Genomic DNA, 57671 nt, shown 5'->3' with positions numbered 1-57671 from the left:
GTTACTTTTAATACACCTGGAAAACATACATTCCATGTTGTAACACCAAGTGGTCAGACATCAAATATTTTTAAAGTAAAGGCTAAGTAAGATTACAAAGCTTAGAAACTACAATTAACATACAAAACTGATATTTTTTTTATTCAAAATCTAAAAAAATTATAAAATTTGTAGTTTTTAAGTATTGACTTTGAAAAATATATATAGTCTAATATTTAGTGTGCAGTCAAAGAGGAGAGCTTAATTTAACACTAGATATAGTAGGTAAAGGACAATAGATGGAACTTTCTCCTGTTGCCCGAAGTAAAGTTCAAGAACAAGCCGGTACTTATGTACCTGAAAAATCTTACGGTCCAAATCCACAAGAAGAATTTAAAACTCCAACTACATTAAGTCCAGAACAAGAAAATCTAACAAATAAATTTGTACCAGGAATAGCAACAATAAAAGACTACTATGAAGATCCTGAAAAGCTAAAGCTTTTAAGAATGGGAAGAATAGCAGCTACAAGTGGAGCTGTTGTTTTAAATTTCTGGGCTGTTTTAGGTTTGTTTTATGCTGCAGGGAAGCTCGCTCTTAGTGTGTTTGGAATGGCTGACAAAGATGAAGCATTTAATCTCTTAGGCAAAGGCTATACAAAATCTTCAATTGCTGGTGGCTTAACTGGACTTGCACATGAAAGTCCTTATTGGAGTATTGGTAATCTTGGAATGGGATTATTTAGTTATTTAGGTTTAGATAAAATACACTGGCTTGCTGGGTTTTCAATTGCTGATGGGATAGCTTCTATAGGAATGGGACAGGTTAGAGACCGTGATTCTCAAAATGCATTTGCAGTTCAACATTCAATATTTAATCATCCTAATTTTTCATCTTTAAAATTTTTAATGCCTGTTGAACAAGCAGTTATAAATTTTGCAAAAAATATTTCATCTCCCAAGTCATGGAAAAGATTGGTAGTTGATGAGCCATATGCTTTATTTCAAAAAGCTGGAGGTGGTTTAATCGCTGCTGGAGGTTTGTTAGGTGTTGGTTCTATGTTTGCAGAAAAGATGTCTGAGTCTGTGAGATCTTTAGCTTATATTCCTTATAGTGCATTTTCACTTTTAAATTTAATTGCACTTTTTAGAGATGGAAAGGTTGTTGCTGAAAGAGCAGATGATTTTGGTGGAAGAATAAAAGCTGAAGATTATTCAATGCGTTCTGAGGGATACTTTAAACAATTAGCATCACCAGTACTAGGTGTAAATAACTTTTTACTTGCCTTAAAAGGTTTAGGATTAGATTCTCAAAATGGGTTTTTATATCCACTTGCAATGGCAGTACGTGCTTGTGGTGCAGCATTTGCATTCTTAGGTTTTACTGCTCAATCAGGACTTAAGTTTTTTAAGCCTGATTCATTTGGTCCATTTAAAAAAAGAGTAATGGAAGTAATCTTAAATCCTAAGGAAGCATGGAAATCAATTTATGAGTTTTTACAAAGTACAAGTCCAAAACCTCACAAGAGCGATAAGTTTGATAAAATTATCGAAGAAGATCAAGATGGAAAATTATTCATGCAAATTACTGCTACTCCAACATTCCAAAAAATGAAAGAGAAATCTCAAGCAGGATTCCCAAGCCCTTTATTTCCAAACAGGGGAGATTTAGAAAGATTTACTCATAGTAAAAGAGTTTGCACACTTGCAATATTATTTGATCAAGTTATGAAAAAAAACATCATAAATAATCCATCCACTCCAGAAAGCATAAAAACTTTTTATTTAGAAAACAGACTTGCACTAAAAGTAGCTATGTTAGTTCACGATGCTGGTCACATAGCAAGATCACATCTTGGGGAAGAATCTATTAGAGGACTTAACAATGATGAAGAAACTATGAAGTTATTGAAAGATACGAATTCAGATATTTGCCAGGCTATAATTACTGATTTTGTTGAACGCTATGGAGAAGTTGATGGTAATAGAAAAGCTAAAGAGCTTTTAGAAAAAGTAAAAGATATTCTGGGTCATAAAACACCACTTAGATGGAAAATATTTGATTTCTTAGAGTATGCAAAATCTAATGGGGGAGATTTTAATAGTACAGATCCTAACGACTTTCCTGCCTGGAGCCTGGATGATTACAGTGAGTTCTTTGAGAGTATAACTTTTGTAGAAGATGAATATGGAAGACCTTTGCAGATATTTAAACCTGATGGAGCTGTTAAAGCTTTTTCAATGCTGTATGACAGATATAAGTTTAACTTAAGATATAATTACGACCCATTGCTCAAAGCTCAAAAAATAGTTTACTTGTTAGGTGCTGATGCTGCAAACATTTCTCTTGAAGAAGCAAGGAAATTAACTGAAAGAGAATTTGATGGTAGAGTAAAAATTGGTTTAGAAAGTATCAATGGTGATGAATATACCTTTGTAATAAGAATACTGTTTGGTGGTGAAAATGCATACTGTGGTTATTCAGCTAAAAATCCAAGAACAAGAATTATGGTTCTTTTAGAAGATGGAAGAAAAATGGAATTTCTAGAATACAGAGAAAGGGTTATGAAATATCAGGATCCAAAGCAATATGAAGAAACTCAAGAAGAGGTTAATAAACTTACAATACCTTTTGAAACTGAATTAAGAGTAAAAGTTAGAAACAGACGTTTTGAATCAGCAGAAGTAAAAGCAGCTGCATAATTGTTTTTAACTTGATACAATTATCTTAGGTTTAAAATGACAGGCCAAAATAAAGAAATTAAAATCTATACAGAAGGTACCCCAAATCCCAATGCATTAAAGTTTGTTTTAGACAGGATACTTATTGAAAATGGAACGTATGATTTTCCAAATAAAGAAAGTACTAAAAATTCTCCCTTAGCAGAAAAATTATTTAATATTGAATTTGTTAAAGAAGTTTTTATTGGGAAAAATTTTATTACTATTACAAAAAATCCTGATATGTCATGGGAAAATATTTACGATAAGCTATGTACAGCTATTGAGAGTCACCTTGTTTCAGGAAAGCCTGTTGTATTGAATGTTAATGTTAGTGAAGATAGGATAAGAAGTAATACTGAACAAAAGATTTTAGACATATTAGATAATCAAATTAGACCTGCAATAGCTAGTGATGGTGGTGATGTAATTTTTGATAGCTATGAGGACGGGATACTAAGATTACATTTACAAGGAGCTTGTAGTTCTTGTCCAAGCTCTATAATGACTTTAAAAGCAGGTATTGAAACAATGCTTAAAAGACAGATACCAGAATTAAAAGAAGTTATTTCGGTTTAAATAAGCTCCATAAATAGGTGCTAGTTCTTTTAATTTACTTGGCAGAATTTTTATATCATTCTTTATTTTTTCTTTTGCAATCCGGGCTGCTTTAGAAGCAAGTACATCCCAGTCATACGTTAGCCCGCCATTTAGTACAATTACATCTGGTGCAAATAAATAATATAAATTAATTAGCCAGCTAGCAAGTTGAAAAGGTGACTTAGAAATAATGTCTATTGCAGAATATAATTTTTCACCAGAAGAAAAAACCATTTTTTGTAGCCTTAGTGTAAGTTTTGGATCTTTAAATGGTTTTCCATTCTTGATTAATGCTGCACTAATTCCTGTGCCTAAATTTATGTACAACATTGAGCCATTCTGAAATTTCCCTGTGTGATATTCACCTAACGCTCCACAAATTACATCAGTCTCCCACACATAATTTTTAATTTTTAAATTATCAGATAATTTTTTTATAAAGGGATATTCTATCCAATTACTAAGAAAAAGGCTTTCTTTTAAAACCCCATCTTTATTCCATTTTCCTGGCAAGCTTAAAGATAAGTCATTAGCTTGCTTATTCATAGAAGTATAAATAGAATTTATTTCTTTTATTTCTAATTCAGGATTTTTATTTGTTGGAAAAACATCTGAATCTAAAATCTTTATTTTAGTATTTGTACCAGTGACAAGTGAAACATTTGTCTTTGTGCCACCAATATCAATTACTAGTACCTTCTTCATAAAAAGATTTTTTTCCATTACTGAATATTGTTATAGTACCAGTTTTACTTAAGTATAATATTTTAATTGGCAAGGATTTTAACCAATCAATATCTTTTTTTGATTTTTTAGAAAGTTTTTTATAATCATTAACTATTAAAACTTTAGGGTAAGACATAAGAACACTTTTTAATGGTGGAGCTTCTTTCATTAGTAATGGTAATTTTAAAAATTCTACATCTCCTTTAAATTCTTTATTTAAATTAGTAATTATCTTAAAGGAAAAATTTTTATATTGAATCAATATTTCATCTTTAAAGTTTTTTGTATTAAAAAATAAGCAATTTGATTGAATATTGTTTAATCTTAAGAAATCTTTTATTTGTTTTTTGTCTTTTTCATTAATGTAATTTGATAAATAAATTGGTTTTTCTTTTGGACGTGCTATTAAAATAGCTTCATTGTTGTATTTTGGAATGCAAAATATTTTTACATAGTTACTTTGATTATTTAATATATTAATGGTTAAAAATAAAACAATAAATAAAATTGCATATAAAACAAGATTCTTTCTTGCCTCTTTAATAAAGATGATTATTAAAACATAAAAAATTAACACGTAGATTAGGAGCAACAAATAAAAATTTATACTTGGCATAAATATTTCTTTAAAAGTAATTTTACTTAACAAATTTATCCAGTTTAAAAACAAGTCAGAAGATATATTTAATAAGGCACTTGTGATTATATTTAAAAAACCTAGAAGAGGAATAATGTTAATCAAAATATTAATTAACCCTAATATTAATATTATTGAAGCAAGTGGTACTGCAATTAAATTAGATATTAATGCCATTATTTGTAAATTATGAAAGTAAAAAATTATAAGTGGTACTGTCATAATTTGTGCAAATAAAGATTGCAAAGCTATTATTTTAAGCTGGCTGCTATCTTTCTTAATTAATGAAATTGCAAACAATGCTAATCCTAAAAATGCAAGTAATGAAAGTTGTAAACCAATATCAAGTAAATTTAATGGACTTGAAATAAAAAATAACATTATTATAAGAGAAATAGCAGGTAGTAGTTTTATTTTCTTATTAAAAAGATTTCCAATTAAAATTAAGATAATTAAAATACTTGCTCGAATAATTGATGCTGAAAAATCTGCAATTATTGAATAAAGAATAACTGCAAGAATTGAAAATAAAACCAGGTATATGCTCCTCATATGAAATAATTTTAAAAAATAAAAAATACCTCCAACAAGAACTGCTATGTTAAAACCAGATGCACTTGTTATATGACTTAAACCTAAACTTTGTATCTTTTCTTTTAAATTAAAATCAATCTTACTTGCTTTTGAACCTAATAAGATTGCATTTACAAGACTTTCATTTTCTTTTTTTAAATATTTCTTATTAGTAGAAATTAAATTACTCCTGATTTTATAAATACTTCTTGTAATAAATGTTGAAGGTGGTGTATCTAAATAGACAAGTGTTCCAGGTCTTGTTATTAATTTATAAAATATCCCTTTAGTGTATAAATAATTTCTTTCATCAAACAATCCTGGTAACAATGCATGGTTTGGCTTTACAAGCTTTCCAGTTATTTGAATTACATCACCTATGTTATATTCTTCATAATGTGAACCTATAACTTTTACTTTATTTTTTGATAAATTGAGAATTTTGTTTTTATCTAAAATACTATTTAATTTAATAATGTATGTTTTGTTATATAAGTTGTGTACTTCAGGGGTACTTAATATCTCTCCAATGTATATTTTTTGCTTATTTAGTAAGTAGTCTAAATTAGTAGTTGACAGTCTTATAAAAAACTTTGAATAAGTAAATCCAAAAACAATAAATGTTAGAAATATTAGTGTCTTCTTTTTATCAATAGTCCTAACTAAAAACAATAAACTAAAAATTACAAGTACTGCTAGTAAAAGATAAATAGTTATATTTTTAAAGTAAAAAGTAGAACCAGTTAATATTCCAAGTGTAATTAAACAAACAGGGTTCTTATATTCTTGAAGCTTGTCTATTAAAGCTTCTTTGTTCATAAGCAAGACCTTCTTTTTTCATTCTCAAAATAGCTTCTTCAATTCTTTTTTTATCAATGGTTAGTGCAATTCTAAAATAACCTTCCCCATACTCACCATACCCGCTTCCAGGTGGTACAACAATTCCACATTTATCAAGCATAGCTGTTGCAAAGTCGCTAGATGTTTTAAAGCTTGGTGGTATTGGCAACCATAGATAAAAAGTGGCTTTTAGAGGTTCTCTTATATTCCAGCCTAATTCTTTCAAATCTTTAATCGCAACATTACTTCTTTCTTTATACAAAGAATTATTTTTTTCAATAATTTCTTTAGGAGTATTAAATGCAGCAACTCCTGCTCTTTGAATTGCTTTAAAAATACCACTATCAATATTTGTTTTTACTGTACCTAATGCTTTTATAATTTTTTCATTTCCAACTGCAAATCCAATTCTCCAGCCAGTCATATTATATGTTTTGCTTAGACTGTGAAATTCTAAAGCTATATCTCTTGCTCCTTTTGCTTCAAAAACAGAAGGAGCTTTATATCCATTAAAAGTTAGTTCAGAATAAGCATTATCAGATAAAACAATAATGTCATATTTTTTTGCAAATGAAATTAGCTCATTATAAAACTCAAGTGGCGCAATTGCACTGGTAGGGTTATTTGGGTAATCTATCATTATAATGTTTGCTTTTTGAGCAATATCGTTTGGTATTTTAGTTAAATCTGGCAGCCAATTATTTTTTTCAAGAAGCGGAATAATATAAGGTTTGCCACCACATAAAACAGTTGAGCTTTTATACACAGGGTATGCAGGATCTGGCAATAAAGCGATATCTCCTTCATCAATTGTTGCAAAAATACAATTGTGAATTGCTTCTTTTGAACCAATCAATGAAACACATTCAGTGTCAGCATTAAACTTTTGACCAAATCTATTTTCAAACCATTTAACTGCTGCTTCTTTAAATTCTTTCATTCCTTGATAAGGAGGATAATTATGAGTACTTGGATCATCAATTGCAGAATGCATTGCATCTACTATATGTTTAAAAGTAGGCTGGTCTGGATCTCCAATACCCATATTTATAATGTCTACACCCCTAGCAATTGCTGCTTGTCTTTTTTTATCTATTTCAGCAAATAAATAAGGTGGCAATGATTTAATTCTTTTTGCAAATCTCATTTTAAAATCTCCGTTTCACCTCCGTTTTTACTGAACTTTTAAATTATAGCTTGTAGGAGATCTCTATTAGGTCTTTGCAGGTTTTACTTTAATCTTAAAAATATTCGAGACCTGTCCGATTGCACTTACGACCTGGATAGTATGTACTCCAGTTTCACTAAAACTAATAGTTAAATCAATTTCTTTTGAGCTAACAAATGTTGACTGGATATTTTCACTTATACCATCAACTTTTACAATACTGTCACTAGCAAAGTTTTTCCCTAAAATCATAAATTGAGCTTCTTGTCCTGCAAAAGCAATTTTAGGCTTAATTCGAGTAATCTTAGGTGCTAAAGATTTTAAAAGGTCAAATAATTCCGGGAATTGTTCTCTAATATTGCTTGTTATTTTTTTTCCATTTCCACTAAAAGCTTTTCCAAAATCGTTGAGAGGGCCACCACCACTTGGTGAAACATGACAAACACTACATTTACTCTTCTTTTCAGGTTTTGCAAAAGAATCCTTATTAAATATTTCCATATATTGCGGAGTAGAAAACGCAGTTAATGGAAAAAGAAAAAACAAAACAAAAAACAACATTAAAAATTTTATCTTCATAACATATCCATCCTTTACTTATCTTTTAAAGACCTGAGACATATTGTGTTAATGCTTTAATTTGTTCTGCTGTAACAGGTACTTTATATTTTTTACTCATTAAACCAATTATTTTTTCAAGCTGCTCAGGAGTTTTTCTTTTTCCTATTCCTTTTAATGATGGAATCATCCTGTCACCATCAGCAGATATTTCTTTTAATTCACTATCCCATCTGCCAGCACTAGCACCATTTGGGTGGCAAGTATTACATGCTCCATATGAACCTTTAACAGAAGAAAAGATTTCTTTGCCAGAAAGGGCACCTTTTGCAAAATTAGCTTGTACAAAAGCTAGAAACAATACTACAGACAATGTTGAAAAAATAACTTTTATCATTTTAGTTAGTCCTTTTTATTCAAACAAAACTAAAGAAACTTATAACGATGGTTAGTATACAACCCACAAAGGATTTTAATCCTTCATTGTGAACAATCAAAAGTATGATTTATTAGCTCTGCCATTGATTTAGGTATTTGGAGGGGTGGTTGGAGATGGTGTGGGAGTGGGTACAGAAGGACACCCACAACCTGCGTCACATTTCACTCCTGAGGCACATGTAAAACTTCCTGGTGGATCACAATCTTCAGGACCATCTTGTCTGATTATGGAGTCTCCACATACTGCATTTAGGCATTGATTTGTACAGGCATCCTCGTTATAATAGTTTCCATCATCACATTGTTCTGGATTAGCTATTATTGTGTCTACAATGCCATTTCCACAAGATTCATCAGATAAGCAGTCAGCAGAACAGCCATCATTATCAACTGTATTTCCATCATCACATACCTCACCAATTGAAGGTTCAATCACACCGTTTCCACACACAGGTATTAGCATACATCCGCATGCAGTTGGATTACCACTTGAAAATGCAGTAGCAGTACAATTGAATCCAGGAGAACACCAACCATCACAACCAGTTGAAACACTTTGCTCACAAGTTGTAACACAGCTACATCCAGTTGGAGGGCTAGCATCGGGCTTACATTGTTGTCCAGGAGGACACTCACCCATACATAAGAGGCCTCCTGGCGGAAGCCCACAAGGTGTATAACATTCGCATCCAGTATACGCTCCACCAGGTACTAGAACTACTCTACATTGTTCACTGGGATTTGGACAAACTCCACCACATATCTGTCCATCACCAGGGTATACACCATTAAGACTGTTCACACAATTGTTTGCTGCTATGCACATACAGTTAAAGGTACAAACACCAGACTGACCTGCAGGATCACATGCAGGTTCATCACCTGGTGGATCGCATTGTTCGCCAGGCTCTATGCGACTATTCCCACAGACTGCTTGTGCTCCACATGTGCAGCTAGAGGTACAAAAAACAGAATCTGGATCAAATTGTGGAAATTGTGAAAGACATGTATCATGCTCTCCATCACACTCTTCAGTACCCTCTTTTTCTCCATCACCACAGCAGGAACATGGGATACACTGTGGTGGTATTGGTGCCGCCGGAGCCATACCAATCAGCATCGTAATTAGATAGCACGTAGCAAATCCAAAAAGATTACAGCAACCACAAGGATAACACATATTACCTGTACATGCGCAAGATGGGGTAGCATGCTCAGCATCACCGACTGGAACCTGTATAGGACCACCTACCGATGAAGGACAGGAACCGCAACAAGCCTGTGCTACTGGAGAACACTCCCACTCAGCTGCCATACACTGGTTACTATCAATAAAAAAAATGAAACAAAATAAGAAAATAAATAAAGTTAAAAGATAATTCTTCATTAAGAATGATTATACCTCAAGACTTTATCATTCTAACAGCAAAGGGTGTGTAGTTTCTCAGAATGACATTGTCAGTCTCTTGTATAAATTCTTGGTAATCGCATTTTCAATCTACAAAGCAATTCATATGAAATTGTATTTAATCCTTTTGCCCATGAGCTAATTGATAGTTTGTTATCCAACAGTGTGACGACATCGTTAACTTGTGGATTTGTAATTTCTGTTATATCAAACATCATTTGATCCATTGTTATTAATCCAACTTGTTTTATTTCTTTGCCTTTGTAAATAGCTGAAATTTTATTTGATAAATTTCTGTCTACTCCATCAGCATAGCCAATTGGGACTGTTGCAATGATGCTATCTTTTTTAGCCCTCCAAGTACATTCGTAACTTACTGATTCGCCTGATTGTATTTTATGAATCTCAGTAATTCTTCCTTTAAGTGAAATTAAGGGCTCTAAAAAATTAAATTCTTGCCCATATAATGCAATTCCAAGCCTTACTAAGTCATATCTGAATTCGGGATAATTAATTGCAGCATAACTATTTGCAATATGCTTCTGTAGAGGCATGCCGTGGCATGCCTCTACAACAAAATCAAATCTTTCTTTTTGTGTTTTTGAAAAATTGTAATCAGTAGGTTTTGCTAAATGTGTAAATATTCCTTCAAGTTTTAAGTGTGATGATTTTAGGATTTTTTTAATTATTTTATTTGCTTCTTTATAATCTACCCCTAATCGATTCATTCCTGTATCAATTTTTAATTGAACATTACCGTAAAAATTTTCTAATTGTTGTAATTGTTCTTCTGAATATATTGTTATTGTTAATTTGTTTTGTAAGCAGCTTTCATAAGCCCAATATGGTGTTGCACCTAATATGACAATTGGAATCTTTATCCCGGAATTACGAAGTGCAATACCTTCATCTACTGTTGCAACACCAAAAGAATTTACTTTTAAGCTTTGTAATATTGGAGCAATTGTTGTTGCACCATGACTGTATCCATCAGCTTTAAGAACAGCCATTATATCTGTTTTAACAAGACTACTTAACTTCTTATAATTTCTTTCAAGTGCATTTAAATTAATCTCTAGCCATGCATCTCTTTGAGTTGAAGTTATAGATTGAGTTCGATGAGTAATAGTCATGTTGTATATCTTACGATATAATTAACTTATTGTGAAAAAGCTTGCATTAATAAGTGTATATAACAAAGATGGAATTGTAGATCTAGCTCAAGAGTTAGTTAAAAAATATAATTATGAAATCCTTTCAACAGGTGGCACATGTAAGCTTTTAAAAGAAAATAATATTTCTGTAACAGAAGTTAGCGAGTTAACGAAATTTCCTGAAATGCTTGAAGGTAGAGTTAAAACTTTACATCCTGCTATACATGGTGGACTCCTTGCAAGGAGAGATAAAGAAGAACACATGCAAACAATTTCAAGACACAATATAAGGCCAATTGATCTTGTAGTCATTAATTTGTACCCTTTTGATAAAGTTACTTCAGTACCAAATGTTTTGTTAGAAGATGCTATTGAAAATATTGATATTGGTGGACCTTCAATGATAAGAAGTGCTGCAAAAAATTATTCTAGTGTTACTGTTGTGTGTGATCCAAGTGATTATTTACTAGTTCTTAATGAACTAAGTTCTAACAATGGGACTACAACACTCTTGCTTAGGGAAAAACTTGCCTTAAAAGCATTTCAAAAAACAAGTTCTTATGACGCATTAATTACATCTTTTTTATCGAATTATTTTAAGGATAATAAAAATGGTGCAGAAAACAGTTTTCCTGAAAACTTAACATTAAGCTTAAAATTAAAAAAAATACTTCGTTATGGAGAAAATCCACATCAAAAAGCAGCATTATATCTTCCTTTAAATTCTAAATATGGTTTAGCAAATGCAGAAGTGTTTCAAGGGAAAGAACTTTCATTTAATAATTATTTAGATTTAGAGTCAGCTTGGAATATTGCTTCTGAGTTTGATACTAAAACACCTGTAGCAGTAATTGTTAAGCACAACAGTCCTTGTGGTGTAGCTATTGCACCAAATTTACATCATGCATATATTGAAGCCTTTAATACTGATTCTGTAAGTGCATTTGGTGGTATTGTTGCTTTTAATAATAAAGTTGAAAAAGAACTTGCAGTTGAACTTACAACAATATTTTTAGAAGCAATTGTTGCACCAGATTATTCACAGGAGGCATTACAAGTTTTAAAAACTAAATCTAACTTAAGAGTATTAAAGATTAACATGAATAAAAATGTTATTAATTGCTTTGACATAAAAACAATTAGTGAAGGTTTGTTAATTCAGGATTTAAACTCTCAAACTTTAGAGCTAGAAAACTTAAAAGTAGTAACAAAGAAAAAACCAACTGAAGAAGAGATGATTGATCTTATATTTGCTTGGAAAGTATGTAAACATGTTAAATCAAATGCAATTGTAGTTGCAAAGGGTGGGAAAACATTGGGAATTGGTGCTGGTCAGACAAGTCGGGTTGCTTCAGTAGAGATTGCTTTAAATAAAGCAAACTATGAATCAAGGGATGCTGTTATGGCATCTGATGCTTTCTTTCCATTTAAAGATAGTATTGAAGTTGCAGCATCTGCCAAGATCAGTACAATCATTCAACCAGGTGGAAGTATAAAAGATAAGGAAGTAATTGATGCTTGTGATAAGTATAATATTGCAATGGTGTTTACTGGGATGAGGCATTTTAGACACTAATTAAGAATTAAATCGAAAATCGAAACATGTCACTAACTTTTCAAGAATTATATCTAACGCTAAACCAGTTTTGGTCAGATCAAGGCTGTGTAATTATGCAGCCTTATGATATTGAAAAAGGGGCCAGTACAATGAATCCTGCTACATTTTTATATGTGCTTGGAGAAAAGCCTTGGAATATGGCTTGTATTGAACCTTGTAGAAGACCAACTGATGGTAGATATGGAGAAAATCCAAACAGATTACAACATTATTTCCAGTATCAGGTTATTATGAAACCTTCTCCAGATGATATTCAGCAAATATACTTAAATAGTCTTGAAAAAATTGGCATAAAAATAACAGAACATGATATTAGATTTGTTGAAGATGATTGGGAATCACCTACCTTAGGTGCTTGGGGGGTTGGTTGGGAAGTGTGGCTTGATGGCATGGAGATTACTCAGTTTACCTACTTTCAGCAAGCAGGTGGATTTGATTTAAAACCAATTTCAGTAGAAATTACTTATGGCTTGGAAAGAATTGCAGTGTATCTTCAGGATGTGGATAATGTCTTTGATTTACTCTGGACAAAAGATATTAAATATTCTGAAATATATAAGAGGAATGAATATGAGCAAAGCAAATATAACTTTGAAATTGCAAATATTGATTCTTTGTTAAAAAGATTTGATATTTATTATGATGAAGCAAGTAATTGTCTTAAAAATAAACTTCTAATGCCAGCTTATGATTATATTTTAAAGTGTTCACATTGTTTTAATCTGCTTGATTCACGAGGTGCAGTAAGTCGTGATGAAAGAATGGCATTTATTTTAAAAATTAGAAAATTAGCAGAGCAAGCTGCAAGATTATATCTTAATATTGAAGAAAAAAAACTATGCAACTGCCAGTAATCTAAGCGTAAACAAAATTCCATCTACCATTACAGTTCTATATACTGCTTCTTCAAAAAGTTCATCATCATCAGAAACTAAGAATAAAGATGAATGTTTCTTTTTTGTTCTATCTACTCTTTTATTTCTTGTTAATCGTGTCCTTTCTGTAACTGCTTGTTCAAGGGCCCCCTTGTTATATCCTTCAGATTTGGTCATATTATTGAAGGCTTGTTCGCCATCTTGGTTTTGTGTACCTGAAACCTGAGATGGAGATCCTTTTGATGGTATTATTGGGTTAACAGTCATATTTTAATTTGCTCCTTTTAATTTGTTTTATATTAGATATAATATATTAATTGCATTCGGTAGTTTTTTTAAATCCTTTAAATAATCCTTGAAAAAGGTTAAAAAAAGGTAAAATAAAATATTAATAATTGTAAATTAGAGAATTATGTTAAAAAGGATTGAAGCTAGATTAACCAGATTTACCCAGGCAATTTTCTATTTTATAGTTTGGTCTTTGTTTTATTGTTTTTTTTCATTTTTTTGCAAAATTAAGATTGAAGGTAGGGAGAACATCCCTAGGAGGGGTAGATTTATACTGGCTGGAAATCACCAGAATTTTTTTGATGGTTTCTTCCTATCGTTTACTGTTAACCCTTTTAAGAAGGTAAGCTTTGTAATTGCTAAAAGAGCTTTAAAGTATAGATTCTATCGGTTAATAGCAAGGCTTATTGGTTCAGTATTGATTGGCAGAGAAGTTGAGGATTATCAAAAAGCTCTAAAAAAATTAAACAGGATTTTATCTCACGGTGAGCCAGTTGGAATATTTCCAGAAGGTGATGTATCTAGAAGTAATATACCTAGAAAATTTAAAGGTGGTGTAGCAAAACTTTCAATTGATTCTAAAACAAAAGTTATACCTGTATATTTAAAAGGCACATTTAATTTAAGATATTTTAAATATTTGTTAACCAGACCTGAAATTTTAATAACAGTTGGTAAGCCAGTTGAACTATATAATTATGCAACTTTAGTTGAAAATGATTTGGAAAAAATGTCAGCTATCTTAAAAGAAAAAATTATTGCTTTAAGTGGAATAAAAGAAAAATCTTTTGATGTAAGTCTAAAGGAAACAATTTATAGTATTCCAGTTGTTGAACCTATAGCAAACGTTTAGCCTTTATCCTTTTCTTAAACTTTGAGATTAAAAATAAATTTAATGGGAATAATTAAATTAGGGATTTAATTAATCAATTAAATTTATAAATGATTTTGCATTATTTTGACAATAAAAAAGCTGGACCTGTTGTAATTTTTGTACATGGTACAGCAAGTGCAAGTGAAATCTGGTATAAGCAAATTCATTTTTTAAGTAACTCTAGTTATAGAGTTATTGGTATAGATTTAAGAGGTCATGGAAGATCTAAAAATCCTGGTGGTACTTCAACTATTCAAAGCCATATTAATGATTTAAAAGAAACATTTGATCTATTAAAACTTAATGAACCAATTACAATTATTGGTCATTCATTTGGAGCAGTATTAGCAGTAAGATTGGCAGAGGAGTATCCTAAATTGGTTGCCAGGCTATTGCTTGTTAGTTTGCCACCACGAGTATCAAAAATATTACAGGGATATTATAAGTGGTTTGTAGGTAAGCCACTAGAATTTATAAAAAATAAATTAAATATTATTTTAAAATTACCACTTAAAAAAAGAATAAGACTTGCAATATCTACTGACATAAATGTAATTAGAGATATATGGAGAGAATCATTGAACTGGGATTTATTTAATCCTTTGCCAAGTTTAAGTTGTCCAGTGTATTTGTCAGTTGGAAGATTTGATTATGTTGCCCTAAAAAGTATGGTTGAGAAACTTCATAGAGAATTACCTAATTCAAACTATAAATTATTCAAGTGGGCAAGTCACAATTGTATGGAAGATGTACCAGAAGAGTTTAATCAGTGGGTCTTATCAATTTTAAATACACCAATCACACAAAGTGTTGGATAGAAGAATTATGCATTAAAAGTTTTTTTGTGGTATTATTTTAATACCTATGGCAAAATGTGAAATAGCAATATATGGCGATCCAGTTCTAAGAAAGGTCACAAGCAGGGTTATAAAATTTGACAAATCATTGAGGAAGCTTGTGGAGGATCTGTTTGAAACTATGTATGCTTCTGAAGGTATTGGTCTAGCAGCTCCTCAGATTAGTGTAAGTAAGCGGGTATTAGTTTTGGATGTAGATTATCCTTCTAAAAGATATATTGATGAACAAACAAAAAAAGAAGTGATTTCTTATAATCCACTTGTTTTAATAAATCCTGTAATTATACAAAAGGAAGGGGAAATCATTTCTAAGGAAGGTTGCCTTAGTTTTCCAAATATTTATATAGAAGTTATTCGCTATAAGAAGATACAAGTTAAATATCAAGATCTTTTAGGTAAAGAAAGAAGATTGCTGGCTGAAGAAGACTTATTATGTAGATGTGTTCAACATGAAATAGATCACTTGGATGGAAAGTTGTTTGTAGATAAGCCTGCAAATGAGAGTGAAGTAAAAAAGATTCTAAAAGAAAATGGTTTTGGTGGGATTAATTCACCACCTCCTCCTATATTAGTAGGATAATTTGTTCCAAGATTTAAATAGCTGTATATAATTTTATGCTTGGTTTAATGAATGTAAAGTTTTTCTAAGTCAATAATAAAAATAAAATTAAGGCTTTATAAATTTGAAAATTATTAATGTAGGATAGCTATAGTCTATATAACATAGAAATAAGTTATGGTTGTAGCATCTAAAATTAAAGATATAAAGCCTGTAGATGTGATTGAAATTACAACAGCTGTGCCACAAGAGCAGGTAAACACATTAAGGCAAATGATAATAAGATATATCCTTGATCATAACAGTGAAGAAGTTGCTTATAAACTCTTAGATCTTGCACATACAAGACTTAGAGATGATGTACGTTTCTATCAAAAGAATACAGAAAATTAATCTAAAAAATCTCTTAGATCGAGCCGCCAACGGCGATCTCGGGGACTTGCCTCCGAGGAGTTAAACCTGTAACCACTTACAAGCTAGAGTAAAACATTAGAGCTAACTATTTATTCTGTATATTTAGTAAGTTGTCTGTTTCTTCCCAATTTCTCCAAAGCCATATCCTGAAGTTGTCTTACTCTTTCTTTATTTATACCGAATTCCTGTCCTATTTCCTTAAGTGTTAATTTATCAACATAACGTTTTACTAATATCATATGACTTCTATCATCAAGCGCTCCTAAAGCTTGATGAACATCTTCCCTTAACTCATTTTGAAACACAGATGCTTCCGGTTCATCAGATTCTGGAGCAAGAACTAAAGTATCAAGAAAATTTTCATCATTATCATCAGGTTTTTCATTTCCAAAAGCCCTCTTAAGATCTTTTACTACTTTTGCATGCATTATACTTTCTAATCTCTTTAGTGAGACTCCAAGCTTTTTTGCAATTTCTACTAATGTTGATTTCTTAGATTCCCCAAATTGTTTTAATACCGTTTCTAAATTACTAATTAACTTATACATATAACGAGGAATGCTTATCATCTTTGCTTTATCTTGAAATAGTTTTTGTATTGATTGCTTTATCAAATAAGCTGCATAAGTTGAAAACTTAATATTTCTATCCCCATCAAATTTATCAACTGCACGTATTAAACCAACATTACCTTCTTGTATTAAGTCTTCTAGATCAATACCAAGCCCATTGTATTTTTTAGCAATGTATACTACAAGTCTTAAATTTGAGTTTATAAGTTTAGTCCTTGCTTCCTTATCACCAAGTGCTATTCTTGAAGATAACTTAGCTTCCTCTTCTCGAGTTAGATTACATCTTTTATCCTTATCTCTATTCTCTACTCTATTAATATCAGAAATATACATAGGCATTAGAGACATATTGTTTCGATGAACTTTCATAAAATATATTTTAATTAAAATCAATTATAACTTACAGGCAATTTCAAATTAAGGAAAAGTACTCTAAGCTGCATTTCTTTTAGCAAAAATGCAGCTCAAAATTTGTTATTGCCTAGGTTTTTAAGCAAAAAATGATGTTTTTAGGTTAAGGAGTAGAAAGCTTAAAAATTTATCTAAACATAAATCTTAAAAACCAAAATCTAAGAAAGGAGGAATTGCTTGTTACAATATAACTTGTAATAAATTCTATGAATAAAAAACGAAAAGTATCACACTATAGATTGGTTTAAATTTTCAGTACACCTCATAATTTGCATGAATGGGCTAAACCGACAGTCCCTTAAAATACCACTGGGCAGTAGCACATTCCTGTATCTTCATCATAGGCACAATTTCTCTGCGTACCACCTGACCCACATTGTGTAAATCCACAGGAGGCAGCACCAGAATGTTCTAAACAAGGATCAGATGGAATGCAGGATTTACAATCTGGACTGCAATTCCAATCTTCATAACAACCAGTTCCTACTCTGTCTGGAGGATCACATACTTCTCCTTGCTCTTTGTCAATTCGATCATCTCCACAAACTGCTTTTTCATTACACCTACATCTTAGAACCTCATTACTACTATCTATATCTATTTCAGTCCTAGTTACGCAAACACCTCGACTACCATTATTAGGATCACCAGGAGGACCTTGATAAGTACATTCTTGATTTGGTATAAAACATGCTCCTGTTGCAGCACCACCACCTATATAATAAGTACAACCGTCCGCAGTATTTTCTGTTATGTCACAAATACAAATCCCACTGTCTGTATTCTTGCACTTTCCATTAATCACTTGATCATTGGAATTATTCCTAAATGAACAAGCTGCATTAACTTCACTACATAAGCCAGCTGTTGTACGGCTACAAGATACGATGTCTTCAAATGGTGGTAACTGGCATGAGCAAGTTGATACAGGTAGGCCTTCAGCATTTACTTCATCTATATTAGTACAAATACCTTTTTTACCTCCATTGGGACCACTACCTTGAATAGTACATGTTTGATCTTTCTTAAGACACCTTCCTGCTAGAGGCTCACTAATCCATTGTGTACAACCTTCTGCAGTATCTTCTATTAAGCTACACCCACAAAATTTTAGGCCATCTGTGGTTGTTTCATTCTTGCACTTACCCTTGAATACATCACCGTTAGAAGTATTCTTATAGGAACAAGCTGCATTAACTTCACTACATAAACCAGCTGTTGTACTGCTACAAGATACTATGTCTTCGTATTTAGGAGTTGGAGAAGGGGTTGGAGAAGGAGAAGGAGAAGAAGTAGGAGTAGGAGTAGGGCATTGTGCAAGGCAGTTGTAATATAGACCTGATACTGCACAACAATTATCACAGCATGATCGGCATTGAGTTGGGTTAGTATTTGGTTCGGTTGGACATTGTGCGCAGTATGTAATTAAACAAGGAGTAGGAGTAGGAGAGTCGGTGTCAGCATCATCAACTGTAACTGGCTGTGATGCTGGCGTTGGTGATTGTTCTTCTGTTGGTGTTGTACTCGTGCTTTCATCGGTGTCAGCATCATCAACTGTAACTGGTGATACTATGGCACAAGGGGCCCACCAATCAAGTCCATGGTAAAATGTCCTTTCTGTAATTATGTTTGTATCTTGCCCAGTAGGAATAAGAAATTCGTCTTCTTTGTGGCTAGCAATTATGTCCACACCCGCATTGTCAGTACAGTGAAGGTCGGATGCAACCTTAAATGGACTACCTACAGGTATAATATCGTTAATGTATACCCCATGACTTGATTGAAAGCTGTCTATGACAGGATTGTTGGGGGTTAGTTTAGGAGGAGCTATTGGTTCAGCCCAACTAGAACCCTTTTCTGCCCAAGGTGACCACCCATTCCCTGTAATTAGATTCCAGATGTACACTGGTGTTCTATAGTAGTATACTCTATGGTGAACTGATATCTGGATTTTTTTTGGTGGTGTGTATACGTTAGAGGTTAGTGTTAGTCCATAATAGCTCTGGGTTGGTAGTAGTCCAGTGGGATCTGCATAAGCTGGGTTTAAGAAGTCTACAATTAATAAGGTACTAACTGTAATTAATATTTGTTTCATTGATTTCTATCTCCATAAGTACCTAGAAAATTTAAAAACCCTAATATAGGTTTTACCCTCTCTTATTTTTTTTTAACAGAGTATTGGGTAGAGATAGAATTTTAAGTTTTATCTAAGATTGGAAAGGGGTAGCCCTGAGATACTTATGGGGGCTGTTGGTTAATTGCTAAGAATAAATTCAATTTAAGGGAAAAAGTTTACTTTTTTAAAGATATTATTTTTGAAATATTAATTGCATGAATGGGCTAAACCGATGGTCTCCTTATCAACGCTCAGGTTTTTCGTTTTCAGAAAAACCTTTGCTGTTAACTTATGAATAGCTTGGATCTTTTGGATCCGGCAGGATTCGAACCTGCAACCAAAGGATTATGAGTCCTCTGCTCTACCATTGAGCTACGAATCCGGGAGTTTTTGCTTTTTAAAGTGCATTTCAACACTAGGTTATTTATTATACTGCATTAATTATTTATGCAGATTTGGCTAGGCTAGGTTTGTTTTCTAAGTTAGTTATTTCTGTACTACTCTCTTGAGTTGGTATTGGCAAAGCAAATTCAAATATGCTTCCTTCACCTAACTTGCTCCTTACTGATAACTTGCTACCATGTTGTTCAATGGATTTTTTAACGATAGTTAAACCAAGTCCTGTTCCTTTAATTGTGTGGACTTTGTTCTCAATTCTGTAAAATCTTTCAAAGATTAATGGAATATGTTCTTCTAAAATTCCTATACCATTATCAATTACTTGAAATAACACATTGTCTTTATCTTTTTGAACAACAAGTTTAACCATGCCGTTTCCTGGGGTGTACTTGATAGCATTTGATAAAAGATTAATTAATATTCTTTCAAGATTTTCTTGGTTTATATAAACAGATGGGAGATTGTCTTCAATGTCTTTTACTAACCAGATTGATTTTTTACTTGCAAGAACAGCAATTGATTTTAAAGAAAATTCGATAGATGGATAAATCTCTTGAAGTGTAAGTTGTAATTTAGCACTGGTAGATTCTAGTTTAGATAATTCAAGTACGTCATTGACAAGATTGCTTAATCTGTCTGCTTCTTCATTTATTATTTGAAGGAATTCATTTTTAGTCTTAATATCAATTTGATCATCATGCGAACAAAGTGTATCAATGTAACATTTTATGCTTGTTATAGGTGTTCTTAATTCGTGACTTACGTTACTTATAAATTCTTGTTTAATTAATTCTATTTCAGCTTCTTTTGTTCTGTCTTGAATTATCATTACTGTTCCTAGCTTTTCATTGTTTGAATCATATAAAGGACTAATGACTATTTTTAAGTTTTTATTTTCATTAACTAATTCAAAATTGGTATATTCTATGACTCCACCATCATTAGGATTTGTTAGATTACTTATGTGATCAAATAAGTCTTTATTTATTTCTTTACCCCAAATAGAAATAATATTTCTTCCTATAAGTTCATCACCTGATTTATTTAAAAGGCTCTTAGCTCTTGGATTAATAATTTGAATAATGTTTTCTTTATCTAAAACAATTACAGCATCTGCAATTGACATAATTACTGACTCAAACTTGTTTCTTTCAGAACCAAGTATTGCTAGATTTGACTCTTCATATTGTTTTAACCTTTTGGACATTCTGTTAAATGCTTTGACTAATTGGGATAATTCTTTCCCTAAAAATCCTTTTAGTGGCAGTTGAAATCCAAATCTTCCTTCTGAAATTGCTTTTGCACTTTTTTCTAGCTTTCTAAGAGGTTGAGTAATGATTAATGAGTTAATTATTGCACCAATTATTGAGAGAACCCAAACAAGTAAAAATATTTCCAGAAGAAATACCATTAATTCTTTTTTTGAGCCAACAATTGTAAATCCTGAATCAGGAATTCCTAACCAAGCCCATCCAAGAAAGTTAGATTGAAATTGAATTGGCTCTGCTATTGTAAGGGTCTTTCCACCTTTAGTGTAAGACATTTCAATAAAAGGCACATGACGTGGCGGAAGAATTTTTTGTAAATTGTTTGTTGGAGCCCAATAAAGGTGGGCAAGCTGGCTCTTAGCAAGTATATTACCTGCATTATCAGTAAAAATGATATAGCAAATTTCTGGATGTTCTTTTAAAAAGTTTTTAATCAGAGCATTTAATCTTTCTTTTCTATGCCAGGCAGTTTTGTAGTTCATTATTAATGCTTGTCCACTAATCTGTGATAAAACTTGTGCTGCTTTGAGATTGTAATTTAATTGTAATACTTGACGATCAATATTTGATTGTATGTTGCTTATAATTAAAAATGCAGATAGTGTAATAAAAACAGAGATTCCAAATACTAATGATGTTATTAATCTTGCTTGAGAGCTTAAACTACTAAAAAAAATCTGAATTAATACTAGTGCTTTTCTTATGGAGATATTGTGATTGTTTAATTTAGGTATGTTCATTTTAATCATTTGATTTAAATATTATTGTTTTAGGTCTCTTATTGGTTGTAGTATTGCTGCTTAGTTTTTTGCTCTTAAAGTTAAATACAACCTCTTCAGATGATAATTGTTTGTCTTTTTGGCTTACGCTGGCATCTCCTTTAAATATAATTTTTTCAGGCTTGTTATTTATTTTATCTCTTAGAAGAAAAGCTTCAGTACTTTCTCCGTTTGTATCTTCGTAAGTAATGCTTACTTTATTATTATAATTGCTTGCTGCTGTAATTGTACCGGAGCCTTGATCTATATATAAATAGTCAGTTTTAAGCAAAACAGGTTCTTGTTCCTTGATTGGTTTTTTTTTGTCTGGCCAAACTGTACTAAGTACATTACCTGTTGCTTCTACATTTTGTGAATTTATATCAAAAATAAATTTATTTGCTTTTGTCTTGCTTGTTGATTGTTCAAGAAATCCTTGTTTGCCCTTTCCCCAAAATAATGCTTGAATTGGTTTATTGTTTTTATAAATGACTTGAGCTTCATCACAAGTAACCTTAGTTTCTTTATAACTTGTTTGTAAATTTCCTTTTGCATTTGCGTTTTCTCCTGTCCATTTTATTTCTTGGTAGTCAGAAGTGATTGTTAAAATTTCATTTTTTTTGTCTTTTAACTGAGAAATGGTTTTACCTTCTGCAATTATTATTTGCTCTTTAATTAAAATAGTTATTTTATCTGCTTCAATTTTTCTATCTTTTAAATTAATTTTTGCTCTGCCAGTAAATATTGCCTTATCCACTTCTCCATTTGTGTTATTTTCAACCTTACCTTCAGGAGCTTCTAATGTTGCATCTTTATAATTAACTAAAATATTTCCTTTAATATAAATATTCTCTTTGTCAGCTTCAAGTGAATCTGCATGTTTTACTTGAAAGTCTTCAGCATATAAAACAGTGCAAAAAATCACCTGAATAATTATTGTTAGATTTATTGCTTTAAAAAAAACAGTTTTCATTTTATACCTTATTAATTATTGTAGTTTTTACATTTCCAAGAGCTTGGACTTTACCAGTGTTTATGTTATATACAATTTTATCTGCACTTATTTGTTTCTTTCCTTGAACTGCTTTTGATTTTCCACTAAGTACTATGTCAGAATTATTTTCAAAAGAGAGCAAGGTACCAAAACATTTAGTTTCTCCATGTATTATAGTTACGTTGTTGTCAGCATATATGTTTTTATTTGGTTTGATTATTAAGTGCTCTGCTTTAAATGTTTTATCACTTGAAGTGTAGCTTACATTATTAATTGCTTCGGTGTTGCCATTTAATTCCCACTTTAAAATTTCTGCTGATAACTTATTATTTTTCTCATTCTTTAAGATTATGTTTCCACCATTTGAAATAATTGCTTTTGTTATTTCACCGTCTTTATTTTTTTCTATATGGACATTGGTTCCACTAAGTAAAATGTCTTTAAATGATGCTTCTTTTAAGTTTGTAACAATAATTTTTGTTTGATCATCATTTATTAGTACATTCTCTCCAATTACACTGCCATTGTTTTTTAGTAATAAATTAAATCCTTTTCTAGCTTCAATTGAAGTTCCCATGCCAAGTGTAAGTTCATTACATTTTAATAAAAGATCTCCCTTAATATCACTAGCTGTCACATCTCCAAATAAATATATTTCCTTAGTACCAGCATTTGCTTTTGCGTATGGGGCATTGAGCTTGAATATAATTTGATTGTTTTTAAATACTTCTGCTTTAATATCCTTAATTATGGCTGCTTGTAAATTTTCTTCAGTTTTACCTTCTTTAGCAACTAATTGCCATCGTATAAGACCAGTTTTTGAATCTATCTCTTTTAAGTTGTAGGATTGTGCTAGTGCTTCGCTTGACTGGTTTTTAGGATTTAATTCTTTCTCTGATTTATTTACTAAAAAGGTCCCTTTAACAAATGAAATTATAAAAAACAATAATAATCCTAATACTACAATTAAGGGTATAAGTTTAAGATCCTTTGTCTTTTTTATTTTAGCCATTTGTATAGGGATATTATAGTGCTTCTTAAAGCTAATAACCAGCTGTTCTAAGTAAAAGTGCCTGAGAAATTTCTAAAACCCCTTCTTTTAAATTTCCTTCTTTAATGTGTAATTCACCTAAGAAAAAATGAGGAGCCGGATTATTAGGATCTTTGTTTACTACTTCTTTCCAGAGCTCTTTTGCTTTACTAGTGTCACCCGTTTGTTCAGCAATAATAAAAGCATAGTAAATTTTACTCCAGCTGTCATGTGGGTTTTCTTCAATTAGTTCTTTAAAGTAATTTAAACTTAAATTAACATTTTCTTTTATTTCAGGGAATTTTTTATATTTTTTATTTATTGATAAAAAGCTTTGTGATTCAAAAAAGTTTTTATTTTCTTTTTCTTTTTTTTCATATTCTTTAGCTATTAAATAAGCTTTTAAATAATGGCTAAAAGCTAATCTGTACTTTACATTGTTTGCTTCAGGGCTTTCTTTTAATATAGTTAGGTATTCGTTTATCTTTTTATCAATAATTCTTTTATTTTCATCCTTTCTAATTAGTTTTTTTGTCTTGTAAAGTTCTTTAATTGCCTCTTCAACAAGACTTGTTTTGCTAAGTGCAACTGCTAAATTAAAATGAGCTTCAGGATTGTCTGGGTATTTAACAACTTGTGCTCTAGCAATATTAATATCATCAGTTAGTGCAATATCTTCTGTTTTAGTACTTAGTTTAATTGGGTCTTGAGCTAAAGAATAATTATAAAAGCCAAGTAATGCAATTACTATAAGAAAAATTTTGCTAAGCTGAATTGATTTATTTCTTGCTGCTTTAATTGCTGAGGAAATAATGTTATATAAATTTCTTTTTTTAAATACGTTTAATGCTGCTTCTGTTGTGCCATGAGGGGAGGTAACACTTTCTCTTAATTTTTCTGGCGGGATGTTTCCTTCTGTTAATAGTTTTATTGTTCCAAGAGCTGTCTGTAAAACTAATTGATTAACTGTTTTTTTAGTAATTGCTTTACTGGTTCTTAGTTTCATTATGCTTTTAGTCATACATTCAATAAAATAACAGTAATATGCAGGTCCTGAACCACTAAGAGCAGTAATGAGGTCGAAATTTTCTTCTTTAAGTTCAACAACTCTTCCAATTGATTTAAAAATATTTTTAATTTTGTTTTTATCTTTCTTAAAAATGTGCTTGTTGAATGTTATAACACTCATGCCTTCTCCAATTTGACATGGAGTGTTAGGCATTACCCTTGCAATTGGTTGTTTTAAGCTTAGGTTAGAAGAAATTGTTTTAATTTTTATGCCAGCTGCAATTGAAATTATTGGAATACTTTTTTTTAATTTAACTCTTTTTAAAGAAGTTAGTACTTCCTTTATCTCGCGAGGTTTTACTGCTAATAAAATTGCACTAATATTTTTACTGTAAAAATCTTTATAAACAGTAAATCCTTTTTTTCTTAAAAAAGAAATTCTATCTTCTGAGTTTTCTACAAAGTTGATTTCATGCTTTTTATATAGCTTGTTTTGTGTAATTCCACATGCAATGGCATAACCCATTCTTCCACCGCCGATTATTATGAGTTTTTTCATAGTTAATGATATTTAGCTATACGTAGTGAAACATTTTTGTTAAAATAAAAGCTCATGTTAATTATAGTTTAAACTTTCAAATTCTACTTGATGTTAAAATGTCAAATTTAAATCAAAATTTAAAAACTAGTAAGGAAACCATTCGGTTTGCAGACAGACTAAGTTATGTCCCTTCTTATGTCTTTGCAAAGCTAGATGTAGAAAAAAAAGGACTTGAGAAACTTGGCAAGGATATTATTGATTTAAGCCTTGGAAGCCCGGATTTACCATCTCCCAGTGTAGTGGTTGAAGAATGTATAAAAGCTGCACAAGATCCATCAAATTATAGATATCCACCATTTTGGGGGCAAACAAAATTTAAAGAAGCTGCTGGTGCTTGGTTATTTAAAAGGTTTTCATTAGAACTTGATCCAAAAACTGAAATACTTCCATTATCAGGTTCTAAAGAAGGAATTACTCATCTTGCTTTTGCAATTATTAATCCTGGGGATCTATCTATAGTTCCTAGTCCCTATTATCCTGTTCATGCCAGAGGTACATTGCTTGCTGGAGGAAGTATTTATGAAGTTCCCTTATTAAGCAAAAATAAGTTTTTACCGGATTTAGGTACTATACCAAAAAATATTTTAGATAAAGCAAAATTGTTTTTTATTAATTTTCCAAATAATCCAACAGGTGCTATTTGTGATTTTGAATTTTTAGAAAAAGTTGTTTCAATTTGTAAGAAGCATGAAATACTCTTAGTAAGTGATTTAGCATATTCTGAATTAACTTTTGATGGCTTTGTAGCTTCAAGCATATTACAAGTAAATGGAGCAAAAGATATTGCAGTAGAATTTCATAGCTTGTCAAAAACTTATAGTATGGCTGGCTGGAGGATTGCTTTTGCTATTGGAAATAGTCGTGTAATTAATGCTTTATATGAAATTAAAACTAATACAGATTATGGGGTTTGTAATATAATGCAAGCTTCAGGAGCTAAAGCTTTTTCTATTCCACTTTCTGAGCATAAAAAAACTTCAATGATTTATCAAGAACGAAGAGATGTTATGCTTGCAAAGCTTGTAGAGTTAGGTTGGGATATTCCTAAACCTGGTGGAGCAATGTATATTTGGCTGCCAGTACCTGAAAGATTTAAGACAAGTTTTGAATATTGTTCTTGTCTTTTACATAAGGCAAATGTTGCTACCATCCCTGGAGATTCTTTTGGTACTTATGGAGAAGGTTATGTAAGAATAGCACTAATTGATAAAAAAGAAAGGTTGTTAGAAGCACTCCAAAGAATTGAAAAAGCTGGATTGGCTTTCAGGTGAAAACTTACATGTGCTTTTTAAATATTTTTTTTAAATGTTTTATTGTAATTTTATGTTTAAGCTTTATTTCTCTTCCTGCTTATTCTGAAAAACAAGATATTGTTTATTCCTCAATTTATTATAATCAAGGTCTTAAGTATTATAAAAATAATCAACTTAAAGAAGCAGTAGTAAGTTTTAATAATGTGTTAGCTATTAATCCAAATGATGTTTCTTCATTAGTTGAGCTAGGTCAAATTTTACTTAAACTATCAAAGTCAGATCTTGCAATAAATGCCCTGCAAAAAGCTGTAAATATTGAACCTTCAGACCCATTTATTCACATTTTATTAGGGCTTGCATATCTGGAAAATAAACAATTAAAAGAAGCAACATCACAGATCAATTTAGCTTTCAAGCTCGAACCAGAAAATACATTGTTAAAATCAAATGTTGGATTATTTTGTTATATAAATAAAGATTATGAATGTACTGTTGAAAATCTCTTAAAAGTTATAGATAGCTATCCGTCTTTTGTTAAGGCAAGAGCTACTTTAGCAAGTGCGAATCATTATTTAAAAAAATATGATTTAGCTAAAGAACATTATAATTATGTGCTTGAATATCTTCCAAGTGATTATAATTTGTTGTATAACTTAGCAAAAACCCAATTTTCTTTAGGAGAATATGAGCATTCAGTAGAGAGTTTAAGTAAAGCAATTTCATTAAATAATAATTTTGTTGATTTATATTTAGACAGAGCGGTTATTAATTTTAAATTAAACAAACTTCAAGATATAGAAACAGATTACCTAACCGCACTAAAAGTAGAACCAAGTAATCCTGAAGTTGTAATTGAATATGCTTCTTTTTTAGAAAAAACAGGTGCTTACTTAAAAGCTGCAGATATGTACAAGTTAGCATTAGAACTAGAGCCTGGTAACCTGAATCTACTAACACACAGAGCATATTTATTACAAGAGGCTGGACATGAAGATGAAGCTATTCCTCTTTGGGAAGAAGTTCTTAAAAATGATGAAAAGAATCAAATTTTACCTCTTGCTTTATTTGATTTAGCAAAAATTTATCAAGAAAAAGGAAATTATGATTCTGCAATTGATAACTATACCAAGTTGCTTGTTGTAGTAAATGACAAAGATCTTGAGTCAAAATCTTTGCTTGCTTACTGTTTTTATAAAACTAAAGATTATTCTAAATCAAAAGATTTTTATGAAGCAGTTATTAAAGAAAATCCAGATGAGCCAATATCTTGGTATAACGTTGGTGTTCTGTTGTCACAAGAAGGGAAATATTCTGAAGCTATAAGTTATTATGAAAAATCAATAAACTTAGGGTTTAAACCTTCTAGCAGGGCTTATAAAGCTTTATTAGAAGCATATACTAAGATTAATGATACAAATAACATAAAACTAACTTATAAAAAATGGCTTCAGCTAGAAAAAGATAATGTAGAAGCAAAAATTTCTTATGCAAAGTTTTTATTAGAAGAAAAAGATCTTTATGGTGCAGTTGATCAATTACAGGAATATTTAAAACATGAACTTGAAGATATAAATGCACTAATTCTCTTAGCGAATGCATATAAAGATTTAGGAATAATAGAACAAGCTTCTAGTATTTATAAAAAGATTATAAATATTCAACCTGACAATCATGTGGCTTATTACAATTTAGGATTAATTTACGAGCAAAATAAAAAATTTGAAGAAGCTAAAAATTCTTTTTTAAAAACAATTGAGTTAAATGAGAAATTTGCACCAGCATACTATGCTCTAGGATTAACATATTTGTCAGGTAATAATGGTAATGAGGCAAAAGGGTTATTTGAAAAATATCTTTTGTTAGATCCAAATGGTGAATTTAAAGAAACTGTACAAGCAAAACTTAAAGAATTACTTTCAAAGCCAATAACTAATCAACCGCCCGCATAAATTTATGAATGACATCTCTGATAAATATTTAAAACAAGCAAAAGAAATAACTGAGTCTAGAGGTGCAGTAGTGTTACCTAATGGAGTTAATGAGTTAGCAGCTCTTTTATATAAAGCAGAAAAACAAAATAAACAATTACGAGTTAAGTTAGGAATTGATCCAACTAGCACAGAATTACATTTAGGTCATACAGTGTGTCTACATTTACTTAAATGCTTTCAAGAACTTGGACATAAACCAATTTTAGTAATTGGAGGTTTTACAGCAACAGTTGGGGATCCTAGTGGGAGAAATGAAGCAAGACCTTCTTTATCATATGAAGATGTAAAACAAAATTCTAAAACCTATTTAGAGCAAGTAAGAAAAATACTTGACTTAAACAACATAGAAGTTGTAAATAATCATGACTGGCTAAATAAACTTACAGCAGTTGATCTTGTAAAACTTGCACACTTAGTTACTATTAATCAATTAATTGGTAAGGAAGCTTTTGGAAATAGAGTACAAGAAGGGCAACCATTATATTTGCATGAAGTTTTATATCCAATCTTACAAGGCTATGACTCTGTAATGATTAAAGCAGATATTGAAATTGGTGGTATTGATCAGACATTTAATGTTTTATTTGGCAGACACATACAAAAACATTTTATGCAAGATGAACAAGTTGTAATACTTCTGCCTCTACTAATTGGTTTAGATGGTTTAAAAAAAATGTCTAAAACATTTAATAACTTTATTTCTTTAAATGATGCTCCTAATGATATTTTTGGAAAAACAATGAGTATTCCAGATGAACTAATAATTCATTACTTTAGCTTAGTGACTAATTTATCTTTTAATGAAATAAAAAAATTAGAAGCTTCTTTAAAAAGCAATGTAAATCCTAGGGATATTAAAATGTTATTGGCTGATAAGCTGGTTTCAGAGCTCTATGACAAGCAAGTAGCATCTAAAGCTCAGGAAGCCTTTGTTAAGCAGTTTAGATTAAATAAAATTCCTGAAGATGTAAACGAATACCAATTAAATGAATCATTAAAAATTGTTGATCTTATGTACGTGACAAAAATGGTCTTGTCTAAAACTGAAGCAAAAAGATTAATAGAAGGTGGTGGGGTTAAGTTGCAGTCAAATAAAATTAAAGATCCAAATTTTATGATAACAAAGGATTATAGAAATTCTGTTTTACAAATTGGTAAGAGAAAATTTTTAAGGTTAGTATAAATGGTTTTAGAAGCTTCCAAAGTAAAAGAGATATGTTTATCAAGTTCTTCACTTAATAATGAAGAAATTGGAAGACTTGAAAGTATAATGGATAATTTTCAGTTTATAAGTGATCTTTTAGCAACTGACTTAATGGTATACACTGAAGCTAAAAAAGAAGAGCATTATGTTTTAATTGATATTAAAAGACCACATGGTCATCCAACATTATTTTTAGACAGTTCTGTAGGTAAAATTGTAAGTGCACAGTCAGAGCCTTTTGTAAAAAAAGCATTTGATACTGGCAAGAAAGCTGTTGGGGTTTATGGTGTAATGCTTGCTGGCAGGCCAACTCAGCAGGTTATTTATCCTATTTATCACTATGAAAAAATTATTGCAGCTATTTGCTTTGAAAAAGATCTTTATCTTACAGAAAGTTTACTTGGGGAAAACTGGAATCAAGTTGCTGAAGATTTAGTTGGAGCACTAAACCAAAAAAGACACAGGCTTAAGCATTGGCCTAAATTAGTAGGACAAGAAGGTTTTATTTTAACTGATAATGCAGATGAGCTTTTATATGTAAGTTATATGGCTCAAAATCTTTTAGTGTCTGTGTTAGGAATACATGGAAAATCAAAAGGGGTAAAATTTTCTCTACTTTTAAAAGATTTTCATCCAGATATTTTACATACAGAACCTGTCATTAATTTAGTGCAGAAAAGATATTCTGGAATTGGTGGTACTTTACAAATTACAAGTTTTGATTTGTCTGAAAATAATAAAATTCATGTGTTAAGAGACATATCAGAATTATCACTTAAAGAAAAAGAAATTAAAGTAAAAGGTGCATTACTTAAAGAAATTCATCATCGTGTTAAAAATAACTTAAATGCTGTTGCTGCTCTTTTACGAATGCAGCTTAGAAGATCAAATGATCAAGCTGTTAAAGAAGCATTTAGACAGGCAATTTTAAGATTAGATAGTATTACTGTAGTTCATGAATCTCTTGCTCAATCTGATAATGTCCAAATCGTAGCAGTAGATCGATTGATTAGAGACATAGCTAGAAACTTACAGCATGCAATGGGTCTTGAAGACAAGGTTGTTAATGTAGACATAAATTGCCCTCTTAACTTTTTTTTAGATAGTGAGCAAGCAATTACAGTTGCATTAATTGTTAATGAATTAATTTCAAACTGTTATGAGCATGCTTTTACAAATTTAAATATAGGCAAAATAACAATTGATATTAGTTATAATGAAAATAATGAGAATAATTTTTTACTAGTTATAAAAGATAATGGTGTTGGTTTACCTCCTGACTTTAATAAAGAAAATCCAAAAGGGTTAGGCTGGCATATAATTAATACTTTAGTAACTGAAGACTTAAATGGTAAGATTTATTTAAATGCAAATGGTAATAGTGGTACAGAAATAAAGATAGAAGCACAAGTTAATGCAAAAAAATAATAATCCTACAAACTCTAAGACAAGAATATTAATTGCAGATGATGAAGCGTTGATTCGTCAAGATTTAAAAGAAATATTAACTGAAGCTGGATATGATATTGTAGCTGAAGCTAAAGATGGTTATCATGCTCTTGAATTAGCAAAGATGACTCTTCCAGATCTTATGGTATTAGATATTAAGATGCCTAATATTAATGGGTTAGATGCAGCAGAAGAAATTCAAGTTGCCTTAAATAAACGAATCCCTACAGTTATTCTTACTGCATTTAATCAAACTGAATTAATTCAAAAAGCAGGTGAAGTTGGAGCTTTTGCTTTTTTAACAAAACCTGTGAAGCCACAAGATTTAATTGCTTCAATAGAAACAGCTAAATATAGAGCTAAGGAATTTGAGGCTTTACATCAGGATATCTCTGACTTAAAAGAAAAATTAGAAATCAGGAAGCTTGTTGAAAAAGCAAAAGGAATAATTATGAAAACAATGTCACTTGATGAATCAAAAGCAATGCATTATTTACAAAAAAAATCCATGGATGACAGAATCCCTATTAAACAAGTTGCAGAAAATATCCTTGAACAGTGTAAATAAAAAAGTCGCTTTATTTTTTTGCTTTTGGCTTTTTAATATTTTTCCATTTTTTTGTCTTAGGTTTAGAATTTCTTAAACTTTTTGATGCATTTTTTGCAAATACAAATGGAGTTAATATTGTATCTGCAATAGAACTTATTAATTTCTTACAGTCATGTTGAAGTTTTATATATATTTTTTTCTTTTCACTTTCTGATTGCTTTTGTAAATGTTTGATTAGTCTTTTTGTTTCTTGTGTTTTTAGTTCACCTTGTTCTTCAAGTCTTTCAAATAAATTGTGTGCAATTTTTTGAGCATCAGAATAAATATTTTTAGCTGCTTTTTGTATTAATTCTCTTGATGAAGCTGCACCAATACCAGCCATTATTGCCTTTTGAATTGTTTTTACTCTGTCTTTTGTTATTAAAAGTCCATTTGTTTGCATTTTTTTATACTCCTTGTGTTTAAGTATACCCGAAGTGGTTTGTATATATTATTTTATCTGCTATTATTTTTAGCTTTTCTCCATAATGTGTCTAATTCCTTTGAGCTTAGGTCTTTAATTCTTTTTTTAGATCGAGGTAGTTTTTTTACTTTGTTATATCTAGCAATAAATTTTTTTATCCCCTTATTTAATGTATCTTCTGGATCAATTTTGTACCATCTGGCAATATTAGTAATCATAAACAATAAATCTCCAAATTCTTCAATTTGCTTATTTTTGTTTTTACTTTTAAGTGCTTCTTCAAATTCTTTTAGCTCAGCTTCAAATGTGTTCCATAGATTATTACTATTTTTCCAATCAAAACCTTCCTTTGCTACTTTTTTAGAAACCTTTAATGCTTTAAGTAATGCAGGTAGTGAAAGAGGAATACCATCTAAAATTTCTTTTCTGTAAGGCTTTTCTTTCTTTTTATAGCTCTCCCAGTTTGCTAAAACTTCCTGAGTGTTTTTAACAACAGTCTTCCCAAACACGTGTGGATGCCTCGAAATCATTTTTTTGTTTATATAGGCTGCAACATCATCAAATGAAAATTTCTTATTTTCTTTTGCAATTTGTGAGTGTAAAACTACTTGAAGCAAAATATCACCAAGCTCTTCTTTAAGTGCTTGTAAATTGTTTTTATCTATTGCATCAATTGCTTCGTATGCTTCTTCAATAAGATATCTTTTAAGTGTTTTATGAGTTTGTTCTTTATCCCAGGGACAACCCTTAGGGCTTCTTAATTTTTCTACAGTTTTTACTAGATTTTTAATTGATTTCATGTTTCTTAATTTTACATTTTCATAACCTTTTAGGTTTATTCTTTTCTCTAGACTTAGCAGGTCAATAATACTACTTTGTATTATTAAATTGAATGTCCAATGAAAATTAATTACTTACAATTTATAGTTTTGTTTTTAATTATAGCTTTTATACAAGCTCCTTCATTTTCAACTGAACTAAATCACTTGCCTGAAAGTGATAGTAATAATTCATCTCCATTACTTGCATTTAAAAATCCAGTATGTTTACTTGTTGGTTTAAGTAATAATGAACTGTCTTACAGAGAAATTTCAAGCCTTTCTGGTTTTGATTTTTTTAGTGTGCCTTATAGAGCAGATATTGTAGCTTTAGTACAAGAAATAAAACCCTCGCAAGTAATAATAAAGCATCCAAGTGGTTTTGTTGGATTATATTCTACAGAGGGACAATTAATAAGAGGTGTTGAAACACAAGGAGGATCTGAAATTTCTACTTATCCTAACTCTGAAGTGCCAAGTATAATTCAGCCACCAAATTCATATAATGGATATTTTCAAAATGTTTATTATCCTGGTTTAGAAACAGGATCAGTTCCTCATGGAGGAGTTGGTTATGTGCAACCTCCAAAAGGTAGAAACCTGCCTAGGCATTTATTAAAATTAGCAACATTAGCTAGCTTCACAGTGTTTCAATATCCTGGGTATTTTAATGCTTTTTCTGGACAAAATAATAAAGGCAGTTTATTTTCATCCTTACTTTTACCTAATATCCCTATTGGTATTAGTGCTGCTGCAACTTATGCAGATTCAAGATTTGATGAAACACAATATGAACAAGCAAGAACTCAGCCTAGAGATTATATGTTTCAACCAGTAATTGAAGGCTATTAATTCTTATTTTTTAAGTAAGTCTACTAAATTTTCTTTTTTTATAATGTAAGTATTATTACAAAAATGACATCTTCCTTCTGCATATCCAATTTTGTCAATTATGTATTGAATCTCTTTTTTATCTAAAGATGCAATTGCACTTTCAAATTTTTTTAAACTACAGCCACAATAAAAACATAATCCTTCAAATTCTGAAAGTATTTCTATGTCAAATCCTTTAAGGGCTTTTCTTATTATTTGTTCTAAAGTTAGCCCAGATCTTAGTAAAATTGAGAATGGATCAAGCCTAGCTGTCGTTTCTTCTAAAACTTTTATATCTTTTTCCAACGCTTCTGGCAGAGCTTGTATTATTATCCCTCCAGCCTGTAAAACCTTTCCACTAGCGGGTTCTAAGTAAACTCCACAGGATAAAAATGAGGGTATTTGTTCTGACTTTGCAAGGTAGTTTACAATATCTTTTGCAATTTCACCTGAAGTAATTTCAACAGAGCCACTATATGGAAGCCCTTTATCATTGTCATAACTAACATGCACATAACCTACTTTTCCAATTGCTTTATCAATATCAACATATCCTTTTTCATCGAAGCATTCTATTTGTGGTTTATCAACGTATCCACGTATTGTTCCTTCATTACTTACATCGCTAACTATACTGCCTAGTGGGCCATTGCCTTTAATTTTTAATGTTAAATGCCCTTTTGTTTTTCTAAGTATATTACAAAGTAAAATTCCACAAGCAAATGTTCTGCCAATTGCAACAGTTGCAGTATGAGATAAATTATGTCTTTGTCTAGCCTCTTCAGTTAGATTACTTGTAGAAACTGCAATAGCTCTAAATGACTTATTTCTTGAAATTGCTTTTACTAAATAATTGCTATCTAGCATGGTACTAAATGATATGTTAAATTTAACATATCATTTCTCCCTTTTGCGGAAGTAATTCAGTGGTAGAATGTCTCCTTGCCAAGGAGAATGTCGCGGGTTCGAGCCCCGTCTTCCGCTTTTTTTTAAGACTTTTGATTTTAATTTGTGTCGCAATTTATTGTGCTTCTAAATAAGGATGGACTTTGTTGTTAATGTACATGGTCTTAGAAGAACTTTTGCTACCATTGCAGCAAATGCTGGCAAGCCGATTAATATTATTTCTCTAGCACTGGGACACTCAGATTTAAAGACAACACAAGGTTATTTGATGACATCTCAAGAGGAAGTAATTAAAGGGATGCAGGGGTGGTGATAGTTATAATTTGCCTACTGTTTTTAATGAATGTAATTTTGAGAGAGCTGCTGGATAGTTTTTGAGAAAATCAAAGTCTTTGCTTTCAAAAAGTATTTCTGGTACAAGTTCTTGTTTGTCATAAAAAGTATTTATAAACAGTTTTTCACTTTTATTAAATGTAATCATTTTTTCAAGAAAAGGTTTCACATAATTGAGCATTTCAGGCAAATTAATTTCATTAGCGTTTCTTAGCATTGGTTTTAGTACATTCCTAAAATCAGCTTGATTAATCCTGTTAATTTTTTCAGCATTTAATTTGTCGAAGTCAGCCATTCCAATAGTTCCAAGAAAGATAAAAGCCTTTTTTAATTTTTGTTCATCAATTTCATTTGCATAGTTTTTGACAAGCATATAAACATCAAACAAATCTCTGGGTGTATTTCTATCAAACAGTGCTTTTAACTTTCCTGCATAAAGTTCTTCAAGTGTTAGGGTTCTTACAGTAAAATCACTTTCTTCACCTAAAGCTTTAAATTTCTTTTCTGTTACTCCAAGTACTGGAATTCTGTGCAGATAATTTATATCAAGTTTTATTACACCGTTTCCATTATTGCTGTTTGTATACCTAAGTTCATAAGTGTTGTTTGCATATTCAAGTTTGGTTTCTATTTTATATTTCAATGACTTAAGTATATTTTCCAGTATTGGTTGAATTACTGTGGTTCTTGCTTTTTCCATTTTGTCTTTTTCAATAGCACCAATATAATTTAAATCAATATCAATGGACAGTCTTGGCAAATCAAACCACAGTAAATTAATTGCAGTTCCTCCTTTTAAGACAAGTTGTTTTAACAGAGCATTATCCTCAGAAATAAGTTTTAATATTTCTTTCAGTCTTAAAACTTTTTCAAGTTCATCTACATGTGAAAATCCAAGTTCTTTGGAAAGTTTATTTAAATATTTGTTTTCATACATAAGTTAATTTTAACTGGAAATCAAAGCTTCAAAGTTTTTAGGGATATATAAATTCCATTTGGGATTATGTTTTATTTCTTTATTACTAGGGTCTAAGTAAACGGTATTTAGTAGGCTAATCCCACTAAGTAGGCTTTTTAAGGTGTAGTCAGTAATATTCCATTTGTCTTTGAAGTATTCAAGCACAAAATCAACTTTATGATAAAGGGCTACTTTGTCGTATTTTTTTAGATATTTTATTATTTTCTTTTCATTTATATAACTTTCACTGCTAATACTTTTAAAGTATTCCTCAAGTCCACCAGCATATTTTAGTTTATCTATGCAATCAATCAATGTTCGTTCTATATCAGTAACTATTACTTCTTCAGAACCTCGTATAACTTTAGTTTTACCAAAGCTAACATCCTGCTTAACAGGCTTATAGTTAATTCCATAAGCTGTAAAAGGTTTAACGTTATATGGTTCATCTGTGATGATGTGAACAATGTTATATGATGACTGGGCTAGTCCATGAAGTTCTAATGCAGCATGATATCCTATTATTCCATCAGGAATTATTTTGTGTGCAAGTAAAAATTTGTCTGGGGATTGAAATGCTTTATTTAAATAAACTCCTCTTTTTAGAACTTCTAGGTATCCAGTCTTTAGCAAATACTTAACAGCTACTCTGTGATTCATTTCTGGAAATTGTTTTTTTATTTCACGAAGAGTAATTATTTGCTTGTCTTTAAATTGTTTATAGATTTTGCTCATAAAGAGATATTGTTCCTATGGTTACTTATTAGATGTAAAGGTAGTAATATTATACCCATATATCTAAATAATAACTATAATAAGAAAAATAACTTATTTAAAAGAATTAAAGCATTATACTTAAGATAAAATATTTCTTATGGCTGGTTTATAGGCATAAAGGTATATAAAGTATGCCTTTATATCTAAAAAGCAACTATAATAAGCATTTAAGATTACTTGATGACTACACAAGATGAAGTAGTTAAAGAAATGCAGGGGTGGTGATTGAAAAATTATGTTACAGACACTTGAAAAGCAAGTTAGAAGGTTAAGGCTGATGGCGTAGAGAGGCAAACATAAAAGAATTATAAAAGTGTCTTTGTTTTTTATACTAAATCACCTGATTTTTTACAAAGAAGAAACCTTAAAAAAAATTAATCTGTTTTTGATTAAGATTTCATTTACAATAAACCTTGTTAATAGCTATTATCAAACCAGAAATCCAGTTCAATTGAAACACTTAAAAAAGAAAGAATATTATAATCTGTATAAATTAAGTAAGGTAGAAAAAAATTATGCCACAAGTTAATGAAGTCGTAAGAACAGTACTATCAAGTCCATTCATTTAAGGAAGTAATCCTCAAGTAAACCTTGACGCTTTACTCTCTCCGGTTGGAAGAACACGTGTAAATGATAAAACTTTGTATGAAAATGTAGGTCATGTGACATTACAAACTAAAGATGGTTCTCCAGTTAAAGCTTCAGTACATTACACCTTCCAATACCCGCCTTTGTCAGGGCCAATGCGTTTGAGTTTTTTTTCTTTCTTTAAGTTATTAATATGATATTTTATTCCATCTTCGGTTAAATTTAAGCGACTAGCTAATTCGCCTCTTGTAATATAAGGATTGTCTTTTATAAACGCCAATATTTTCTGGGTAGTTTTCTGGGTAGTTTTCTGGGTAGTTATGCCTTTGCTTTCCTTTGTCCTGTAAAAAGTAGTCAAGAAGCCAGACTTAAGTACTTTAAACTCAACCCTTACTTTGTTTTCTTTGCATTCCCCATATATCCTCTTTAAACCGGAACCCCATTTTTCAATATCTTTGCTTAAATAAAGTACAGTAGCAATAAGAGGATTCCTTAAAACAGATCTTTCTTCCCCTTTAATAAAGTCTTGGGGTGAAAGTCCTTCAGGAAACTTGCCAGGATTAAATATCTCAACTCTATCTTTGAATATAGCTATTTGATTTCCTTCTCCTCTCCAGTAATCTCTATGACAAAGTGAATTAACTAATGCTTCTCTTAATGCATCTACAGGAATCTCAGGAATTTCTACACGTTTAAAATCTTTAAACTCAACTCTCCAGTTTATATGTTCTTTTATATATAATTCTGACTGTTCAAGTAGATCAAAGAGGTTACCTTTTAGCATTTTTATGTCAAGAAACTTTATCCTGTCTGTACCTGCAAAAATTGCAAGCTGTACTTCCAAAGAATTTTTGTTACAAAATAAAACCTCTCCTGCTCTTAAGAGTTTTCTATCTTTTATTAGATCTAATTTTGACAGTGTTGTTTTTACATCTTTAAATTTGTAATCTATTCTTTTTGCTAAGTTAGCTCTTTTTATGTACTCTCTAAGCACTTTGACATTTACTTGATTTATTGATTTATCTGAATATTTATTATCCCAGCGAAGCTCATCTTTATTCTTTTTTAAGAATATGTTTTCCAATTCTTTTGAGCTTAATTGTCTGTTCTCATCACCTATTCTTAAATAAGCTCTGCCAAAAGCAAAATATGGGACATCATTCCCTTCAAACTCAACTTGTAGGCAGTCTTTTTTATTGACTTTTGTTTTTGCAATTTTTGGATAAACCTTTGGTTCAATATTTTCTAGTACTCGCTGTGAAACTTCTCTTATTGTATTTTTTGATATATCTTGACCTACTGCTTCACCATTGTCTTTCACTCCAAAATAAACTTTACCTTTTTGATGTTTATTAAGAATAGAAGCCATAGAAATAATAGCTTCTTTTAATTCTGAAGTTGACTTTTTTAGTTCTAATATTTCAGTCTCTTTTAGTTTTTTCATTACTGCCTACTTTTTAAAATCTTTTGTAATGTTGAAACCGTTGTTAATCTTATCAAGGTGAAAAGATCTAACCATTTATAACCCTTTTTAATTACTAGCATATACAACATAAATAAAATTAGTTATGATTAAAGGTTGAAAGGCTTACGAAGAAAACGAAGAAAATAGTGATTAGTAATTACAAAAGTTCAATCCTATTTTGCGGAAGTAATTCAGTGGTAGAATGTCTCCTTGCCAAGGAGAATGTCGCGGGTTCGAGCCCCGTCTTCCGCTAGGTTTAAGAAAGGGTAACTACTCAGCATGTTAATTTATCCTAGGTTATCCTTCACGGAATTATGCTATCTAATAAAGCAAGGCTTGATCCAATTCATTTGGGCAAGCTGAGCGGTCTATGGAAGGGTGGCTCGAGGAGCTATGTCACCGCAGAGCCACCTGAGTAGTTACAAGAAAGGTATGAATGAAAGAGACAATATGTACATTAGTAGGACCTACCTGTACTTATAAATCAAAAATTGCAATTGAGCTTACAAAAAAATATCCGTTTGAAATTATTTCTGCTGATTCCAGACTTATATACAAAGGTATGGATATTGGGACCTCAAAACCAACACTTGAAGAAAGAAAAGAAATTCCTCATCACATGATAGATATTACTGAGCCAGATTTTGATTATTCAGTAGGACTATATAAAAAAGAAACAGAAAAATTAATTCAGGATATTTTTTCATGTGGAAAAATCCCTCTTTTTGTTGGTGGGACAGGACTTTATTTAAATTCTGTGCTCTTAGGTCTTTCAATTCCAGAAGTAAAGCCAGATTTAAATTTTAGAAGACAGTTAAAAGAATATACACAAGAAGAGCTTTACAAGAGGCTTACAGAACTCGATCCAAAGGCTACTGAAATAATTCACAAAAATGATAACTTTAGAACAATAAGAGCACTTGAAGTTATATATAAAACCAACAAACTTTTCTCAAAATTAAAGTCAGTCAGAGAAATACCCTTTAATGTAATTTGGATTGGTTTAAGATATGAAAGCAAAGAAGACCATATTGAAAAAATTAAAGATCGTACTGAATTATTTTGCAATAATGGTTTTATAGATGAAGTAAAAAGTCTCTTAGATAAGTATGGAGAGCTAAATCTTTTTAAAAGAACTATAGGTTACTCTGAAGCAATTGATTTTTTAAAAAACAGAATAAACAAAGAAACAATGATTGAAAAAATTATTCTCCATACAAGACAGTTTGCAAAAAGACAAATGACTTGGTTTAAAGCAAATAAAAAAATTAATTGGGTGACCTTGCAAAAACATCCAGCATTTCTATGTCTTGTTGAACATTTCTTAAGAAATATCCCGCACTAGCAATCATTGCAGCATTGTCAGTACAATATCTTAAATCTGGCATATAGAGGGAGAATGAGAGCTGAGAGCTAAGAGCTGAGAGCTTTTTTCTTAGAGTTTTATTTGCTGAAACTCCACCTGCAATTACAATTTTATTTATACCAAGATTATTTGCACAAAGTACTATCTTTTTTACAAGTGTATTAGTTACATTTTCTTGAAAGCTTGCTGCAAGATCTGCTTTGTTAAAATCAGAAGGAAGTTTTTGTACTAATCTTAAAACAGCTGTCTTTAGTCCGCTAAAACTAAAATCATAAGGATTGACTTTTGCTTCAGGAAGTAAATAAGTATTTGGATTACCATCTTTAGCTAATTTTTCTAAATGTGGTCCTCCTGGATATGGTAATCCAAGTAGTCTTCCAACCTTGTCAAAAGCCTCTCCACAAGCATCATCTAATGTTGTACCAAGAATTTCGTAATCAGTATAAGTTTTTACATTAATTATTTGTGTGTGACCACCACTAGCCAGTAAGCACACAAATGGTGGCTCAAGATCTGATTCTAAATAGTTTGAACAAATATGTCCAAATAAATGATTTACTCCAATTAATTTTTTATTATATTTTAGAGCAAGTTCTTTTGCTTTTTTAAATCCAACTAAAAGTGAAATTATTAAACCTGGTCCAAGTGTTACTGCAATTGCATTAATGTTACTCATTTGAAATCTTGCATCTGATAAGGTTTTATCAATCAACCCATCAATAACTTCTTGGTGAGCAAACTTTGCTACACTTGGTTTTACGCCACCAAATTCTTTATGAAGTTCTATTTGAGAAATAACATTGTTTACAATAACTCTCTTGCCATCTTGAACAATAGCTACTGCAGTTTCATCACAACTTGTCTCAATCCCTAAAATGTACATAGAAATAACATTGTATAATTTTTTTATGCAATTTGAGATTATAACCTTATTCCCAGACATTATAAAAACTTATTGTGGATTAGGTATTGTTGGACGTGCTTGTAAAGAAAGAAAAATAAGGGTAAACACTGTTGACTTAAGAAAATTTGGTATTGGCAGACACAAGAAAACAGATGATTTACCTTATGGTGGTGGGGTTGGCTTAATTTTTATGGTAGAGCCCGTTTTTAAAGCACTAGAAAGTATTTCAAGAAAAAAGAAATCAAAAGTTTTAATTACATCTGCAAGTGGTAAAAAATGGGATCAAGATTTTGCAGGCAAACTAAAAAATGAAGAACAAATAATTATAATATGTGGTCGTTATGAAGGATATGATGAAAGAATATTAAACTTTGTTGATTATGAGATTTCAATGGGAGATTATATTTTAACTGGAGGAGAACTTCCATCACTAGCAATAATTGATTCAGTCTCAAGGCTTCTTCCAGGAGTATTAAAAAAAGAAGAAACATTTGAAGAAGAATCTTTTAAAAATAAACTTCTTGAATATCCACAATATACAAGGCCTCAAGAGTTTAAAGATTATAAAGTGCCAGATATTTTATTAAGTGGTCATCATGCCAAAATAAAAAAGTGGAGAGAGGAACAAAGCAAACTAAAAACAAAAAAAAATAGACCAGACTTACTATGCAAACATTTTTCCAATCAATAACTTTAGGAATTATACAAGGACTAACTGAATTCCTTCCAATAAGCAGTACAGCTCATTTGCGAATTATACCAGCACTTTTCCATTGGAAAGATCCAGGCACTGCGTTTTCTGCTGTAATTCAGTTAGGATCTATGTTTAGTATTTTAATTTATTTTTGGAAAGACTTAAAAAATGTTTTTACTTCCAAATTAGCATTCTGGATTATTATTGCCACACTACCAATTTGTTTTTTTGGAATCTTGTTTAAAGAACAAATTGAATTAGGTTATGTTAGAGACTTCAAAATAGTATCTTTTTCATTGATTTTTTTTGGAGTTGTTTTATTTTTAAGTGACTTTTTAGCAAAACAAGAAAAAAAAATTGAAAAATTAAATTTCCTTGATGTTTTTATTATTGGTTTAGCTCAATCTTTAGCATTAATCCCAGGAGTATCTAGATCAGCAATTACAATTAGCTCAGGTTTATTTTTAGGACTTAAAAGATACGATGCTGCAAGATTTTCTTTCTTGTTAAGCATCCCTTCAATTCTTTTAAGTGGTGTTTTTGAAATGAATACTTTTATTTCTAGCATAAGAGATAATTCTTATAATTGTAGCTATGTAAATGTAATTATTGGAGCAGTTAGTGCATTTATAGCAGGTTATATTGCAATTGATTTTTTATTAAAATATTTACAAAGACATAAGACATATATTTTTGTAATTTACAGAGTATTGTTAGGAATAATTATTATGTATCTTAATTACAGAAGGTTCATTCATTAAACGGAGGGGCGAGGTAACCTTGCTCTTACATGTTGTATTATATTCATTGAAGGAGAGGCAAAAAAATGCAAGCAACAGATGTTTTAAAAAATACTGAAGAACAAATGAAAAAAACAGTTAACAGTACCCAAAAAGAATTACAAGGCATCCGTACAGGAAGAGCTAATCCAGCTCTTTTGGATAAAGTAATTGTTGATTATTATGGAGCTCCTACTTCCTTAAAACAATTAGCAAATATTTCTACCCCAGATGGAAAGTGTTTAGTTATTCATCCTTATGATAAAAACTCATTAAAAGATATTGAAGTTGCAATTAATAAATCTGATCTTGGAATGACTCCAAACAATGATGGAAACGTAATAAGAATTGTAGTTCCAGCTTTAACAGAAGAAAGAAGAAAAGAATTAGTTAAACTAATAAAGAAACTTGCAGAAGATGGAAAAATTGGAATAAGAAATTTAAGGAGAGACGCGCTAGAATTAATTAAAAAATTAGAAAAAGAAAAACAAGTTTCAGAAGATGAATCAAAAAAACAACAAGAACAAATTCAAAAACTAACTGATAAACATTCAAAAGAAATTGATGAATTAAGCATAAATAAAGAAAAAGAAGTTATGACTGTCTAGAATAAAAAGGTCTTTTAACAATAGTTGCAGAAACAAGTTTTTCTCTAATACTTACAAAAAGTTCATTGCCAATTTCACTAAACTTTGGTGATACATATGCAGTTGCAATTGGGTAACCAACTGTAATGCCTTGTGAGCCGCTACAAACAATTCCAATCTCTTCATCATTTTTTGTAAAAACTTTATGTTCTTGTCTAGCTATTAGTCTGTCATTAATTTTTAAGCAGACCAATTTTTTTTTAAGCCCTTCTTTTTTTTGTTTTAATAATGTTTCCTTACCAATAAAATCGTTTTCTTTCTCTAGTTTTATACTCCAGCCTAAACCAGCTTCTAATGGAGATGTTTCTTCATCTAACTCATGACCATAAAGAGGATAAGCAGCTTCTAAACGTAAAGTATCTCTTGCACCTAAACCACATGGTACTACTCCAGCTTTAATTAATTCTTGCCAAATTAAAACTGCTTGATTTTGACTATCAAGAAATATTTCAAATCCATCTTCACCAGTATAACCAGTTCTACTAATCCAGTTAGATTGGTATTTTTGAATATGGAAATATTTTTGTGTCTCTAAATCTATTTTTAAGATATTAGTTAATATACTTTGTGATTTAGGTCCTTGAACTGCAAGAAGGGAAATATTATTAGAGATATTTTTTAACTCTACATTAAAGTTAGCTTTATTTTTATTAAACCAATTCCAGTCTTTATCTATATTTGAAGCATTAACAACTACTAAATAATCTGCATCAATATGATAAATAATTAAGTCATCAATTGTTCCACCGCTTTGATTACAAATTTGAGTATAAATCCCTCTGCCAGGTTCTTCTATCTTTTTTAAATCATTTGGAACTAAATAATTTAAATATTCACTTGCATCTTTTCCTGAAACTAAAAACTCACCCATATGAGAAACATCAAAAACACCAACATTTTTTCTTACTGCATTATGTTCAGCAATTATTCCTTGATATTGGAGAGGCATTTCAAAACCTGCAAAATCCACAAGTTTTGCCCTTGCTTTCTTATGCTCTTCAATTAATTGAGTTTTTCTTAGGGTTAGCACTTAGGGGCTATTCCTTTGTTGAAGACTAAATACATTATTTAATTTATAAAATCTAATTAATACTCTCCGAAAATTATAACGTATATGACAATTGTAAAATATGAAATCACTAAAAAGCTCTTAGAAGAACGTAAAGATTGTACACATTACGATGAAAAATATTTTGATATTCCAATAAAAAAGAAAAATTATCCAAGTTGTTATAACTATAACTTACTTATAATGCTTGCAAAAAAACTTATTAAACAAGACAGTTATTATAAAGTCTATCAATCTTAAATGCTTCTATATTACATTCAGAATTGTTGCTTAAAATTAAATCACTTAAAATCTTTCCACAATAAGGGCCCATAAGTATTCCATGTCTATAATGTCCTAGAGATAAATACAAGTTTTTTAAGTTAAAACAACTCCCTAAAATTGGTAATTCATCAATTGTTTTTGGCCTAAGCCCTGCCCACATATTAGTAATAAAATAATCCTTGCAAGAAGGAAACATGTTTTTAAATAAGCTTGTTAATGAATTAATTCCTAAAGGTGTATTTTTAAATATATGGCAATCTTTCTCTAAGTTAACTTCATCACTAGTACTACCAATAAGAATAGTATCTTTTTCAAATTTATTTGTAGCTGGTCTTGGCAACATATAACCTTTTTCTGAAAATATAATTTTTTCAAATGGTAATTTTTGGTTTGTTTCAATTTGTAATATTTCTCCTTTAATTGCTTTAATAATATTTTCATTTATTTTATCTATGTTAAAAATCTTTTTTAAAAACTTATTTGCCCAAGCACCATTACAAATTACATAAGAATCTGCTGAAATAATATCTTTGTTAGATAAAGTAATAAAATTAACTCTTGACTCTGAGAAATCTATATCTTCAACAAAATTGTTTAAAAAATCAACCCTTCTTCTTTTACAAAAACTATTAATTGCTTTTAAAAACTTTTGGTTATTTAAGTAACTTTCAAAAGGATTGTAATATGCACCTATAGCATCTCTTGAAATTAAAGGTTCTTGTTTTATTAATTCTTGCTTATTTAAAAATATAGTTTTTGTAATATCTTTTACTTTTTTTAATTTGCTTTCTATATCTCCAAATTCTAAGTTTGAAAAAACAACATAAAATGATCCTGATTGTTTAAATCCTAAATCTATATTAGGCATATCATCTTTTATAATTTTGTAAAAAGTCTGAAAGTATTCAAATGAACTAAAAGAAAAATCTTTTAATATTTTATTTTCAAGTTCACGTGGCTGAAATGGTGTAAGCAATCCTGCTGCAGCTTGTGATGCACTCATACCTAGGTCTTTAGAGTCAATTACTGCAATTTTTAAATTCTTTCCATTTATGGCCAAACAAGCAGCAATTGAAGCACCAATTATTCCACCACCAATTATTGCTATATCATACTTTTGAACCATACGAATAGTGTATAATATCTTACTTATAGGTAATGTATAATGTTATGTCCATTTTGTAATTCAGAAAACAGTCGTGTTCTTGAATCAAGAACAACAGAAGAAAGTACTAGTATTAGAAGGCGAAGAGAATGTGAAAATCAAAACTGTGCAAAACGTTTTACTACCTATGAACGTATTGAAGTCATGCCAGTATTAGTAGTTAAAAGATCTGGTGAAAGAGAACCTTATTCAAGAGAGAAACTTAGATCAGGAATTGTACGTGCTTGTGAAAAAACACTTATAACTGCAGAGCAAATTGATAATGTAATTGAAAATATAGAAAGTGAATTATCCAAACAAGGGAAAAGAGAAGTTAATAGTGCTATCTTAGGAAAACTAGTCTTAAATGAATTAAGAGACTTAGACCAAGTGGCATATGTAAGATTTGCATCAGTTTACAGGCAGTTTAGAAGTGTTGAAGATTTTATAAAAGAATTACAAGATCTTCAGTCAGATAATTCAAGTTTTAAATTAAATAATGGAGATTTTGTTTTAGCACAAGAGGCAGAGATTAAGGCATAATAATTCTCGATTTTCAATTGACTTGCGGAATGTAAGATATATTCTTGAATGCGATTTAATCTTATTGCCAAGTTATTAAAATTAATCAAGTATTTCAATAAATTCCTTTCTGGTTAATCCTATTTGTTTGATTATAGAATTTATTGTTCCATGTGCAAGATCTTTATTATGATATGGAATTGTTACTCTGAAACCTGGTTTGTTAGAATGTTTTAATTGAATATGACTTCCTTTTTGCCTAATGATTTTCCATCCAGCCTTTTCTAATATAGATAAAAGTTCTTTCGGCTTTAAGGAGCGTAGATTTGTCATTTATTAATCTTTATTTCTAATTCAACGGTATCTTCAAAATCATTAGGAATAATTTCATTTTCTTCTAACATGTCTTCAATGTGCAAAGCAATTGCTTCTTCTGCCATCTTTAAAGCATCTTGTTTATTTTTTCCTTGGGTGACTATTCCTGGCAATGAAGGGACAGTTACTGTGTATTGTCCTTCAAATCCTGGCTCTTGAATTGGCATTAAAACAACTTTAAATTTATATTTCATCATAGTACTTTTATTATACTCTAGTAATCTTTAGTCAAAGTAGGGTCTATCTCACTATCTCATTCTTTTTAATATTATTTTAAGCATAAAACAAGCAATGAGTAATTTGAAACTTGAAACCTCGAAACCTTGAAACCTTAATTTTAATCAAACCTCAACTTCTTCTTCAGCTTTTTCTAAATTTTCAGCTGATTCTACTTGTGCATGCATAAGTAAAATTATAGTTTCTCTTTTTATATCAAGTAATAGTTGTTCAAACATATCAAATGCTTCTCTTTTGTATTCCATTAATGGATCTTTTTGCCCATAACCTCTAAGATGAATTCCTTCTCTAAGTGCATCCATATTGTGTAAGTGTTCTACCCATTTGTTGTCTATTACATGAAGCATTATTTGTCTTTCAATTTCTTTAATGTTTTCTTTTCCAAATTGTTCAACCTTTTGTAGATATGAATTTTCTGCTGCTTCAAGTAAGTTTTCTTTTATTTCTTCAAATCCTTTATTTTGTAAATCTTCAAGTCTTAGAATTGAAGTTAATATTGGGATGTCTCCAGCAAGCGTTTTATGTAAATTAGGCAATGCTTCATCTAACCATGATTCCTGTGGCGTTTCAGGATTAATGTGAGTATATAATGTTGACTCCACATGATTTTTTATAATTTCTACAATTGATGTACTAATATCACTTCCTTCTAATATTTTTCTTCTTTCTCTGTAAATTACTTCACGCTGAATATTCATTACATCGTCGTATTGTAAAACATGTTTTCTAATGTCAAAGTTATGTGCTTCTACTCTTTTCTGAGCATTTTCAATTGCACCTGTTACCATTTTTGCTTCAATTGGCATGTCTTCTTCTGCTTTTAAAAATGACATAATGTTTGATATCTTGTCCCCACCAAAAATTCTCATTAAATTATCTTCAAGAGATAAAAAGAATTTTGTTGATCCAGGATCTCCTTGTCTTGCAGCACGTCCTCTAAGCTGATTATCTATTCTTCTTGATTCATGCCTTTCAGTACCAACTATATGTAATCCTCCAAGTTCAACAACTTTTTTATGTTCTTCATCACATTCTTGTTTAAATTTTTCATAAAACTCATTCCATTTCTCTTGACTTTCTTGTGATAGTTTTAGCTTAGAGATAGCTTCTTTTGTTAAGTATTCTGGATTACCGCCTAAAATAATATCTGTACCACGACCAGCCATATTTGTAGCAATTGTAATTGCTCCAAACCTTCCAGCTTGAGCTACTATATACGCTTCCTTTTCATGGTTTTTTGCATTTAATATATTGTGTGGAATCTTAGTTCTAATAGCTTCAACTACTTCAACTAGTGATTCAAGCTTGTCTAACAGATATTCAAATTCATTATCTTGGTAGTTAGATTTTAATTCTTTTAATATAGGACTAAGTTCACTACATTTTAAATTTCCTGGTCTGTCTAAAAGTTTTAAAAGCTTGCCTGTGTTTTCATTTTCAATTTTTTTTTCTTTTAATGTTTTTATTACTCGGTTAGCTTTTTCTTGCATTAGTTTTGTCATCATTTGTGGCTTTGATAATAGCTCAGAAATCAATTCAGATTTTTCAATACTTACAGTTCCTACAAGTATTGGTCTTCCAGTTAAATGAGTTTTTACAATCTCTTCTATAACCGAGTAAAATTTATATTTCTCTGTCCTGTAAACCTGATCATCATAATCTTCGCGGATATTTTTTTTGTTTGTAGGTATACAAACAACATCCAGGTTATATATTTTTCTAAACTCATCTTTTTCTGTATATGCAGTTCCTGTCATGCCTGCTAATTTTGGATATAGTCTAAAATAATTTTGAAAAGTTATAGTAGCAAGTGTAAGAGTTTCTTCTTGAATTGGTACATTTTCTTTAGCTTCAATAGCTTGGTGTAAGCCATCGCTCCACCTTCTACCCATCATTAATCTCCCAGTAAATTCATCTACAATAACTACCTCAAGTTTATTGTTTGATTCAGGATTTGGTTTGATTACATAATCTGTATCCTTTTTAAATAACTCTTTTGCTTTTAATGCTTGAAGTAAATGATGTGCTAGATTTCCTCTTATGTCCCATAAATCATCTATGTTTAAAAGTTCTTCAGCAGTTTTAATTCCACAATCAGTCAAAACAACATTTCTTGCTTTTTCATCTACCCAATAATCACAATTTTGATCGTCTTTATCTTTACCTTTTTTTAATCTACAAGAGAGCTTAGACATTACAATATAAATTTCTCTTTGTCCTTCTGCAGGCATACCTGAAATAATTAAAGGTGTCCTAGCTTCATCTATAAGAATGCTATCAACCTCATCAACAAGGGCATAAAAATACTCTCTTTGAGTACAACCTTTTAAGCTTGTTTCCATGTTATCTCTTAAATAATCAAAACCATACTCGTTATTTGTTCCATAAGTAATATCTGCTCTATAAGCATGATATTTTTCTGCTTTTTTTTGATGTGGAATTACTAAGCCTACATCCATTCCAAGAAATCTATAGATTTTACCCATCCACTCAGCATCACGTTTTGCAAGGTAATCATTTACTGTTACAATATGAACCCCTCTTCCTGTTAGAGCATTTAAGTAAACAGGTAATGTAGCAACTAGTGTTTTTCCTTCTCCTGTTTTCATCTCTGCAATTTTTCCTTGATGTAAAACTATTCCACCAATTAACTGAACATCAAAATGTCTCATACTTAAAGTTCTTTTTGAAACTTCACGAACTGTTGCAAATGCTTCAGGTAAAATTTGATCTAGAATTTCATACGTAGCTTTATCTTTAGTATTTCTTATAATTCCTGGGATTTTGGGAGCATCTTCAGGTAGTAGAGGCTTATCTTCAATAGTTTTGATTTTATTTTCTATTAAGGTTTTAAAGTAAAAGGTTTTTGCTTTTAGCTCATTATCTGTAAGCTTAAGAAATTCTTCTTCTAAGCTATTTATTCTTTCAACAATAGGTTGAATAGCTTTTAACTTAGCTTCATTATTTTCACCAAAGAGTTTTTCTAATAAGTTGAGCATGTTATTCTAATTACGATATCATATGACAATATTAATTAAAACAAAAAAAGAAATAAAAGATAAATTGTTAGAATTGCCGAAGCCAATAGGTTTAGTGCCTACAATGGGAGCATTACATGCTGGACATATTTCTCTAATACAAGCTGCACAAACTGAATGCAAAACAGTTATTGTATATATTTTTGTTAATCCTCTTCAGTTTGGTCCAGATGAAGATTATGAAAAATATCCAAGAGATTTAGAAAGTGATTTAAAAATTTGTGAACAAAATAAAGTTGATATTGCCTTTGCTCCTAGTGTAAATGAAATTTATCCTGAGATGGATTTTAATGAAGAAACTATTTCACCTCCTGTTGAGTTAACAAATATCTTATGTGGTAAGACAAGAGTAAATCATTTTAATGGTGTAGCTACTGTTATAAACAAATTTTTTAATATAATCCAACCTGATTATGCGTATTTTGGTAAAAAAGACTTTCAGCAACTTTGTGTTATTAAATGGCTTGTACATAACTATAAACATAAGACAAATATTAAAGCATGTCCAACAATAAGAGAAAAAAGCGGGCTTGCATGTAGTTCAAGAAATAAATATTTAAAAAAAGATGAATTAGAAATTGCTTCAAATTTATATAAATCACTTAAAATGGCAAAGGCAAATCTCATAAGTGGGATGTTTAGTGTTCAAGAATGTGTTTTAGAAAGTCTAGTTTTTCTTTCACAATTTCTTAAAATAAAAGTTGAGTATTTTGAGGCAAGACAAAAAGATACCTTGGTAAAAATTAAAGATAATTATGAGTTAAGAGATTTTCATTTTTTTGTTGCTGCAAAAGTTGGAAATGTAAGATTGATTGATAACATTGAAATCCAGAATGTATAGAATTGCAATAGATGGTCCTAGTGGTTCAGGTAAAAGTACAGTTGCAAAATTAATTGCAGAAAAGTTAGGCTTTCTTTATATTGACAGTGGAGCAATGTATAGAGCTGTAACTCTTTACTTGATAGAAAAAAAATTATTGAATGAATCTAAAGATAGACTTAGTAAGCACATTAAAAAAATTAAAATCAACTTTGTGGATAAAAACGGGAAACAATTAATCTTTTTAAATGGTAGAGATGTTTCAAAACAGATTAGAACAAGTAAAGTTAGTAATTATGTTAGTGAGGTATCCAGCAAGAAAGTTGTTAGGACTGAGATGGTTAAAAGACAAAGAGCTTTTGCAAAGCAAAACCCAATTGTTATGGATGGAAGAGATATAGGTAGTAATGTCTTTAAGAATGCAAACTTAAAAATATATCTGACAGCATCACCTTACATTAGAGCTAAACGAAGACAAAAAGATCTGCAAGAGTTATCAGAGTATAAAGATATGAAAACACTTCTTAAAGAAATTCAATCTAGAGATAATTTTGACAGTTCCAGGTCTATTTCCCCTCTTTTAAAAGCACAAGATGCAGTCGTTATTGATAGTAGCAATCTAATAATTAATGAAGTCTTGCAAAATATTTATTTTTTCTTACCTGAGGTAAAATATACTAATTGATCTAAGTTTATTTTATGCCAGAATCAAGTTATGAATTATTTTTGCTTCCACTTCTTGATGTAGTTTTATTTCCAGGGATGAATTTACCTTTGCATATTCTTGAAGATAGTTATAAGGAAATGATTTCAAAATGTTTAGCCTCCACTAGTCAGCTTGGTATAGTTCTTTTAGATGGAAATATTTGTGAGGAAGTTGGTACAGTAGCAAAAATAGTAGATGTGGAAAATCTAGAAGAAGGTTCTATGACTATTTTGACAGAAGGAAAAAACAGATTTAAAATAATTAATTTTATTAAGCAAGAGCCATTTTATCAGGCTATTGTTGAACCATATGATGATATTGAATTACAAATAACTGAGCAGGTAAAAAAGACATTAAATGAAGTTATGAAATTATCTACAAAAGCTTTTGAAATATATGACTCTGTATATGATCAAGAACTTTCAAAAAAAATAAAATTACCTGAAGATCCTACTGAATTATTATTTTTAATTGCAGCTAATTTAACTTGTACTAGTGAGGAAAAACAAGCAGTATTAGAAACCCAATCTTTAAAAGTTAGATTAGGAAGAATTAAAAGATTATTAAAAGGTGAGATAGAAAGATTAGAAGTTCTTTTAGAAAATAAAAAAACAAAAGATAAAGTTATAAAGAATGGAAAATTAAAAATCTAATTTTTTCTTTTTCTTTCTAGAAATTACAAGTCCAATATATCCTCCAATAGTTGAGAAAAACATTGTAATTATAATAACTATTACAGAAGTAGTTAAAAAGATTGAAGGTAATAATTCAGTAAAATTAGGTACTGCTCTATCTTTTGGCCAGCTCCTTTCCAGAGTTCTTATTAATAAAAGTTTGTTATCTGCTCCTTTAAATGAGATAACAGTTAGTAAGTCTATAAAAGCACCTCCTAATACTCCAGAAAGCAGGCCAATAAATAACCCTTCAAATGTAGAAACGATATCTTTGGTAGCTTTATTTGCAAGTCTTACTGCTACATATCCACCTACAATAGCCCAAAGAATAATTCCAAATGCAAAAATAACTGAAAGCAATGTTATTAGCAAAGCTCCTAATATTACTGGTTTTAAATATGGATCTTTCATGAATGATTAGAGCTTATGACTTATAACTTTTTTGACTTCTTGTATTGAAACATTTATAAGTGGTCTTTTATTAATAAGCTCTAACACCGTTTTATTTATAACATCTCTTATTTGTGATTTTAAATTTGGAAGCTCTTTTTCATTTCTTTCTAAAGCTTGTTTTATAGTGTCTTTTATAAGTTCAATTGTTCCAAGTGTAAAAGCTCTCCAATCTTTTCCTTTTGCAAAAGAACATCCCTTTGCAATAATTTCAGGACCAGCTATAATACTTCTTTCTTCATTTAGTGTTAAAGCAATAGTTATTGTGCCTTCTTCTGAGAGAGTTTGTCTTTCTTTCATTGTGCTTTCATCGATATCTAATCCTTTTGCTTGATTATAATAAATAGATTGTGCTTGGATTTTACCTCTTGCTCTTGCAACTTGTTCTCTTAGCTCTAATATGTCACCATTTTTTAAAATATGGATATCATTTGGGCTTACTTCCATTGATTCTGCTATATTGCCATAGGTCACTAATTGTCTTTCTTCTCCATGCGATGGTACAAAAGATCTAGGTTTAGCTATTGTTAGCATAAACTTAGCTTCTTCTTGAGCTGCATGGCTTGATACATGTACATCTTGGACTTTGCTACTTATTACTTGGACCTTTTGTACATAAAGCTGATCAATAGTGTGTGCAAGAATTCTTGCAGTTCCAGGAGGTGCTGTTGCACTTATTACTACAATGTCTTTAGGTTTAAGTTTTATATGTTCATGTTTTTCTTTTGCAATTTCTATTAATGAAGATAAAAAGTCTCCATATTTTCCTGACATAATAATTATTAATTCTTTGTCTTTTACATTTGCAATGTCTTTGTATTGAATAAATAAATTTTTATCTACTTTAATAAAGCTAGTTTTAATTGCTGCTTGTATTTTGTTTATTAAATGTTCTCCACTTAGTAATACTTTTTTATTATGTTTTAGTGCTAATTTAAAAATTATTTCATACTTAAACAAACTATTTGCATATCCTACAATTATTATTCTAGAATTTGAGTTTTTGATTATTTCATCAAAGCGTTTTATGATATTAATTTCTGACTGAGAGTAACCAGAGCTTTCGATGTTTGTAGAGTCACTTATTAATAAGTCAACTCCATCTTCGCCAGCTTGAGCATAAGAAAAGTAATCAAGTAATTCTTTGTCGGATGGAGTTTGATCTATTTTATATGAACCAGTATATAAAATATTTCCTTGTGGTGTTTGAATAAGTAATCCATATGTATCAGGTAAGCAAAAAGTGTTTCTAATTGGTTTTATGGTAAAAGAGTCTCCAATTTGCAATTCCTTCCTTGGCTTAATAATTTCAGTTTCCGGTAAAGTTACATTTTTAAGTAATTGATTTTTAATCACTTCAATCCCAAGTTCTGAACCCCATATTTTGGGGATTTTTACTTTTTCTAACAAGTAAAAAACACCACCACAAGAATCATCATGTCCTGAAGTAATGATTAGTCCTTTTATTTTTTTTTGATTTTCAATAAGATAATTAGTACTTGGCAAAATTAAATCTACGCCACTTAAGCTGTTTCCTGGTAACATCATTCCAAAATTTACAATAATAATTTCATCCTTGTATTCAAAGACCCAAGAGTTTTTCCCGATTTCTCCATGACCACCAAGTGGAATTGCTTTAAGTGTTTCTTTGGAATTTGTCATTTATTAGAAGTCTTAACTATAGCTTGTTTAAATAAAATTTCTTGAATCTTTTTTGTGCCAGCTACAATTCTAGGACCAGGACGGTTTAAAAGACTATCATCAATTACAAATATCTCTTTATTTTTTATTGCACTTAATAAATCCCAACCTGATCTGTTTAAAACTTGAATGATGTCTACTTTTTCACCAAAGCCGCACCAAGAAATAATTATTTTTTCAGGATTATAACTAAAGAGCTTATCAATGCTTATTGGTATACTTCTTTTTCCTGCTTCAAGAAGACCATAATTCCCACCAGCAATGTTAACTATTTCTGGTAACCAGTTTCCTGAAATTGTTGGTGGATCATGCCACTCTTCTACATAAATCCTTTGTTTGTAGACAAGTTTTTTAGAATCTTTTTCTATTTCGCTTAATTCACTCTTCATTTTATTTATAAGTTTTTCAGCTTCATTTTTAGCACTAGTAATTTTGCCAATCTCGAGGATGTCTGAATATATTTGATTAAGTGTAAGTGGATCTGTATGATAAACATTAAAACCAGCATCTTTTAATTTAACTGCAATTTTTTCTTGAACAATATTGTTAGTTATTATTAAATCAGGTTTTAATTTTTCAATAGCATCATAATTAAGCTTCATCCAGGAACCAATTGTAGGTTTTTCTTTTAATAAATCTTTTGGAAAATCACAGTATGTGGTTTTACCAACAATTAAATCTTGTTTTCCTAAGAGACATATAATTTCACTGTGTGCTGGTGAACATGAAACAATTTTTGGATCTTTCATATAGATAAAAATTAATGATATCGAAAAAAATAGAAAATGTATAATTCTTTAAATGGTTGTAAACAGTATATACGTAGAGAATGATTTAAAACCATCCTCTACAATAGAAATATAATGAATATTACAGAAATCTCATCAGTATATGGCCCTGTTAATTCCTGGAGATTAGGAAAATCTCTTGGCATCGATTTAATAATGGATCCTTCCACATGTTCTTTTAACTGTATTTATTGTCAGCTTGGATCTATACAAAAAATTACTTTAGAAAGAAAGCTTTTTGTTGATACTAAAAAAGTTTTGCAAGATTTTAAGTCAAGTGACTGGAAAAATGCTTCTGTAATTACTTTTAGTGGAAGCGGAGAACCTACTTTAGCTTTTAATTTAGGTGAAGTAATTAGTGGAATAAAAAAAATTACAAATAAAAAAATAATAGTTCTTACAAATGGAACTTTATTAAATGATGATAAGGTACGCAAAGACCTCTTAAAAGCAAATGTAATATCTGTAAAACTTGATGCGCAAGATGAAAAAAATCTTCAAATAATAAATCGTCCTGCAAGTGGAATAAATTTAAATTTAATTTTAGCTGGTATTAAAAAATTAAAAAAAGATATAAACCACGACGTGCCCATATTGCAGATTCAAACTATGTTTGTGTCGCAGAACAAAAATCAATTAGAAGGACTTGCAAAATTGTTAAATGAAATCAAGCCAGATGAAGTAGCATTAAATACTCCAACACGTCCATATCCAAGTGGTTGGGATATTATTACAAGAGGAGCTCATGGTGAAGATGCTTTGAAGATAAAATATCCAATTAAACCTCTTAAGCAATTAACAAAAGAAGAAGCAATTAATATTGAAAACAAATTAAAAGAATTAACAAACTTAAAAATTCTTTCCGTTTATGGAGCATGAACACTAGTCAATTAACAAATGGTGGCAGGTAAAAATTAAGATAGAAAAATATAAAATGATTTAAATTATCAGTGCCTGATCTTTTATAAAAGTGTTGTAATTGATATCCTAAATCAGCACTTATGTTTTCATTAAATTTATGATTTATTCCTGCATAAATACGATTTTGATCAAGACCTGCTTGTGGACCATCAAAATGAGAATTCAAATTAACAAATATTTCATCAAATAAAACAAAAAACCATTTTTTTGCCTTATCAATTGGATAACTTCCTTTAAGTCTGTATCTTGCACGAAGTGAAATACCTTCAATGTCTTGTAAAAAACGTTCATCAAGACGAAACCTGTGTTCAAAAGAAATTTGATTTGCGTCATGTGAAATTGTTAGCTCTTGATAAGGCCTTTGTTCTCTTTTAAAATTTGGGATATGTAGTGTATTCCAGGCATAGCCCTGAAAAATTGAAAGGTGGTTATTAAATTTGTAACCTAAAAGAGCATGAAGTATAAACTGGTTAAAATCAGTTGTGTTATCAAGCCAGCGAGGACTGATTTGAAATCTGCTTTCAAGTTTACCTTTTATTGGTGCGTTTACATTTATTGCTGTCCATAGACCAAGATCGTTTTTAAAGTTTTCATTAGCTAATGCAGAAAATGCAAAATTTGTAGATTCTAAATAAAAAACTAAAAGAATAATAATATAAGAGTTAGTTTTTTTTTTCATGCTTTACGAATCGTATTTACTTGTACATTTTTATGTTTTTCTGGTAATCTAGATTCCTTAGCAGAAATAAAGTTTCTTCTGAACAAGAGGTATAAAGTTAAAAGTAAAATGACATTTCATAAAAGAAAACCCCCATCAATTTTTGAAGGTGGTGTAAAGGAAGTAGACTTTCAGGATGTTAGAACATTGGCACGGTTTATTACTGAGAGAGGGAGGATTTTGCCAAGAAAAATTACTGGTCTTTCTGCACAACAACAAAAAGTAATAACTAAAGCAATTAAAAGAGCAAGGCAAATGAGCTTGCTACCTTATATAAGTTATGGAGGTAGTTGAAGGATTGGAGAATTGAGAATTAGAAAACTATGTCGAGAAAGTGTGATTTATCAGGGAAAAAAGCTCAAAATGGGATGAGATATTCTTTTTTACGTGCTCACTTTAATCCAACAGCTAAAAGAAAGTTTCAAGTAAATCTACAAACAGTTAGAACCACGGTTAACGGTAAAAGAGTAAAACTAAAAGTTGCAGCTTCATTCTTAAAGACACATCCAGAAATTAGAGCAGGGATTGTTTTACCATTAAAAAAAAGGTCTAGAAAGAATTTAAAAAAGATCTTGGCTCTTACTTCTTAATTAGTTTTGGAATTATAAGCCATTCTAATTCACCCGAAAGTTCAATTCCATTATTTACGCAAGTTTAAAACTTAACAATTAATTTTTTTCGTAGAATGCAGAATTGGGATCAAATAAAGCATTTTAGGTCTGAAAAATAGATTTTTCTGTAGGCCATTTGAAATAACCATATTGAGGAATTACTGGAAAATAA

General features: G+C 30.4%; 58 protein-coding genes and 3 tRNA genes (1 of these 61 running past the window's edge). 30 read left to right on the top strand and 31 right to left on the bottom strand.

Annotated elements, in window-relative coordinates; genetic code table 11:
* The 3 genes from HYY52_01190 to HYY52_01180 form a co-directional block, all read left to right on the top strand.
* Positions 1-90 carry the 3' portion of a hypothetical protein gene (locus HYY52_01190; protein MBI2995311.1) on the top strand. 438 nt of this gene lie to the left of the window's left edge, so the window shows 90 of its 528 coding nt (coding positions 439-528); its start codon lies off the left edge, out of view; the stop codon is at positions 88-90.
* A 188-nt stretch (positions 91-278) separates the two neighbouring features.
* Entirely contained in the window at positions 279-2681 is a 2403-nt protein-coding gene (locus HYY52_01185) for a hypothetical protein (protein ID MBI2995310.1), read from the top strand.
* 36 nt (positions 2682-2717) lie between these two features.
* The gene (locus tag HYY52_01180; GenBank protein ID MBI2995309.1) at positions 2718-3278 is read left to right on the top strand and encodes a NifU family protein; all 561 of its coding nucleotides are present in this window, start codon (positions 2718-2720) and stop codon (positions 3276-3278) included.
* Here HYY52_01180 and HYY52_01175 read toward each other — a convergent pair.
* The 7 genes from HYY52_01175 to alr form a co-directional block, all read right to left on the bottom strand.
* The gene (locus tag HYY52_01175; GenBank protein ID MBI2995308.1) at positions 3255-4004 is read right to left on the bottom strand and encodes an ROK family protein; all 750 of its coding nucleotides are present in this window, start codon (positions 4002-4004) and stop codon (positions 3255-3257) included. The two genes, HYY52_01180 and HYY52_01175, sit on opposite strands and share 24 nt — an antisense overlap.
* Complete coding sequence (locus HYY52_01170) at positions 3982-6054, bottom strand: ComEC family competence protein (GenBank protein MBI2995307.1); 2073 nt, start codon at positions 6052-6054, stop codon at positions 3982-3984. Before HYY52_01170 ends, HYY52_01175 begins: the two co-directional genes overlap by 23 nt.
* Positions 6014-7222 (bottom strand): LL-diaminopimelate aminotransferase, encoded by a 1209-nt coding sequence (locus HYY52_01165; GenBank protein ID MBI2995306.1) that lies wholly within the window; start codon positions 7220-7222, stop codon positions 6014-6016. The genes HYY52_01170 and HYY52_01165 overlap by 41 nt, the downstream gene beginning before the upstream one ends.
* Before the next feature lie 66 nt (positions 7223-7288).
* On the bottom strand, positions 7289-7822 hold the full coding sequence (locus tag HYY52_01160) for an IPT/TIG domain-containing protein (GenBank protein ID MBI2995305.1): 534 nt from the start codon (positions 7820-7822) through the stop codon (positions 7289-7291).
* 25 nt (positions 7823-7847) lie between these two features.
* On the bottom strand, positions 7848-8198 hold the full coding sequence (locus HYY52_01155; GenBank protein ID MBI2995304.1) for a hypothetical protein: 351 nt from the start codon (positions 8196-8198) through the stop codon (positions 7848-7850).
* Positions 8199-8327: 129 nt separating this feature from the next.
* Positions 8328-9626 (bottom strand): DUF4215 domain-containing protein, encoded by a 1299-nt coding sequence (locus tag HYY52_01150; protein ID MBI2995303.1) that lies wholly within the window; start codon positions 9624-9626, stop codon positions 8328-8330.
* 71 nt (positions 9627-9697) lie between these two features.
* A complete protein-coding gene (gene alr / locus HYY52_01145) occupies positions 9698-10780 on the bottom strand; it encodes an alanine racemase (GenBank protein MBI2995302.1) in 1083 nt (360 codons plus the stop codon).
* A 31-nt stretch (positions 10781-10811) separates the two neighbouring features.
* Between alr and purH the strand changes: the two genes are divergently transcribed.
* Positions 10812-12377: a bifunctional phosphoribosylaminoimidazolecarboxamide formyltransferase/IMP cyclohydrolase gene (gene purH, locus HYY52_01140; GenBank protein MBI2995301.1), complete on the top strand. Its 1566-nt coding sequence runs from the start codon at positions 10812-10814 to the stop codon at positions 12375-12377.
* A gap of 26 nt (positions 12378-12403) precedes the next feature.
* A complete protein-coding gene (locus HYY52_01135; protein ID MBI2995300.1) occupies positions 12404-13273 on the top strand; it encodes a glycine--tRNA ligase subunit alpha in 870 nt (289 codons plus the stop codon).
* Here the strand turns inward: HYY52_01135 and HYY52_01130 are convergent.
* Positions 13256-13561, bottom strand: coding sequence for a hypothetical protein (locus HYY52_01130; GenBank protein MBI2995299.1), 306 nt, complete (start codon positions 13559-13561; stop codon positions 13256-13258). The genes HYY52_01135 and HYY52_01130 overlap by 18 nt on opposite strands.
* 145 nt (positions 13562-13706) lie before the next feature.
* On the opposite strand from HYY52_01130, the gene HYY52_01125 reads away from it, so the two are divergent.
* The 4 genes from HYY52_01125 to HYY52_01110 all read left to right on the top strand — a co-directional run bounded on the left by HYY52_01125 (position 13707) and on the right by HYY52_01110 (position 16265).
* Complete coding sequence (locus HYY52_01125; protein ID MBI2995298.1) at positions 13707-14435, top strand: 1-acyl-sn-glycerol-3-phosphate acyltransferase; 729 nt, start codon at positions 13707-13709, stop codon at positions 14433-14435.
* A gap of 89 nt (positions 14436-14524) precedes the next feature.
* Complete coding sequence (locus HYY52_01120) at positions 14525-15274, top strand: alpha/beta hydrolase (protein MBI2995297.1); 750 nt, start codon at positions 14525-14527, stop codon at positions 15272-15274.
* A gap of 46 nt (positions 15275-15320) precedes the next feature.
* The gene (gene def / locus HYY52_01115; GenBank protein MBI2995296.1) at positions 15321-15893 is read left to right on the top strand and encodes a peptide deformylase; all 573 of its coding nucleotides are present in this window, start codon (positions 15321-15323) and stop codon (positions 15891-15893) included.
* A gap of 156 nt (positions 15894-16049) precedes the next feature.
* Positions 16050-16265, top strand: a complete 216-nt coding sequence (locus HYY52_01110) for a hypothetical protein (GenBank protein MBI2995295.1) — start codon at positions 16050-16052, stop codon at positions 16263-16265.
* A 110-nt stretch (positions 16266-16375) separates the two neighbouring features.
* Here HYY52_01110 and HYY52_01105 read toward each other — a convergent pair whose 3' ends face one another.
* The 7 genes from HYY52_01105 to proC form a co-directional block, all read right to left on the bottom strand.
* Positions 16376-17227, bottom strand: a complete 852-nt coding sequence (locus HYY52_01105) for an RNA polymerase sigma factor RpoD/SigA (GenBank protein ID MBI2995294.1) — start codon at positions 17225-17227, stop codon at positions 16376-16378.
* Between the two features lie 340 nt (positions 17228-17567).
* Complete coding sequence (locus HYY52_01100; protein ID MBI2995293.1) at positions 17568-19364, bottom strand: hypothetical protein; 1797 nt, start codon at positions 19362-19364, stop codon at positions 17568-17570.
* A 331-nt stretch (positions 19365-19695) separates the two neighbouring features.
* Positions 19696-19767 (bottom strand) — tRNA-Ile (locus HYY52_01095).
* Positions 19768-19830: 63 nt separating this feature from the next.
* On the bottom strand, positions 19831-21801 hold the full coding sequence (locus HYY52_01090) for a HAMP domain-containing protein (protein ID MBI2995292.1): 1971 nt from the start codon (positions 21799-21801) through the stop codon (positions 19831-19833).
* Positions 21794-22783, bottom strand: a complete 990-nt coding sequence (locus HYY52_01085; protein MBI2995291.1) for a hypothetical protein — start codon at positions 22781-22783, stop codon at positions 21794-21796. Before HYY52_01085 ends, HYY52_01090 begins: the two co-directional genes overlap by 8 nt.
* 1 nt (position 22784) lies before the next feature.
* Positions 22785-23816 (bottom strand): LPS export ABC transporter periplasmic protein LptC, encoded by a 1032-nt coding sequence (gene lptC / locus HYY52_01080; protein MBI2995290.1) that lies wholly within the window; start codon positions 23814-23816, stop codon positions 22785-22787.
* Positions 23817-23847: 31 nt separating this feature from the next.
* Positions 23848-25401, bottom strand: a complete 1554-nt coding sequence (gene proC / locus HYY52_01075; protein ID MBI2995289.1) for a pyrroline-5-carboxylate reductase — start codon at positions 25399-25401, stop codon at positions 23848-23850.
* A gap of 140 nt (positions 25402-25541) precedes the next feature.
* Between proC and HYY52_01070 the strand changes: the two genes are divergently transcribed.
* Genes HYY52_01070 through HYY52_01050 form a run of 5 tightly spaced genes read left to right on the top strand, consistent with a single transcriptional unit; the run spans position 25542 to position 31908 of the window.
* Positions 25542-26714: an aminotransferase class I/II-fold pyridoxal phosphate-dependent enzyme gene (locus tag HYY52_01070; GenBank protein ID MBI2995288.1), complete on the top strand. Its 1173-nt coding sequence runs from the start codon at positions 25542-25544 to the stop codon at positions 26712-26714.
* 8 nt (positions 26715-26722) lie between these two features.
* On the top strand, positions 26723-28645 hold the full coding sequence (locus tag HYY52_01065) for a tetratricopeptide repeat protein (protein MBI2995287.1): 1923 nt from the start codon (positions 26723-26725) through the stop codon (positions 28643-28645).
* A gap of 4 nt (positions 28646-28649) precedes the next feature.
* A complete protein-coding gene (locus HYY52_01060) occupies positions 28650-29870 on the top strand; it encodes a tyrosine--tRNA ligase (GenBank protein MBI2995286.1) in 1221 nt (406 codons plus the stop codon).
* Positions 29871-31319 (top strand): histidine kinase N-terminal domain-containing protein, encoded by a 1449-nt coding sequence (locus tag HYY52_01055; protein ID MBI2995285.1) that lies wholly within the window; start codon positions 29871-29873, stop codon positions 31317-31319.
* A complete protein-coding gene (locus HYY52_01050) occupies positions 31306-31908 on the top strand; it encodes a response regulator (GenBank protein ID MBI2995284.1) in 603 nt (200 codons plus the stop codon). The genes HYY52_01055 and HYY52_01050 overlap by 14 nt, the downstream gene beginning before the upstream one ends.
* Before the next feature lie 10 nt (positions 31909-31918).
* Here HYY52_01050 and HYY52_01045 read toward each other — a convergent pair whose 3' ends face one another.
* Together HYY52_01045 and mazG are read right to left on the bottom strand one after the other, a co-directional pair.
* On the bottom strand, positions 31919-32332 hold the full coding sequence (locus HYY52_01045) for a hypothetical protein (protein ID MBI2995283.1): 414 nt from the start codon (positions 32330-32332) through the stop codon (positions 31919-31921).
* A gap of 53 nt (positions 32333-32385) precedes the next feature.
* Positions 32386-33153 (bottom strand): nucleoside triphosphate pyrophosphohydrolase, encoded by a 768-nt coding sequence (gene mazG, locus HYY52_01040; protein MBI2995282.1) that lies wholly within the window; start codon positions 33151-33153, stop codon positions 32386-32388.
* A gap of 99 nt (positions 33154-33252) precedes the next feature.
* On the opposite strand from mazG, the gene HYY52_01035 reads away from it, so the two are divergent.
* Entirely contained in the window at positions 33253-34023 is a 771-nt protein-coding gene (locus HYY52_01035; protein MBI2995281.1) for a hypothetical protein, read from the top strand.
* Between the two features lie 3 nt (positions 34024-34026).
* Here HYY52_01035 and hslO read toward each other — a convergent pair whose 3' ends face one another.
* Positions 34027-34911: an Hsp33 family molecular chaperone HslO gene (gene hslO, locus HYY52_01030; GenBank protein ID MBI2995280.1), complete on the bottom strand. Its 885-nt coding sequence runs from the start codon at positions 34909-34911 to the stop codon at positions 34027-34029.
* A gap of 45 nt (positions 34912-34956) precedes the next feature.
* On the opposite strand from hslO, the gene HYY52_01025 reads away from it, so the two are divergent.
* Both HYY52_01025 and HYY52_01020 read left to right on the top strand, forming a co-directional pair.
* Positions 34957-35028, top strand: a tRNA-Gly gene (locus tag HYY52_01025).
* 58 nt (positions 35029-35086) lie between these two features.
* Positions 35087-35263 carry a tyrosine-type recombinase/integrase gene (locus HYY52_01020; GenBank protein ID MBI2995279.1) on the top strand — a complete coding sequence of 59 codons (177 nt, stop codon included), beginning with the start codon at positions 35087-35089 and terminating at the stop codon, positions 35261-35263.
* Positions 35264-35266: 3 nt separating this feature from the next.
* Here the strand turns inward: HYY52_01020 and HYY52_01015 are convergent, their stop codons facing one another.
* From HYY52_01015 to HYY52_01005, 3 genes are all read right to left on the bottom strand, one after another.
* Positions 35267-36220, bottom strand: a complete 954-nt coding sequence (locus tag HYY52_01015; protein ID MBI2995278.1) for a nucleotidyl transferase AbiEii/AbiGii toxin family protein — start codon at positions 36218-36220, stop codon at positions 35267-35269.
* 9 nt (positions 36221-36229) lie between these two features.
* Entirely contained in the window at positions 36230-36976 is a 747-nt protein-coding gene (locus HYY52_01010; protein ID MBI2995277.1) for a hypothetical protein, read from the bottom strand.
* A 751-nt stretch (positions 36977-37727) separates the two neighbouring features.
* The gene (locus HYY52_01005; GenBank protein MBI2995276.1) at positions 37728-39050 is read right to left on the bottom strand and encodes a putative DNA binding domain-containing protein; all 1323 of its coding nucleotides are present in this window, start codon (positions 39048-39050) and stop codon (positions 37728-37730) included.
* Positions 39051-39251: 201 nt separating this feature from the next.
* On the opposite strand from HYY52_01005, the gene HYY52_01000 reads away from it, so the two are divergent.
* A tRNA-Gly gene (locus tag HYY52_01000) sits at positions 39252-39323 on the top strand.
* Between the two features lie 184 nt (positions 39324-39507).
* Positions 39508-40416: a tRNA (adenosine(37)-N6)-dimethylallyltransferase MiaA gene (gene miaA, locus HYY52_00995; protein ID MBI2995275.1), complete on the top strand. Its 909-nt coding sequence runs from the start codon at positions 39508-39510 to the stop codon at positions 40414-40416.
* On the opposite strand, the gene tsaD is transcribed toward miaA, so the two are convergent.
* Positions 40340-41380, bottom strand: coding sequence for a tRNA (adenosine(37)-N6)-threonylcarbamoyltransferase complex transferase subunit TsaD (gene tsaD, locus HYY52_00990; GenBank protein ID MBI2995274.1), 1041 nt, complete (start codon positions 41378-41380; stop codon positions 40340-40342). The two genes, miaA and tsaD, sit on opposite strands and share 77 nt — an antisense overlap.
* Between tsaD and trmD the strand changes: the two genes are divergently transcribed.
* From trmD to frr, 3 genes are all read left to right on the top strand, one after another.
* A complete protein-coding gene (gene trmD / locus HYY52_00985) occupies positions 41346-42032 on the top strand; it encodes a tRNA (guanosine(37)-N1)-methyltransferase TrmD (GenBank protein MBI2995273.1) in 687 nt (228 codons plus the stop codon). The two genes, tsaD and trmD, sit on opposite strands and share 35 nt — an antisense overlap.
* Positions 42008-42796, top strand: coding sequence for an undecaprenyl-diphosphatase UppP (gene uppP / locus HYY52_00980; GenBank protein MBI2995272.1), 789 nt, complete (start codon positions 42008-42010; stop codon positions 42794-42796). Before trmD ends, uppP begins: the two co-directional genes overlap by 25 nt.
* 65 nt (positions 42797-42861) lie before the next feature.
* A complete protein-coding gene (frr, locus tag HYY52_00975; protein ID MBI2995271.1) occupies positions 42862-43422 on the top strand; it encodes a ribosome recycling factor in 561 nt (186 codons plus the stop codon).
* On the opposite strand, the gene gcvT is transcribed toward frr, so the two are convergent.
* Complete coding sequence (gcvT, locus tag HYY52_00970; GenBank protein MBI2995270.1) at positions 43409-44491, bottom strand: glycine cleavage system aminomethyltransferase GcvT; 1083 nt, start codon at positions 44489-44491, stop codon at positions 43409-43411. The genes frr and gcvT overlap by 14 nt on opposite strands.
* An 84-nt stretch (positions 44492-44575) precedes the next feature.
* On the opposite strand from gcvT, the gene HYY52_00965 reads away from it, so the two are divergent.
* Positions 44576-44770, top strand: a complete 195-nt coding sequence (locus HYY52_00965; protein MBI2995269.1) for a hypothetical protein — start codon at positions 44576-44578, stop codon at positions 44768-44770.
* Here HYY52_00965 and HYY52_00960 read toward each other — a convergent pair.
* Positions 44733-45920, bottom strand: a complete 1188-nt coding sequence (locus HYY52_00960; protein MBI2995268.1) for an FAD-dependent oxidoreductase — start codon at positions 45918-45920, stop codon at positions 44733-44735. The genes HYY52_00965 and HYY52_00960 overlap by 38 nt on opposite strands.
* A 39-nt stretch (positions 45921-45959) precedes the next feature.
* Between HYY52_00960 and nrdR the strand changes: the two genes are divergently transcribed.
* Positions 45960-46481: a transcriptional repressor NrdR gene (nrdR, locus tag HYY52_00955; protein ID MBI2995267.1), complete on the top strand. Its 522-nt coding sequence runs from the start codon at positions 45960-45962 to the stop codon at positions 46479-46481.
* A gap of 81 nt (positions 46482-46562) precedes the next feature.
* Here nrdR and HYY52_00950 read toward each other — a convergent pair whose 3' ends face one another.
* The 3 genes from HYY52_00950 to secA all read right to left on the bottom strand — a co-directional run bounded on the left by HYY52_00950 (position 46563) and on the right by secA (position 50071).
* Complete coding sequence (locus tag HYY52_00950; protein MBI2995266.1) at positions 46563-46793, bottom strand: type II toxin-antitoxin system HicA family toxin; 231 nt, start codon at positions 46791-46793, stop codon at positions 46563-46565.
* Positions 46790-47029: a type II toxin-antitoxin system HicB family antitoxin gene (locus HYY52_00945; GenBank protein MBI2995265.1), complete on the bottom strand. Its 240-nt coding sequence runs from the start codon at positions 47027-47029 to the stop codon at positions 46790-46792. Before HYY52_00945 ends, HYY52_00950 begins: the two co-directional genes overlap by 4 nt.
* Positions 47030-47176: 147 nt before the next feature.
* Entirely contained in the window at positions 47177-50071 is a 2895-nt protein-coding gene (gene secA, locus HYY52_00940) for a preprotein translocase subunit SecA (protein MBI2995264.1), read from the bottom strand.
* A 22-nt stretch (positions 50072-50093) separates the two neighbouring features.
* On the opposite strand from secA, the gene panC reads away from it, so the two are divergent.
* Genes panC through HYY52_00925 form a run of 3 tightly spaced genes read left to right on the top strand, consistent with a single transcriptional unit; the run spans position 50094 to position 52289 of the window.
* Positions 50094-50951 carry a pantoate--beta-alanine ligase gene (gene panC / locus HYY52_00935; GenBank protein ID MBI2995263.1) on the top strand — a complete coding sequence of 286 codons (858 nt, stop codon included), beginning with the start codon at positions 50094-50096 and terminating at the stop codon, positions 50949-50951.
* A complete protein-coding gene (locus tag HYY52_00930) occupies positions 50932-51615 on the top strand; it encodes a (d)CMP kinase (protein MBI2995262.1) in 684 nt (227 codons plus the stop codon). Before panC ends, HYY52_00930 begins: the two co-directional genes overlap by 20 nt.
* A gap of 14 nt (positions 51616-51629) precedes the next feature.
* Positions 51630-52289: an LON peptidase substrate-binding domain-containing protein gene (locus HYY52_00925; protein MBI2995261.1), complete on the top strand. Its 660-nt coding sequence runs from the start codon at positions 51630-51632 to the stop codon at positions 52287-52289.
* Here HYY52_00925 and HYY52_00920 read toward each other — a convergent pair.
* Genes HYY52_00920 through HYY52_00910 form a run of 3 tightly spaced genes read right to left on the bottom strand, consistent with a single transcriptional unit; the run spans position 52278 to position 55210 of the window.
* Positions 52278-52721 carry a hypothetical protein gene (locus tag HYY52_00920; protein MBI2995260.1) on the bottom strand — a complete coding sequence of 148 codons (444 nt, stop codon included), beginning with the start codon at positions 52719-52721 and terminating at the stop codon, positions 52278-52280. The two genes, HYY52_00925 and HYY52_00920, sit on opposite strands and share 12 nt — an antisense overlap.
* A 6-nt stretch (positions 52722-52727) precedes the next feature.
* Positions 52728-54422 carry a ribonuclease J gene (locus HYY52_00915; GenBank protein ID MBI2995259.1) on the bottom strand — a complete coding sequence of 565 codons (1695 nt, stop codon included), beginning with the start codon at positions 54420-54422 and terminating at the stop codon, positions 52728-52730.
* A complete protein-coding gene (locus HYY52_00910; protein ID MBI2995258.1) occupies positions 54419-55210 on the bottom strand; it encodes a cobalamin-binding protein in 792 nt (263 codons plus the stop codon). The genes HYY52_00915 and HYY52_00910 overlap by 4 nt, the downstream gene beginning before the upstream one ends.
* Before the next feature lie 114 nt (positions 55211-55324).
* On the opposite strand from HYY52_00910, the gene HYY52_00905 reads away from it, so the two are divergent.
* Positions 55325-56128, top strand: a complete 804-nt coding sequence (locus tag HYY52_00905; GenBank protein MBI2995257.1) for a radical SAM protein — start codon at positions 55325-55327, stop codon at positions 56126-56128.
* A gap of 7 nt (positions 56129-56135) precedes the next feature.
* On the opposite strand, the gene HYY52_00900 is transcribed toward HYY52_00905, so the two are convergent.
* The gene (locus tag HYY52_00900; GenBank protein MBI2995256.1) at positions 56136-56849 is read right to left on the bottom strand and encodes a DUF2490 domain-containing protein; all 714 of its coding nucleotides are present in this window, start codon (positions 56847-56849) and stop codon (positions 56136-56138) included.
* 108 nt (positions 56850-56957) lie between these two features.
* Between HYY52_00900 and HYY52_00895 the strand changes: the two genes are divergently transcribed.
* Together HYY52_00895 and rpmB are read left to right on the top strand one after the other, a co-directional pair.
* Positions 56958-57182, top strand: a complete 225-nt coding sequence (locus HYY52_00895; protein MBI2995255.1) for a 30S ribosomal protein S18 — start codon at positions 56958-56960, stop codon at positions 57180-57182.
* Positions 57183-57211: 29 nt separating this feature from the next.
* Positions 57212-57478, top strand: a complete 267-nt coding sequence (gene rpmB / locus HYY52_00890; protein MBI2995254.1) for a 50S ribosomal protein L28 — start codon at positions 57212-57214, stop codon at positions 57476-57478.
* The last annotated feature ends 193 nt before the right edge of the window (positions 57479-57671 follow it).

It is taken from the genome of Candidatus Melainabacteria bacterium, from assembly GCA_016193285.1.
GTDB lineage: Bacteria > Cyanobacteriota > Vampirovibrionia > 2-02-FULL-35-15 > 2-02-FULL-35-15 > JACPSL01.
Note: the sequence above shows the minus strand (reverse complement) of the source record. Positions and strands in the feature narration are given on the sequence as shown.

Bases quoted from the DNA above. Each gene is read 5' to 3' on its own strand.
- HYY52_01185 (MBI2995310.1), top strand. From the start codon at position 279: ATGGAACTTTCTCCTGTTGCCCGAAGTAAAGTTCAAGAACAAGCCGGT.
- HYY52_01180 (MBI2995309.1), top strand. From the start codon at position 2,718: ATGACAGGCCAAAATAAAGAAATTAAAATCTATACAGAAGGTACCCCA.
- HYY52_01175 (MBI2995308.1), bottom strand. From the start codon at position 4,004: ATGAAGAAGGTACTAGTAATTGATATTGGTGGCACAAAGACAAATGTT.
- HYY52_01170 (MBI2995307.1), bottom strand. From the start codon at position 6,054: ATGAACAAAGAAGCTTTAATAGACAAGCTTCAAGAATATAAGAACCCT.
- HYY52_01165 (MBI2995306.1), bottom strand. From the start codon at position 7,222: ATGAGATTTGCAAAAAGAATTAAATCATTGCCACCTTATTTATTTGCT.
- HYY52_01160 (MBI2995305.1), bottom strand. From the start codon at position 7,822: ATGAAGATAAAATTTTTAATGTTGTTTTTTGTTTTGTTTTTTCTTTTT.
- HYY52_01155 (MBI2995304.1), bottom strand. From the start codon at position 8,198: ATGATAAAAGTTATTTTTTCAACATTGTCTGTAGTATTGTTTCTAGCT.
- HYY52_01150 (MBI2995303.1), bottom strand. From the start codon at position 9,626: ATGAAGAATTATCTTTTAACTTTATTTATTTTCTTATTTTGTTTCATT.
- alr (MBI2995302.1), bottom strand. From the start codon at position 10,780: ATGACTATTACTCATCGAACTCAATCTATAACTTCAACTCAAAGAGAT.
- HYY52_01135 (MBI2995300.1), top strand. From the start codon at position 12,404: ATGTCACTAACTTTTCAAGAATTATATCTAACGCTAAACCAGTTTTGG.
- HYY52_01130 (MBI2995299.1), bottom strand. From the start codon at position 13,561: ATGACTGTTAACCCAATAATACCATCAAAAGGATCTCCATCTCAGGTT.
- HYY52_01125 (MBI2995298.1), top strand. From the start codon at position 13,707: ATGTTAAAAAGGATTGAAGCTAGATTAACCAGATTTACCCAGGCAATT.
- HYY52_01120 (MBI2995297.1), top strand. From the start codon at position 14,525: ATGATTTTGCATTATTTTGACAATAAAAAAGCTGGACCTGTTGTAATT.
- def (MBI2995296.1), top strand. From the start codon at position 15,321: ATGGCAAAATGTGAAATAGCAATATATGGCGATCCAGTTCTAAGAAAG.
- HYY52_01110 (MBI2995295.1), top strand. From the start codon at position 16,050: ATGGTTGTAGCATCTAAAATTAAAGATATAAAGCCTGTAGATGTGATT.
- HYY52_01105 (MBI2995294.1), bottom strand. From the start codon at position 17,227: ATGAAAGTTCATCGAAACAATATGTCTCTAATGCCTATGTATATTTCT.
- HYY52_01100 (MBI2995293.1), bottom strand. From the start codon at position 19,364: ATGAAACAAATATTAATTACAGTTAGTACCTTATTAATTGTAGACTTC.
- HYY52_01090 (MBI2995292.1), bottom strand. From the start codon at position 21,801: ATGATTAAAATGAACATACCTAAATTAAACAATCACAATATCTCCATA.
- HYY52_01085 (MBI2995291.1), bottom strand. From the start codon at position 22,783: ATGAAAACTGTTTTTTTTAAAGCAATAAATCTAACAATAATTATTCAG.
- lptC (MBI2995290.1), bottom strand. From the start codon at position 23,816: ATGGCTAAAATAAAAAAGACAAAGGATCTTAAACTTATACCCTTAATT.
- proC (MBI2995289.1), bottom strand. From the start codon at position 25,401: ATGAAAAAACTCATAATAATCGGCGGTGGAAGAATGGGTTATGCCATT.
- HYY52_01065 (MBI2995287.1), top strand. From the start codon at position 26,723: ATGTGCTTTTTAAATATTTTTTTTAAATGTTTTATTGTAATTTTATGT.
- HYY52_01060 (MBI2995286.1), top strand. From the start codon at position 28,650: ATGAATGACATCTCTGATAAATATTTAAAACAAGCAAAAGAAATAACT.
- HYY52_01055 (MBI2995285.1), top strand. From the start codon at position 29,871: ATGGTTTTAGAAGCTTCCAAAGTAAAAGAGATATGTTTATCAAGTTCT.
- HYY52_01050 (MBI2995284.1), top strand. From the start codon at position 31,306: ATGCAAAAAAATAATAATCCTACAAACTCTAAGACAAGAATATTAATT.
- HYY52_01045 (MBI2995283.1), bottom strand. From the start codon at position 32,332: ATGCAAACAAATGGACTTTTAATAACAAAAGACAGAGTAAAAACAATT.
- mazG (MBI2995282.1), bottom strand. From the start codon at position 33,153: ATGAAATCAATTAAAAATCTAGTAAAAACTGTAGAAAAATTAAGAAGC.
- HYY52_01035 (MBI2995281.1), top strand. From the start codon at position 33,253: ATGAAAATTAATTACTTACAATTTATAGTTTTGTTTTTAATTATAGCT.
- hslO (MBI2995280.1), bottom strand. From the start codon at position 34,911: ATGCTAGATAGCAATTATTTAGTAAAAGCAATTTCAAGAAATAAGTCA.
- HYY52_01020 (MBI2995279.1), top strand. From the start codon at position 35,087: ATGGACTTTGTTGTTAATGTACATGGTCTTAGAAGAACTTTTGCTACC.
- HYY52_01015 (MBI2995278.1), bottom strand. From the start codon at position 36,220: ATGTATGAAAACAAATATTTAAATAAACTTTCCAAAGAACTTGGATTT.
- HYY52_01010 (MBI2995277.1), bottom strand. From the start codon at position 36,976: ATGAGCAAAATCTATAAACAATTTAAAGACAAGCAAATAATTACTCTT.
- HYY52_01005 (MBI2995276.1), bottom strand. From the start codon at position 39,050: ATGAAAAAACTAAAAGAGACTGAAATATTAGAACTAAAAAAGTCAACT.
- miaA (MBI2995275.1), top strand. From the start codon at position 39,508: ATGAAAGAGACAATATGTACATTAGTAGGACCTACCTGTACTTATAAA.
- trmD (MBI2995273.1), top strand. From the start codon at position 41,346: ATGCAATTTGAGATTATAACCTTATTCCCAGACATTATAAAAACTTAT.
- tsaD (MBI2995274.1), bottom strand. From the start codon at position 41,380: ATGTCTGGGAATAAGGTTATAATCTCAAATTGCATAAAAAAATTATAC.
- uppP (MBI2995272.1), top strand. From the start codon at position 42,008: ATGCAAACATTTTTCCAATCAATAACTTTAGGAATTATACAAGGACTA.
- frr (MBI2995271.1), top strand. From the start codon at position 42,862: ATGCAAGCAACAGATGTTTTAAAAAATACTGAAGAACAAATGAAAAAA.
- HYY52_00965 (MBI2995269.1), top strand. From the start codon at position 44,576: ATGACAATTGTAAAATATGAAATCACTAAAAAGCTCTTAGAAGAACGT.
- HYY52_00960 (MBI2995268.1), bottom strand. From the start codon at position 45,920: ATGGTTCAAAAGTATGATATAGCAATAATTGGTGGTGGAATAATTGGT.
- nrdR (MBI2995267.1), top strand. From the start codon at position 45,960: ATGTTATGTCCATTTTGTAATTCAGAAAACAGTCGTGTTCTTGAATCA.
- HYY52_00950 (MBI2995266.1), bottom strand. From the start codon at position 46,793: ATGACAAATCTACGCTCCTTAAAGCCGAAAGAACTTTTATCTATATTA.
- HYY52_00945 (MBI2995265.1), bottom strand. From the start codon at position 47,029: ATGAAATATAAATTTAAAGTTGTTTTAATGCCAATTCAAGAGCCAGGA.
- secA (MBI2995264.1), bottom strand. From the start codon at position 50,071: ATGCTCAACTTATTAGAAAAACTCTTTGGTGAAAATAATGAAGCTAAG.
- panC (MBI2995263.1), top strand. From the start codon at position 50,094: ATGACAATATTAATTAAAACAAAAAAAGAAATAAAAGATAAATTGTTA.
- HYY52_00925 (MBI2995261.1), top strand. From the start codon at position 51,630: ATGCCAGAATCAAGTTATGAATTATTTTTGCTTCCACTTCTTGATGTA.
- HYY52_00920 (MBI2995260.1), bottom strand. From the start codon at position 52,721: ATGAAAGATCCATATTTAAAACCAGTAATATTAGGAGCTTTGCTAATA.
- HYY52_00915 (MBI2995259.1), bottom strand. From the start codon at position 54,422: ATGACAAATTCCAAAGAAACACTTAAAGCAATTCCACTTGGTGGTCAT.
- HYY52_00910 (MBI2995258.1), bottom strand. From the start codon at position 55,210: ATGAAAGATCCAAAAATTGTTTCATGTTCACCAGCACACAGTGAAATT.
- HYY52_00905 (MBI2995257.1), top strand. From the start codon at position 55,325: ATGAATATTACAGAAATCTCATCAGTATATGGCCCTGTTAATTCCTGG.
- HYY52_00900 (MBI2995256.1), bottom strand. From the start codon at position 56,849: ATGAAAAAAAAAACTAACTCTTATATTATTATTCTTTTAGTTTTTTAT.
- HYY52_00895 (MBI2995255.1), top strand. From the start codon at position 56,958: ATGACATTTCATAAAAGAAAACCCCCATCAATTTTTGAAGGTGGTGTA.
- rpmB (MBI2995254.1), top strand. From the start codon at position 57,212: ATGTCGAGAAAGTGTGATTTATCAGGGAAAAAAGCTCAAAATGGGATG.